Consider the following 56,285-nt stretch of genomic DNA (forward strand, 5'->3'; position numbering starts at 1 on the left):
CAAGCCAGCTCCCACATTAGAGCGGCGTGGCTCGACAGAATTGTCATATAGTTTCGTATCAACCGTGTTCAGGAGCATTTTATGCGTATCGCTTCCCGTGTTATCGGCGGTGTCCTCGCCGTCACCCTGCTGAGCCAACTGACGGCCTGCGGCTCGATTTTCTACCCGGACCGTCGTGGCCAGATCGACGGCAAGATCGACCCGGCCATTGCCGTGCTCGACGCCGTAGGCCTGCTGTTTTATGTAATCCCGGGCCTGATCGCCTTTGGCGTGGACTTCGCCACCGGCGCCATCTACTTCGAGCCGGGCAAGACCGCCCAAGTCGCACCCGAGAAGCTGCATGAAGCCATCGGCGCCGACGGCAAAGTCGACAACGCCAAGCTGCAATCCATCATTGAGAAAGAAACCGGCCGCAAGCTGCCGCTGGACGATCCGCGCATGATCCAGTTCAAGGGCAGCGTGCAACAGCTCGCGTCCCTGGGCCTGCAACCCGCCGCTTAAGGATTCGTATGACCAGCAGCCCCGAACACGCCAGGCTCCTGCGCCTGGCCACCCGCGCCTCGGTGGGCGTGGCCTGTGCGCTGATTATCACCAAGGCCATCGCCTGGTGGTTCAGTGGCTCGGTGAGCATGCTCGCCGGGTTGACCGACTCGCTGCTCGATGGCATTACGTCGCTGCTGAACTTGCTGGCGGTGCATTACGCACTGCGCCCGGCCGATGACGATCACCGTTATGGGCATGGCAAGGCCGAATCGCTGTCGGGCATGGCCCAGGCGTTGTTTATCGCCGGCAGTGCAGTGTTGATTGCATTCCAGGCGTACCAGCGCTTGCTGCACCCGGAGCCGGTCGGTGCGCCGTGGCTGAGCATTGGCGTCATCGTTTTTTCGCTGGTGATGACCGTGGCGCTGCTGATGCTGCAACACCGGGTGATCCGCGAAACCGGCTCCAATGCCGTGCGCGCCGACTCACTGCACTATCGCTCCGACTTGATGCTCAACGGCAGCATTCTGGTGGCACTGGTGTTGGCAGGGTTCGGCTTTCATCAGGTGGATGCGTGGTTCGGCCTCGGCATTGCCGCGTATATCCTGTGGAGCGCGATCCAGATCGCCCGCGAGAGCTTTGCCGTGTTGATGGATGAAGAACTGCCGCCGGATGTCAGCCAGCACATGCTGGAATTGGCGCGCAGTGTGCCGGGCGTGCTGGGCGCGCATGATTTGCGCACGCGCATTTCCGGCAGCCACTGGTTTGTGCAGTTGCACCTGGAGTTGCCGGGGGAATTGACCCTGTCAGTGGCCCACGGCATCAGCGACCAGGCCGCCGATGCCATTCACAAGGCTTACCCGCGTGCCGAAGTGCTGGTGCACGCCGACCCGCGGGAAGTGGTGACGGGTAACAAGGCCTAGTACTGCACCTGATAGCCGCGACTGGTCAGGCAGTTGCCCTGGGCCTGGCGGTAGGTTTGCACCACCGTCGGGTCCGGGGCATAAGTGACGGTGCGTGGGTCGAAACCGCTTTGCTGCACTGCCCAGCGATAACAGTCGTAGCCGTCCTGCTGTACCTGGGCCGGTGACTGGCCGTTGGCCGGGTAGGCCACCACGTCATAACCGTTGCCCTGCGGCGCGGGTTGCGGCGCCGGTACTTCGGTAGGCGGCTGCACCACGACGTATTGCTGGGTAGCGTTTTCATAGGTGTAGTAGGAACCCGCCGCGAGGAAGAACAGCGCGCTGCCCACCCACACTTCACGGGCGTAGTCCGGCAGGTATTGCACACGGATCCCGTAGGGCGGCGTCACCACCACATAGCGCGGGCCTTGCGGGCGATACCAGTAGCCGCCGGAGAAGAAGTAATCCTGGCCACGGTAAGGCACACGGTAATTGCGGTCCGGGAAGCGGTCGACGGTGTAACCGGGACGATATTGCGGGCCTGGCCCCCAGCCGTTGCCATGCCCATTGGGGCGACCCGGCCAGCGGTTGTCGTTCGGGTGACCATTATTGAAGCCGCCGCCCGGACGCGGGCCTGGGCCATTGCCGGTCTGCCAGTGCTGGTTGCCATCGTTACGGCGCGGGATGTCCTGATAGTAGCCCTGGCGGGGTTCCTGGGTTTGGCGCACGGTGTCCGGGCGTCCCTGGATCGGCAGGTTGTTCGCAGGCTGCGGTGCCGGCCGCGGTTGCTCGGCATTTTGCGGGCGGCCTTGCCACTGCCCACCGCCGTGCTGCTGTTGCTCGGCGCGATCAACATGCGGGTTCTGTGGGCGCGGCTGGTTGTTTTCCGGACGCGGTTGAGTGTTCTGCGGGCGCGGTTGAGTGTTCTGTGGGCGCGGTTGATTATTTTGTGGTCGCGCCTGTTCATTGCCGCGCCCGCCTTCCGGGCCTCTTTCATGCTGACCACCGCCTTCATAGCGCGGGTCATCGGCCATTACTTGTGTGCCGACGCTCACCATCAGCAAACCTACACCTGCCATACGCCAGATGCGCTTCATGCTATTCCTCACTGCGGATTAGGGCCTGGAATGTCCGGCCTTACTGCATGAGACTGGAAAAGCCTCACCCGGTTCTGAGACAGGTTATCAGTCACGAGAAGTATTTTTTGAGCTAAAAGCGCAGACAAAGAAAAAGGGGCGACCCGTCGGCCGCCCCTTGAGAATTTCGTCCTGGCTCAACGCTTTTGACGTTGGCTCACCTCACGCCGTCTTGTGGACAGTGTGCAGCCTGGAGGCCGGCTCAACCCTGCTGGGGCGGCGGCCGCAGCAGGCCTGATTGGGCCAACTGCAGTGGACTGTTGTCCAGGCGGTGATTCTGTTGATAAAGATACAGGCCAACGTCCGACAGATGATTGCGAAGATTGCGTCAATAAACAGTGCTTGCGCAATTTTTAACCCTTCATAGATAATTCACCGCAATAGTTACGACAAAGGCCAACCCAATGAGCAAGCTTGACCGATACGACCTGAGTATTTTGGCTGAATTGCAGCGCGACGCGAGGATCTCCAACCAGGAGTTGGCCGAACGCATCGGCCTGTCGCCGTCGCCGTGCTCACGCCGGGTCAAGCAGTTGGAAGACGACGGCTACATCTCACGCCAGGTTGCACTGCTCGACCGCAAGATGCTGGGCCTGAGCCTTACAGCCTATGTGCTGATCGGCATGGACCGTCACACGCCGGAGCGTTTCGAGAATTTCGAAGCAGCGATCCGCACCCTGCCGCAAGTGCTGGAATGCAGTTTAGTCACCGGGATGGATGCGGACTATCAGTTGAAAGTGGTGGTGCCGGACATGGACCACTACCAGAAATTGCTGCTGGGGCATTTGACCCGGATTGAAGGCGTAACCAGCGTAAGGTCGAGCTTTGTGCTCAACCAGGTGCTCAACAGCACCGAGTTGCCGTTGACGCACCTGCGTACCTGATCCCAAGCACACTGGTGATCCCCTGTGGGAGCTGGCTTGCCTGCGATGGCGGTGGATCAGTGGCATATCCTTAGCTGACACACCGCTATCGCAGGCAAGCCAGCTCCCACATCGACCGCGTTACGACGCAGGTCAATGTTGTGCCTGAAGCCCTGCTTTATACTTCCCGCCTGCCCTGTCGGAAAAAATCCCCATGAACAACATCGACCCCGCCCTCTTTGAAGAATGGATGATGACCGGCCTGGTCACTATCCTGATCATCTTCATGGGCTTTATCGTCTGGGACCTGGCGAAAAAATCCAAGGCCGGACGCTTTGGGTCGTTCATCCTGTTTTTTGTGCTGGGCCTGGGCGTGGCCGCGTTCATCATCAAGAGCGTGGTGATCGGCCTGATCGAGTCCGGCGCTTTATAAACGCGCCGGCACTGCCTTCCATTGGCCCTGGTCCAGGCCATCAATCGACCAGTCACCAATACGCACGCGCACCAGGCGCAAGGTGGGCAAGCCCACCGCAGCGGTCATGCGCCGCACCTGGCGGTTACGCCCCTCACGAATGACCAGCTCCAGCCAGTGCGTCGGCACGCTTTTGCGAAAGCGCACCGGCGGGTTGCGCGGCCACAGTTCAGGCTCGTCCAACTGCCGCGCTTCGGCGGGCAAGGTCATGCCGTCATTAAGCTCTACACCGTCACGCAGGCGCTGCAATTGCTCTTCGGTGGGCTCACCCTCAACTTGCACCCAGTAGGTTTTCGCCAGCTTGTGCTTGGGGTCGGCAATGCGCGCCTGTAACTGGCCATCGTTGGTCAGCAGCAACAGCCCCTCACTGTCACGGTCCAGGCGACCGGCCGGGTAGATGCCGGGGATATCGATAAAGTCCTTGAGGGTCGCGCGCCCGCCTTCGTCGCTGAACTGGGTCAGCACATCGAAGGGCTTGTTGAACAGGATCAACTTCGGCTCGGCCGGTGGCGCCTTGGCGACACGCCGCGTTGCGGAGTACGGGGGTTTCACGCCAGGGCGGCGCGAATCGGGGCGGGCAGGACGGGACATGGCAAAGGAACATCTAACGGTCAGGACCGACAATGCTAGTGGCCTGACCGCTAAATGACCATCCCAACCGCTTAGCGGAACGGCGGCTCGTCGAAACTGCGCAGTTTGCGCGAGTGCAGCGAGTTGAGTTCGGTGCGCAACAAATCCACCGCCTCGATGCCGATTTTCAAGTGCTGGCTGACCGCACGCTCATAAAACGCGTTGGCCGAACCCGGCAGCTTGATCTCGCTGTGCAGCGGCTTGTCCGACACGCACAGCAAAGTGCCGTACGGAACCCGCAAACGGTAGCCTTGGGCCGCGATGGTGCCGCTTTCCATGTCCACCGCCACCGCGCGGGACAGGTTGATCAGTGGGCGCTCTTGCGCCCAGCGCAGTTCCCAGTTGCGGTCGTCGTAGGTCAGCACGGTGCCGGTGCGCAGGCGCTTTTTCAGCTCTTCGCCTTTCTCGCCGGTGACATTGGCAGCGGCTTGCTGCAAGGCCATCTGCACTTCGGCCAGCGCCGGGATCGGGATATTCGGCGGGACGACGCGGTCGAGAATCCCGTCGCGGCGCATATAGGCGTGAGCCAATACGTAGTCGCCGATGGTCTGGGATTGGCGCAGGCCACCGCAGTGGCCGATCATCAGCCAGCAATGCGGGCGCAGCACGGCCAGGTGGTCGGTGATGTTTTTGGCGTTGGACGGGCCAACGCCGATGTTCACCAGCGTCACACCGTGGCCGTCGGCGGCCTGCAAGTGATAGGCCGGCATCTGGTAGCGATGCCAGACCACGCCTGCGGCAATGGCCGACGCTTCACCGTGGTCCATGCTCTTGTCGATGATCACGTTACCCGGCAGCACCATGCGAATAAACCGCGGGTCGCTGCGCAGTTGCTCCAGGCCATGCAGGATGAACTGGTCAACATAGCGGTGGTAGTTGGTCAGCAGGATCCATGGCTGCACATGGCGCCAGTCGCTGCCGGTGTAGTGCACCAGCCGGCGCAGGGAAAAGTCCACGCGCGCCGCATCGAACAACGCCAGCGGCAGCGGGTCGGTGTTTTCCCAGTCGTAGAGGCCATCGGCAATGCCGTCGGTGGCGGCAGACAAGTCGGTGCTGGGGAACACACGGGCGAGGGTCGCGGCGGTGACACCGGAGCCAGCCAGTTCATCACCCTGCTCCACCACATACGGGTAGGGAATATTCTGCTGGCTGACGCCGACTTCCACCGTCACGGTGAAGTCGTGCATCAACGGCACCAGTTGCTCCAGCAGGTACTTACGGAACGCCGCCGGATGGGTGACGGTGACGCTGTAGGTTCCCGGCAATTGCACCTTGGCGTATGCGCGGGTGGTCTGTGGGACTTCGCCGTGGCAGTGGTAGGTCAGACGCAGTTCCGGGTAGCGGAACTGCGCACGTTGTTCGGCGTCAGGCTCGACGCGGTCCTTGAGGTATTGCTTGAGGGCTTGGTTAAGCGCGCCAGTGGCACGCTCATGCAGAGCCGCCAGCCGGTCCACGGCTTCTTCAGCGGTTTGAACGACAACAAAAGCTTCGGTCACGGTAAGCATCCTGTGTTCTGACTTGCAGGCCTTTATCTTGCCTGTATCCCGGCCTCACTGAAACACCGGGTTTGGAATGCTTTAAAAGGTGGGAGCTGGCTTGCCTGCGATGGCGGTGTGTCAGCCAGCAAATGCAGGACTGACACACCGCCATCGCAGGCAAGCCAGCTCCCACAGTTTGACCCTGTGTTGTCAGGGGGTTGGGGTCGAGCGCGTAACGATCGCCGCCACGTCCACCCCGCGCGGCAAGGTGCCGTACACACGGCCGGACGACGCCCCCAGGCGGCTGGCGATAAACCCGTCACTGACCAGTGCATTCCCGGCCTCCAGCAACAGCTTGGCCTGCAACGCCACGGCAATGTCCTCGGTCAACTGCCGCGCGCGGTACTGGATGTCCTGAGTGTCCATAAACGCCGACTTCAATTGCTCGATATGCCGCGCCAGCTGCTTGTCACCATGCCCATCGCCCAGTTCGACAAACAATGCCTCCAGCACGCCCGGTTCTTTGGACAATGCCCGCAGCACGTCCAAGCACTGCACATTGCCGGAACCTTCCCACGTCGAATTCACCGGCGCCTCACGGTAAAGACGCGGCAGGATGCTGTCCTCCACGTACCCGGCGCCGCCCATGCATTCGGCGGCCTCATTGATCATGGCCGGTGCGCGCTTGCAGATCCAATACTTGCCCACCGCCGTCACCAGCCGGGCGAATTTGGCTTCCTGTTCGTTATCCAGATGGTCCAGCGCCCGGCCCATGCGCATGCTCAAGGCCAGGGAGGCTTCGCTCTCCAGCGCCAGGTCGGCCAGCACGTTTTGCATCAACGGTTGTTCACTGAGCACGCGGCCGCCGACTGAGCGATGGGCGCAATGATGGCTGGCCTGGGTCAACGCCTGGCGCATCAAGGCGCTGGAGCCGACCATGCAGTCGAAACGGGTCATGGCGACCATTTCGATAATGGTCGGCACGCCCCGGCCTTCTTCGCCAACCATCCAGGCCAGGGCGCCACGAAACTCCACTTCGCTGGAGGCGTTGGAGCAATTGCCGAGTTTGTTTTTCAGGCGCTGGATGTAGAACTGGTTGCGTGTGTCATCCGGGCGATGCCTTGGCAGCAGGAAACACGTCAGGCCTTTGTCAGTCTGCGCCAGGGTGAGGAACGCATCGCACATCGGTGCCGAGCAGAACCACTTGTGCCCTACCAGCTCATAGGCTTGGCCGGGGCCGCCGGCGCCCACGGGATAGGCACGGGTGGTGTTGGCGCGCACGTCGGTGCCGCCTTGCTTTTCGGTCATGGCCATGCCGATGGTGGCGCCGGCTTTGTGGGCGATGCCGACGTTGCGTGGGTCGTATTCGGTGTTGAGGATTTTCGGCAACCAGGTCTTCGCCAGGTCCGGTTGCAGGCGCAGGGCCGGGACGCAGGCGAAGGTCATGGTCAACGGGCAACCGCTGCCGGCTTCGGCCTGGCTGTGCAGGTAGGTCATGGCGGCGCGGGCCACATGGGCACCGGGCTGCGAATGCGCCCACGGCAGCGATGGCAGGCCATGCTCGACGGCGGTGCGCATGAGTTCATGATAGGCCGGATGAAATTCCACCAGGTCGATGCGATGGCCGTAGCGGTCATGGCTGTTGAACACCGGCTTGTTCTGATTCGCCAGGAACCCGGCCGCCATCAGCGGCCCACCGGCCAGCGCGCCGTACGCATCAATACGCGCCTGCGCCCAGCCGGCGCCAAAGCGGCGCGACCATTCTTGCAGGGGCAGGTCGATACGATAAAGGTTGGTGCCGTCCAGCGACGGCGGCTGGTTGGTGACGTCGTGGGTTTCGGCAAATTGATGCAGGTTCATGACGGGCCTCCTGGAAAATAGGCCACGTGCGGTTGAGGCCTGAATTTCAGTTAAGCACCGTCATCGGGCTTAAAAAAGTGGCATACCCGCCTATTGTTCGGCGCTTTCGCCCTCTAACGGGCACAACAGGTGCCGCTCCAGCACCGTTTGCAACGCCTCGAAACGTACGGGTTTGCTGAGGCGTTCGGTGATGCCGACCCCATGACAACGCTCTCGATCCGGGGCGTGCAGCGAGGTGCTCAGGGCAATTACCGGCAGCTCGCCGCAGCCGGGTAGCGCACGAATCTGACAGCACAACGAGAAGCCGCCCTCGGGTATATCCAGCAGCACCGCATCAAAGGTTTGGTCCTGAAAAAGCGCCAAGGCGGCCGGGCCGTTATCCACGGTTTTCACCCGATAACCCAGCTTGAGCAACATGCCGCGTACCGCCAATTGGCCGACACTGTTGTCGTCCACCAACAGCACCGTACATTCCTGGGGCGCTCGTTGCGCGTGGGGTTTGTGCGTTGCCGGCTTTGGCTCGGGCGGTACCGGGTTGACGCTCATGTCCAACTGGAAGCGGCTGCCCTTGCGGGGCTCGGAATGATGGGTCAGGCGCCCGCCGAGCAGTTCGATCAACTGCCGACAAATCGCCAGGCCGATGCCCAGGCCGCCGTATTCGCGCGTCATCGAACCGTCGACCTGGAAGAAGCGCTGATACAGCGTGGCCTCATCGAGGAAAGCGAAGCCGATGCCGCTGTCGGTCACAATGAAGCTCAGGCGCAGTTCGCCGTCACTGTGCGGCACACCCACCACGCGCAAGCGCACCGCACCTTCGTGGGTGAACTTGAAGGCATTGTCGAGCAGGCAATCCAGGCATTGGGTGAGTTTGCCGGCATCGCCAATCACCCGATCCGGCAGTTCATCGGCCACGTCGATAGAAAACTCCAGGCCTTTGCTGTGCGCGCTGGCGGTGAATTGCTGGCGCAAGGTGTCGAGCGTGCCCCGCAGGCTGAAGACCTGGGGATGGGCGGTGAGGCGCCCGGCCTGCAATTCGGTAAGGGTGAGAATGCCGTTGACCATGCGCATCATGTCCCGCGCAGAACCGGCGGCGGTTTGCTGGTACTGGGTAAGGTCGTCATCCAGCGGCACGGTCTGCATCAGCTCCAACGAGCCGATCACGCCATTCATTGGGGTACGAAGTTCGTGGGTCAGCGTGGCGAGGAATTCATCTTTGAGGCGGTTACTGCGCGCCAATTGCTGGTTGAGCACTTCAAGCTTCTGGCTGGCGTCGAACAGGATCTGCGCCTGCTGCTCACGCATGCCGTTGATGCGGTCCGCCAGGGCCAGGGACAACAGCGCCACTTCGATGGCCGAGCCGAGCTGGCTGGCGTACATGGTGAGGAACATATTGGGCAGGTAGCCCAACACCATCAGGGTGTTGACCACCCCGCCCAGCAGGAACGCCGACCAGGCGATGATGAAGTAACGCGCCATGCGCTGGCCGCAATACCAGGCCTTGATGGCGGCCACAAAGATGGTCACGGTAAACACCAGCGCCAAACCTGTGGCCAAACGCAGGGCCACGGCGTAGCTGGTCAGCAGCGCCAGCACCATGACCAACGCGCCAGCCGCTGCCAATGCCAGCAAAACCCGGTCAAGCCAGCGGCTGTGCTGCGCGGTGTGCAGGAAACTGCGCGCGAACAAGCTACCGAACAACGCCGCCGAACCGATCAGGAAAGGCACCGCCGCATTCGCCCACCATGGATTGTTCGGCCAGAAATATTCCACCGCCACGCCGTTGACCGAGAGCTGGTAGAGGCCGAACGAAGCGATATAGAGGATGTAAAAGAGGTAACTGGTGTCGCGCACGCTCAAGTAGATGAACAGGTTGTAGACCAGCATCCCCAGTAACACGCCGTAGATCGCCCCCAATACATACAGGCGCAGTGGCTGTTGCTCCAGGTAGGCGGTGGCAGACCATAGCGTCAGCGGTGCCTGGATCGAGCCTTGGCTTTGCAGGCGCAGGTACACGGTTTGCTGCTGGTCAGGCACGAAATTGAGCTTGAACAGGTAGTTGGCCTGGCGCACTTCACGGCTGGAAAACGCCAGGGTGCTGCCCGTGCGGGTAGTCAGGCGGTAATTGCCGGTGCTGTCGCGCTGGTACAGGTCCAGTTGGTTAAGCGGCGGGTACGCCAACTCCAGAAACCAGGTGCGCGGGGCGCGAGGATCAGTGGCGGTGTAATGCAGGTCGACCTTGAGCCAGAACACCGAGCGTGAATAGCCGGCGTTGAGGGTGGCTTTGTCATGGGGTTTGAACTGGGCGGCGAAGGCGGGAGTGCTGACATCGGCGATGGTGAGGGCGTCGGTTGGGTCTTCGAACACTTGCATGACGCGGCCCAGCGGCAGGCTTCGAGTATCCGGGTTGAACTCGATGGCACTGGCGAGCATCGGCAGCCCGCACAATAAAAAGATCAGCAAATAGCGCATAGAGCCCCAGCGTGGCCTGTCCGGTTATGTCAAAAGTCCCCCATTCCTTTTGAGTAGACGTATACCGGCGATACATTAAGTTGTTTGGATCCACTCTAGCATAGCCGCTAGAGGCCATTGGACACCATTGAAATAATTTTTTGAAAGGCTCTAGAACGGGCATCTCAAGCGCTTTCCGAATAAAAAACCAGCCAAGCCAAACCATAAACATAAGCGGGAAATTCGCCTCTCGCCCAACAGCCACGCCAAAAGCGTTTGGTGGTAAGCTCGCGCACCATGAATATCTACAGCTCTCGCCCCGTTGTCCTCTGTCTCTCCGGCCACGACCCCAGTGGTGGCGCCGGCTTGCAGGCAGATATCGAAGCCCTGCTTGCACAAGGCTGTCATGCGGCCCCGGCCGTCACTGCCTTGACCGTGCAGAACACTGTCAATGTCAGCGATTTTCGCGTGCTCGACCGCGAGTGGGTACTGGCCCAGGCCAATGCCGTGCTGAGCGACTCCGAAGTGACGGCGGTGAAGCTCGGCATGCTCGGTTCCACCGCGATGGTCGACACCGTGGTCGAACTGCTGCAGGCGCACCCGCACCTGCCGGTGGTCTGCGACCCGGTGCTGCGCGCCGGTGGCGGCGGCAGCCTGGGCAAGGACGAAGTCGGTTATGCCATGCGTGAGCGGCTGTTGCCACTGTCGCTGATCGCTACGCCGAACTTGCCGGAAGCGCGCATCCTCGCCGAATTGCCCGAGGGCACGGCGGACGAATGCGCCGAGAAGCTGCTGCCGTTTGTAAAGCATCTGCTGATCACCGGCGGCCACGGCGACGAGCATGAAGTGCACAACCGCCTGTACAGCCGCGACGGCACGCGCCAGACCTTTACCTGCCAGCGCCTGCCCGGCAGCTATCACGGCTCGGGGTGCACGCTTGCCAGCGCCTTGGCCGGCCGGATCGCCCAGGGCGAAGGCTTGGCCAGCGCGGTGCAATCGGCGCTCAACTACACTTGGCGCACCCTGCGTGACGCCGAACAACTCGGCCAGGGCCAGTTTGTGCCGCGCCGTCTGCCGCTGGATTTCTGCTCTTAACCGCACAAGAGGCCTGCTCGATGAAACTACGTGGCCTTTACGCCATTACCGACAGCCAACTGTTGGCCGGCAAATTCCTCGCCTACGTCGAAGCAGCACTGGACGGTGGCGTAACCCTGTTGCAGTACCGCGACAAAAGCAGCGACGAAGCCCGGCGCCTGCGTGAGGCCGAGAAACTGCGCGAGCTGTGCTCACGCTACAAGACCCAGTTGATCATCAACGATGACGCCGAATTGGCCGCGCGCCTGGGCGTCGGCGTACACCTGGGCCAAACCGACGGCCCACTGACCCCGGCCCGTGCACTGCTCGGCTCCAAAGCCATCATCGGCGCCACCTGCCACAGCCAGATCGAACTGGCCGAGCAGGCCGCCAAGGAAGGCGCGAGCTACGTCGCCTTCGGCCGCTTTTTCAATTCCAACACCAAGCCTGGCGCGCCGGCCGCCACGCTCGACATGCTGGCCCAGGCCCGCACGCGTCTGCAGTTGCCGATCTGCGTGATCGGTGGCGTCACCCTGGAGAACGCCGCCCCCCTGGTGGCCCACGGTGCCGACCTGCTCGCCGTGGTACACGGCCTGTTCGGTGCCGACAGCACCCAGGAAGTCACGCGCCGCGCCCGCGCCTTCAACGACCTTCTTAAAGTTTAAGTGTAGAGAGCCCGATCATGTCCCGTTCCGAAACCCTGTTTGCCAATGCCCAGAAACACATCCCCGGCGGTGTGAACTCCCCCGTGCGTGCGTTCAAGAGCGTCGGCGGCACACCGTTGTTCTTCAAGCATGCCGAAGGCGCCTACGTCACCGACGAAGATGACAAGCGCTACGTTGACTACGTAGGTTCCTGGGGGCCGATGATCCTCGGCCACAGCCACCCGGACGTGCTCGACGCGGTGCGTCAGCAGCTGCAACACGGCCTGTCCTATGGCGCGCCGACCGCCATGGAAACCGAGATGGCGGACCTGGTGTGCTCAATCGTGCCATCGATGGAAATGGTGCGCATGGTCAGTTCCGGCACCGAAGCCACCATGAGCGCAATCCGCCTGGCCCGTGGTTTCACCGGCCGCGACAGCATCATCAAGTTCGAAGGCTGCTACCACGGCCACTCCGACAGCCTGCTGGTAAAAGCCGGCTCCGGCCTGCTGACCCAAGGCGTGCCAAGCTCGGCGGGTGTGCCGGCCGCGTTTGCCAAACACACCCTGACCCTGCCGTTCAACGACATCGCTGCCGTTGAGCAGATGCTCAGCGAAGTCGGCCAGGACGTGGCGTGCATCATCGTCGAGCCGGTAGCCGGCAACATGAACTGCGTGCCACCGGCACCGGGTTTTCTGGAAGGTTTGCGTGAGCAGTGCGACAAGCACGGCGTGGTGCTGATTTTCGACGAAGTGATGACCGGCTTCCGCGTAGCCCTCGGCGGCGCCCAGGCTTACTACGGCGTCACGCCGGACCTGAGCACCTTCGGCAAGATCATCGGTGGCGGCATGCCCGTGGGCTGCTTCGGCGGCAAGCGCGAAATCATGCAGCACATCGCGCCGCTTGGCCCGGTGTATCAGGCGGGCACCTTGTCAGGTAACCCATTGGCCATGGCGGCCGGCCTGACCACCCTGCGCCTGATCAGCCGCCCGGGTTTCCACGCCGAGCTGACCGACTACACCACACGCCTGCTCGATGGCCTGCAACAGCGCGCCGATGCGGCGGGTATCCCGTTCGTGACCACACAAGCAGGTGGCATGTTCGGCCTGTACTTCAGCGGCGCCGACGATATCGTTACCTTTGATGACGTGATGGGCAGCGATGCCGACCTGTTCAAGCGCTTCTTCCACTTGATGCTCGAAGGCGGCGTTTACCTGGCACCGAGCGCTTTTGAAGCGGGTTTCACCTCGATCGCCCATGGCGAAGCCGAGTTGAAACTGACCCTGGATGCTGCCGAGCGCGCTTTCGCAGCCCTGAAGTAAGCCCTGATATAAGGGACACACACATCTGACGTTGCCCCTCGCAGCGTCAGATTTGCTACTTTGCCTACAGAGATTTCCTGCATTTTTCGAGAAATCACCTGCAATCCGGCAGATAACTTGCCTACGCAGCAGAAAAACGAGTAAAGACTTTGTAAGCAGGGGCCTGCTTATTTCATAATGCGCGCTTATTGGACTCCCCCGAGAGTCCGCGTGCCCCGTCAGAGGTAAGTCGATTCCCATGAAACGCACCGGCCGCACCCTGGTTCTGGGCTGCCTGTTGCTCCTTCAGCCGCTGCTGGCACATGCCCAGGCAGGCGGCAACTCGTTGTTAATCCCAGCGATGGGTCGTTGCACCCTCAATACCCAGCCAGACAGCCAGGCCGAAGCCCTGAGCGCGTGCCAGAAACAGGCCGACGGTGGGGATGCGCAGGCGCAATACGAGTTGGGCGAGTACTTCCACGACGACAAAAACCCGGCCCGCGACCTCAACAAAGCCCTGAGCTACTTCGAAAAGGCTTCGTTGCAGGGCCACGCCCAGGCGCAATTCCAACTGGGTAACATGTTCTTCAAAGGCGAAGGTGTGCCGGCCAATAACGTCCAGGCCTACATCGTGCTGAAAATGGCAGCGGTCAACGGTGCCGAAGACGCGCTGGACACGGCCGACGAAGTCGCCGAGCACATGCAGCGTGATGAACTGGAAGTGGCCACCCAGGTGCTGGGCCAGATCTTCCGCAATTACCTGCAGGAATTGCAGAGTGCCGACGGGCGTTCACCCTTCTCGCCCCTGCCCTGATTTCAGCTAAGCCCCCCTACCGCTATCGCAGGCAAGCCAGCTCCCACAAGGAAATGCATTCCAAATGTGGGAGCTGGCTTGCCTGCGATAGCTTGACTCGGTCTAACGCCTTACTTCTCAGGCATCGGCATCGGAAACGGCATCACATTGCTGGTGCCACGCGCTTCGCTGATCTTCGGCGTGCCCAGGCGCTCGACTTCATCAATGCGCACAATCGAATGCATCGGCACAAAGCTGCGCACCACGCCTTCAAACTGCGCCTTGAGTTTTTCTTCGCCCGGGTCGACGACCAATTGGGTGCGCTCGCCAAAGACGAACTCTTCCACTTCCAGGAAGCCCCACAGATCACTTTGATAGATCTGCTTGGCGTACATTTCGAACACCTGGCCCTGGTTGAGGAAAATCACCTTGTAGATTGGAGCTTCACGTTTGGTCATGGTGGGCGAACAACACATCGGGGATATAAAAGAGGGCGCGAACTATAGCATGGCACCCGATGCACAGCGCTAGGAACCAATGGGCATGCCCCCTATAATGCGCGGTTCTTTACCACCAGTTGACGATTCCCATGGCCAAGAAGCTTTACATCGAAACCCACGGTTGCCAGATGAACGAGTACGACAGCTCGCGCATGGTCGATCTGCTGGGCGAACACCAGGCCCTGGAAGTCACCGCCCGCGCCGAAGATGCCGACGTAATCCTGCTCAATACCTGCTCGATCCGCGAGCGTGCCCAGGACCGTGTGTACTCCCAGCTGGGCCGCTGGCGTGAATTGAAACTGGCCAACCCGGACATGGTGATCGCCGTCGGCGGCTGCGTGGCCAGCCAGGAAGGCGCCGCGATCCGCGACCGCGCCCCCTATGTCGACGTGGTTTTCGGCCCGCAAACCCTGCACCGCCTGCCGGAAATGATCGACGCCGCACGCATCACCAAGCTGCCGCAGGTGGACGTGTCGTTCCCCGAAATCGAAAAATTCGACCATTTGCCCGAACCGCGCATCGACGGGCCGAGTGCCTATGTGTCAGTCATGGAAGGCTGCAGCAAGTACTGCACCTTCTGCGTGGTGCCCTACACCCGTGGCGAAGAAGTCAGCCGGCCGTTTGACGACGTGCTGTCGGAAATTATCCACTTGGCCGAAAACGGCGTGCGCGAAGTGACCTTGCTGGGCCAGAACGTCAACGGCTATCGCGGCCAGACCCACGACGGGCGCCTGGCCGACCTCGCGGAGTTGATCCGCGTGTTGGCAGCGGTGGACGGCATCGAGCGTATTCGCTACACCACCTCGCACCCGCTGGAGTTCTCCGACAGCCTGATCCAGGCACACGCCGAGGTGCCGGAGCTGGTCAAGCACCTGCATTTGCCGGTGCAGTCGGGTTCGGACCGCATTCTGGCGGCCATGAAGCGCAACCACACCGCCCTGGAGTACAAATCCAAGCTGCGTAAATTGCGCGCCGCCGTGCCGGGCATCTGCATCAGTTCGGACTTCATCGTCGGCTTCCCTGGCGAGACCGAGAAAGATTTCGAGCAGACCATGAAGCTGATCGAAGACGTCGGCTTCGACTTCTCGTATTCGTTCGTCTACAGCCAGCGTCCAGGCACGCCGGCAGCGGACTTGGCGGATGACACGCCGGAATCGCTGAAAAAAGAGCGCTTGAACGCGCTGCAACATCGCCTGAACCAGCAAGGTTTCGAGATCAGCCGACAAATGGTCGGTTCGATCCAGCGCATCCTGGTCACCGACTACTCGAAAAAAGACCCGGGCGAATTGCAAGGGCGTACCGAGAACAACCGGATCGTCAACTTCCGCTGCGACAACCCAACTCTGATCGGCCAGTTTGCCGATGTGCACATCGATGCGGCGCAACCGCACTCGCTGCGTGGGTCGCTGATCAACTGACCTCAAGACATATGAGGATCAAATGTGGGAGCTGGCTTACCAGCTCCCACAGTGGATCTTCATGGTTCTTGAGATTGAGCCAGCCTATATAAGTGCTTTCGCACGCCGAGCGCTGGCGTTATCCTCTCTTTCACCTAAACAGCCAAAGGGCGGCTAAAAGCAACCTTGAACGCACCCATAGCAGAACCCCATCGTTTTCTCCTCGAGCCGTTTGAGGCTCGCCGTTTCGCCAACCTGTGCGGACAGTTCGACGAGCACCTGCGCCTGATCGAACAACGCCTGAGCATCGAGATCCGCAACCGCGGCAATCAGTTCGAGCTTATTGGTGAACCCCAGCACACCACGTCTGCAGAAAACCTGCTGCGCCGCCTCTACCGCGAAACCAAGGGTAGTGAGCTGTCGCCGGAGACCGTGCACCTGTATCTGCAGGAATCCGCCGTGGAAGACTTGGCCAACAACCCGGTGGCCGAAGCCAGCGTGGCCCTGCGCACCAAAAAAGGCATGATTCGCCCACGCGGCTTGAATCAGCAGCGCTACGTCAAGGAAATCCTCGGTAACGATATCAACTTCGGCATCGGCCCCGCCGGTACCGGCAAGACCTACCTGGCCGTGGCCTGTGCGGTCGACGCCCTGGAGCGCGAGCAAGTGCGGCGCATCCTGCTGGTGCGCCCGGCGGTCGAGGCTGGCGAGAAGCTTGGCTTCCTGCCCGGCGACCTGGCCCAGAAGATCGACCCGTACCTGCGCCCGCTCTACGACGCGCTGTACGAGATGCTCGGCTTTGAATACGTGGCCAAGTTGATTGAGCGCCAGGTGATCGAGATCGCCCCGCTGGCCTACATGCGTGGTCGCACCTTGAACAACAGCTTCATCATCCTCGACGAAAGCCAGAACACCACGGTCGAACAGATGAAAATGTTCCTCACCCGTATCGGTTTCGGCTCCACCGCCGTGATCACCGGCGACGTCACCCAGGTCGACCTGCCCAAGGGCACCAAGTCCGGCCTGGCCCAGGTGATCGACGTGCTCAAGGACGTGCCAGGTATCAGCTTCACGCATTTCATGCCCAAAGACGTGGTTCGCCACCCGCTGGTGCAGCGCATTGTCGAGGCCTACGAGCGCTTTGAGCACCGCGATGACGCACCCGCCAAGGACGTGCGCCGCGATGCTTGAGCTAGACCTGCAGCTGGCCACCGACGCGCCCGCCCCCAGCGAAGCGCAGTTCCGTCAATGGTGCGCTTTGGCCCTGCGCCAGCGCACCGCCGACTCGGAACTGACCATCCGCCTGGTGGACGAGCCCGAAGGCCGTGAACTGAATCACACCTGGCGCCAAAAGGATTACGCGACCAACGTGCTGTCCTTTCCCGCCGACGTGCCGGATGAGTTACTGGATATCCCGTTACTGGGCGACCTGGTGATCTGCGTCGAAGTGGTGGAGCGCGAGGCGAAGGAACAAGGCAAGGAACTTGAGGCCCACTGGGCCCATCTAGTCATCCACGGCTGCTTGCATCTCTTGGGTTACGACCATATAGACGATGACGAAGCCTGCGAAATGGAAACACTGGAACAAACGTTGCTTGCTGAACTGGGTCACCCTGATCCGTATGCAGACGACGAAAACTGAAACTACACATAACTGACACAACAAAGGATTTAGAGTAATCGCTATGAGCGAAGACCGATCGAGCAACGGGCAGAAGTCATGGCTGGGTAAACTGACCCAGGCTTTTGCCCACGAGCCGAAAAACCGCCAGGAGCTGCTGGAGCTGCTGCGCGAGGCCCATCAGAACAAGTTGCTGGACAGCGAAGCGCTGGCCATCGTCGAAGGCGCCATCCAGGTGGCTGACCTGCAGGTTCGGGACATCATGGTCCCGCGTTCGCAGATGATCAGCATCAAGGCGACCCAGACCCCACGGGAATTCCTCCCGGCCGTGATCGACTCGGCGCACTCGCGCTACCCGGTGATCGGTGAAAGCCATGACGACGTCATGGGCGTCCTGCTGGCCAAGGACCTGCTGCCGCTGATCCTCAAGGAGAACGGCGACAGCTTCAACATCAAGGACCTGCTGCGCCCGGCCACCTTCGTGCCTGAATCCAAGCGCCTGAATGTGCTTCTGCGCGAGTTCCGCGCCAACCACAATCACATGGCCATTGTGATCGACGAATACGGCGGCGTGGCTGGTCTTGTGACCATCGAAGACGTGCTTGAGCAAATCGTCGGCGACATCGAAGACGAGCACGACGTCGAAGAAGACAGCTACATCAAGCCGCTGCCCAGCGGTGATTTCCTGATCAAGGCGCTCACGCCGATCGAGAACTTCAACGAGTTCTTCGACAGCGAATTCTCGGATGATGAGTTCGACACCGTGGGTGGTTTGGTGATGAGTGCGTTTGGGCACCTGCCAAAACGTAACGAAACCACTGAGATTGGCGCTTATCGCTTTCGCATTCTGAATGCGGATAGCCGTCGTATCCACTTGATCCGCCTGACTCCGATTGCCCGCTAAGGAAGGGGTGGGGCATCAGCTATTTCCTGTGTCGCGTTGCCCCTGAGAGCGGGCCAGGCAAGGCGCAGGCCGCAGGGAATGGCGTTCCCTTTTCAAGGCCTGCAACGCAGCATGGCCCGCTCTCAGGGGCAACCCGAAGGGCCGGGCCTGCTGCGGCACAGGAAATAGCTGATGAACCACCCCTACATGCGCCGTCTGATTGCACCCGGCTGGCCCGGTAACCTGCTGGCCGTGGTGGCCGGCGCCATCACTACTCTGGCGCTGGCGCCCTTCGATCTGTGGCCATTTGCGCTACTGGCCGTCGGGCTGTTCTATGTGGGCCTGCGCGAGCTGACGCCACGTCAGGCCCTGGGCCGTGGCTGGTGTTTCGGTTTTGGCCTGTTTGGCGCCGGCACCAGTTGGATCTACTACAGCATCCACCACTTCGGCGGCGCTTCGGTGTTGCTGGCTGGCTTTTTGATGCTGTTGTTTACCGCCGCGATTGCCTGGTTCTTCGCCCTGCCCGCTTGGCTGTGGGCACGCTGGCTGCGTCGCAATGAGGCGCCGCTGGCCGATGCGCTGACCTTTGCGGCGCTGTGGGTTGGCCAGGAAGCGTTTCGTGGTTGGTTCCTGACCGGTTTCCCTTGGTTGTACTCCGGTTACAGCCAACTCGATGGCCCGCTCACCGGCCTTGCGCCACTGGGCGGCATGTGGCTGATCTCCTTTGCCCTGGCGCTGACGGCGGCCGTGCTGTGCAACCTGCCGCGCCTGCTGGCAAGCAAGCGCAACGGCTTCATCGGCGCAGGCTTGGTGTTGTTGGTTGCACCCTGGGCCATCGGCCTGGCGCTCAAGCATCATGCCTGGACCTCGCCCTCGGGCGCCCCACTGACGGTGGCGGCGATCCAGGGTAATGTCGAACAGAGCATGAAATGGGACCCCGCGCAGATCGACGCGCAGTTGGCGCTGTACCGCGACATGAGTTTCAGCTCCAAGCCGGTAGACCTGCTGGTATGGCCGGAAACCGCGGTGCCGGTGCTCAAAGAGTCAGTCGAAGGCTACCTGGGCATGATGGGCAAGTTTGCCGCCGACCGGCACTCCGCGCTGATCACCGGTGTACCGATTCGCCAGGAAGTGCACCACCAGAAGCGCTACTTCAACGGCATCACGGTGGTGGGTGAAGGTGATGGCACTTACCTCAAGCAAAAACTGGTGCCTTTTGGTGAATACGTGCCGTTGCAAGACATGCTGCGCGGGCTGATCGCCTTCTTCGATTTGCCAATGTCGGACTTCGCCCGCGGCCCGTCCGATCAGGCGATGCTGCAGGCCAAGGGCTATCAGATTGCGCCGTTCATTTGCTATGAAGTGGTGTACCCGGAATTCGCCGCAGGCCTGTCGGCCCAGAGCGATTTGCTGCTGACCATCAGCAACGACACCTGGTTCGGCCGCTCCATCGGCCCGCTGCAACACCTGCAAATGGCGCAGATGCGTGCATTGGAGGCTGGCCGTTGGATGATCCGCGCCACTAACAATGGGGTGACTGGTTTGATCAACCCATTTGGGCAGATTACCGCGCAGATCCCGCAGTTCGAGCGTGGGATTCTCTACGGCGAAGTGGTGCCGATGCATAACCTGACGCCGTACCTGCAATGGCGCTCGTGGCCGTTGATCATTGTGTGCCTGGGCTTGTTCGGCTGGGCGCTGCTGGCGGGCCGGATGTCTAAAACCGTCTAACGAACGGCATAAAACCAATGTGGGAGCTGGCTTGTGTGGGAGCGGGCTTGCTCGCTCCCACATGAACCGCTTTCCACATTTGAAATTGCGGCGTTATCGGTAAAACACCCGATACCCCACCTGCCCCACCGCCTCATTGATCAACTGCCCGCTGCGCCACACTGACACAAACTCGGGCATCCAGCCGCCCAGCGGTCGCGCATTGTCTACGCCCAAAAAGCCCACCGGCCCTGGCACTACCGTAAAACCGGCCTTCTCGAAGCTCCACACGGCACGCGGCATATGCCAGGCCTGGGTCACCACCACCACGCGCTTGATGCCTTGCGGCAACAGGATTTCGGCGCTCATCTGCGCGTTTTCCCAGGTGGTGCGGCTGCGCTCTTCTTTCCAACGCACGGTGACGCCAAAGTCATCCTGCATCGACACCGCCATCAGCTCAGCCTCACTGGGAGGCGTGCCGTAGTGCAAGCCGCCGCTGGTCAGCACCGGCAAGCCGGAGGCCTTGGCCAGACGCGCAGCATAACGCTGGCGCTCAAGCCCAGTACCGGTGGGTTGATCGGAGCCCCACGCGGGGTCACCGCGCTCACGCCCCGACCCCAGCACCACAATCGCGTCAGCGCGCTGGGCCAGCGTCGCCCATTCTTCACGGGCCAACGGCGGCTCGGTCTCCAGGGCATGCGCGCCCCATTGCACCATCACCGGCAGGCTGATCAACCACAGCCCCCCGAACCCCACGGCAAAGCAGCATCCGGCCAGGCGCGGGCGACTTTTACGCAACCACCAGGCAAGCGCCAGCAGCAGCAAAAAGAGGCCGGGCGGCAAGAGCAATTGTTTAATGAAATAACGAAAAGGCATCGGGCATCTCCAAAGATGCCCGAAGCCTAGATGCAACGGGGTTCAGCGACAATCTTTACCAACCTGTTTCGAGAACGACTCAAAGGATAACGCGGTGCTCCACGTTTACCGTGCGACCCGACGCTTATCGGGACCGCGACCAGCAGACACATCTTTCAGCCAGATCACCTTGGCCGAACGCAAAGGCTCTTGGGCGGGCGGGGCAGCCCGTTCCTGAGAGGCACGGTGGTGATTCAATTCCAGGTAGCACTTGATCAATTCAAGTTCAGCCTGGCTCAAGCCTCGCAACTCCAGCTCCAGAGGCCGCTCATCACGCAATCGGCCTGCGGTTCTTGCGGCATCCAATGCCCGACCCAAACGGTCGATCAGTCCTTCATACAATTGCGGTTTCATTAAAGTTCGCTGCGATTCAACCATCCCCTCACCTCATTGAAGATAAGACTCACTCCCCAATAAACAGCGTAGTCCCCATGGCTGCGCCTGCCTCGCGCCGCGACAGACGGCCCTCGCCGCGCAATCAGGGTTTCCCTCGATAGAGTGGGGTCATGTATGCTACGGCGCTTCCTGTAACTCCACTTCCCGCAGGGTTTGGGCACGGACGCGCCGCTTTTTGGTGTCGATCAACCTGAATGTTGTACCGAAGAGGATTAGGCCACCCCTATTCAGTTCAAAAGTAGCCATGCACGAACAATATCAGCCCCGTGAAATAGAAAATGCCGCCCAAACCTTCTGGGACGAGCAAAAGTCCTTTGAAGTCAGTGAACAGCCAGGCAAGGAGACTTACTACTGCCTATCGATGTTCCCTTACCCCAGCGGCAAGCTACACATGGGGCACGTGCGTAACTACACCATCGGCGACGTAATTTCCCGCTACCAGCGCATGCTCGGCAAAAACGTCCTGCAACCTATGGGTTGGGACGCCTTCGGCATGCCGGCGGAAAACGCCGCGATGAAAAACAACGTGGCGCCCGCCAAGTGGACCTACGAAAACATCGCCTACATGAAAACCCAGCTGCGCAGCCTGGGCCTGGCGGTGGACTGGTCCCGCGAAGTGACCACCTGCAAGCCCGATTACTACCGCTGGGAACAGTGGCTGTTCACGCGCCTGTTCGAAAAAGGCGTGATCTACCGTAAAAACGGCACCGTGAACTGGGACCCGATCGACCAGACCGTACTGGCCAACGAGCAGGTCATCGACGGTCGCGGTTGGCGTTCCGGCGCGGTGATCGAAAAGCGTCAGATCCCGATGTACTACTTCAAGATCACGGCCTACGCCGATGAACTCTTGTCGAGCCTCGATGACATGCCGGGCTGGCCTGAGCAGGTCAAGACCATGCAGCGCAACTGGATCGGCAAATCCAAGGGCATGGAAGTGCAGTTCCCGTACAACGTCGACTCGATCGGCGAAACGGGCGCACTCAAAGTCTTCACCACCCGCCCCGATACCCTGATGGGCGCGACTTACGTCGCCGTGGCCGCCGAGCACCCGCTGGCCACCCAGGCTGCACAGAACAACCCAGAGCTTTCGGCGTTCATCGCTGAATGCAAAGGCGGCAGCGTGGCCGAAGCCGACGTTGCCACCCAAGAGAAAAAAGGCCTGCCAACCGGCCTGTTCGTCGAGCACCCACTGACGGGCGAAAAACTGCCGGTGTGGGTCGCCAACTACGTGCTGATGCACTACGGCGATGGCGCAGTAATGGCTGTGCCGGCCCACGACGAGCGCGATTTCGAGTTCGCCACCAAGTACAGCCTGCCGATCAAGTCGGTCGTGCGTACCAGCTCGGGTGATACCAACCCGGCCCCGTGGCAAGACGCCTACGGCGAACACGGTACGCTGATCAACTCCGGTGAGTTCGATGGCCTGGACTTCCAGGGTGCCTTCGACGCCATCGAAGTTGCCTTGATCAAAAAGAACCTCGGTGCCTCGCGCACCCAGTTCCGCCTGCGCGACTGGGGTATCAGCCGCCAGCGCTACTGGGGCTGCCCGATCCCGATCATCCACTGCGAAACCTGCGGTGACGTGCCGGTGCCGGAAGACCAGTTGCCGGTGGTACTGCCCGAAGACGTGGTGCCGGATGGCGCCGGTTCGCCATTGGCGCGCATGCCTGAGTTCTACGAGTGCACGTGCCCTAAATGCGGCGCACCTGCCAAGCGTGAAACCGACACCATGGACACCTTCGTCGAGTCCTCGTGGTACTACGCTCGCTACGCCTCGCCACACTATGAAGGCGGCCTGGTAGAAAAATCCGCAGCCGACCACTGGTTGCCGGTGGATCAATACATCGGCGGCATCGAACACGCGATTCTTCACCTGCTCTACGCGCGCTTCTTCCACAAGCTGATGCGCGACGAAGGCCTGGTGAGCTCCGATGAGCCGTTCAAGAACCTGCTGACCCAAGGCATGGTGATCGCCGAGACTTACTATCGCCGCGAAGCCAATGGCGCCTACACCTGGTTCAACCCGGCGGACGTCGAACTTGAGCGTGACAGCAAAGCCAAGGTCATCAGCGCCACGCTGAAATCCGACGGCCTGCCGGTGGAAATCGGTGGCACCGAGAAGATGGCCAAGTCCAAGAACAACGGCGTCGACCCACAGTCGATGATCGATCAGTTCGGCGCCGATACCTGCCGCCTGTTCATGATGTTCGCCTCGCCGCCCGACATGAGCGCCGAATGGTCCGACTCCGGCGTTGAAGGCTCGCACCGCTTCCTCAAGCGCGTCTGGCGCCTGGCGCACGCCCATGTCAGCCAGGGTTTACCGGGCAAACTGGACGTGGCGTCGTTGAGCGATGAGCAAAAAGCCATTCGCCGCAGCACCCACCTGGCCATCCGCCAGGCCAGCCAGGACGTGGGCCAGAACCACAAGTTCAACACCGCCATCGCTCAGGTGATGACACTGATGAACGTGCTGGAAAAAGCCCCGCAAGCCACCGAACAGGACCGCGCGCTGGTACAGGAAGGCCTGGAAGCTGTGGTGTTGCTGCTGGCGCCAATCACGCCGCACATCAGCCATGAACTGTGGAGCCGCCTGGGCCACAGCGACGCGGTCATCGATGCGCGCTGGCCGGTGCAGGATGACAGCGCGCTGGTACAGGACACATTGCAACTGGTTATCCAGGTTAACGGTAAACTGCGCGGCCAGATCGACATGCCTGCCAGCGCCAGCCGTGAAGACGTGGAAGCCGCAGCGCGCATCAACGAAAATGTGCTGCGCTTTACCGAAGGCCTGACGATCCGCAAAGTGATCGTAGTGCCGGGCAAACTGGTCAACATCGTCGCCAGCTAATCGGATCGGGCGCAGGGCTTGAGCCCTGCGCCGAACTAAACCTTTAAGGCCTCGATAAGGCCCACATGGTTTCAAGGGGAGCAACAAAATGATCAAACGCAATTTGCTGGTGATGGGCCTCGCTGTGCTGCTGAGCGCTTGCGGCTTCCAGCTGCGTGGCACCGCCACCAATGAACTGAGCATCAAGGAACTGGACGTCAGCGCACGCAACGCCTACGGCGAGACCGTGACCCAGCTGCGCCAGGCCCTGGAAAGCAGCGGTGTACGCGTCGGTTCCGGCGCGACTTACAAACTGAATCTGGTGGACGAGAAAGAAACCCAGCGTAACCTCAGCTACGCCAGTGCCGGCCGTGCGTCGGACATTGAGCTGAACACCCTGGTCGTCTATGAACTGCAAGGCCGCGACCACCTGCCATTGATGGGTGACAAGGTTGAAGTGCAGAAAGTCGTGAGCCACGACGGTAACAACCTGGTGGGCTCGGACTCGGAGATCATCCAGGTTCGCAAGGAAATGCGTCGTGAGGTGATCCAGCGTCTGATGATTCGTCTGCAACAGCTGACGCCAGAGAAACTGGCCGCCTTGCAACTGACCGCCGACAACAAGGCCAAGGCTGACGCCGATGCCCTGAAAGCTGCGCAAGAATACGAAGACAACACGCCGAAACAATCGCCTGCCGAAGTCCCTGTCGAGTAAGCCAGACGGGGCGCCCCTGGCGCCCCGTTCGCCCCGCCTATGAAACTTGCCCCCGCCCAACTCGCCAAGCACCTGCAAGGTGGCCTTGCGCCTGTCTATATCGTCAGCGGTGATGACCCGCTGCTGTGCCAGGAAGCGGCCGACGCGATTCGCACCGCCGCACGCCAGCAAGGCTTCGATGAACGCCAGGTGTTCAGCGCCGACGCCAGTTTCGACTGGGGCACGCTGCTGCAAGCCGGTGCGAGCATGTCGTTGTTCGCCGAGAAACGCCTGCTGGAACTGCGCCTGCCTTCAGGCAAGCCGGGTGACAAGGGCGCGGCGGCGTTGATGGAATACTGCTCACGCCCCGCTGAGGACACGGTACTGCTCATCAGCTTGCCCAAGCTTGATGGCAGTGCGCAGAAAACCAAGTGGGGCAAGGCGCTGGTAGAAGGTCCGCAAACCCAGTTCATCCAGATCTGGCCAGTGGACAGCAACCAGTTGCCGCAATGGATACGTCAGCGCCTGTCGCAATCAGGGCTGTCGGCAACGCAAGATGCCGTCGAGCTCATCGCCGCCAGGGTCGAGGGCAACCTGCTTGCCGCCGCCCAGGAAATCGAAAAGCTCAAGCTGATGGCCGAAGACGGGCAGATCACCGTCGAAACCGTCCAGGGCGCGGTGGCTGATAGCGCGCGCTTTGATGTGTTCGGGTTGGTGGACGCGATTCTCAATGGCGAACCCGCCCACGCCCTGCGCATGCTCGAAGGCTTGCGCGGTGAAGGTGTGGAACCGCCGGTGATTCTGTGGGCGCTGGCTCGAGAGTTGCGAGTGCTGGCCAATATTGCCCTGCAATACAGCCAAGGCACGCCGCTGGACAAATGCTTCAGCCAGGCCAGGCCGCCGGTGTGGGACAAACGCAAACCCCTGATGAGCAAAGCCCTGCAACGCCACTCGGCGCAACGCTGGGCGCAGCTGTTGTTGGAAGCGCAACGCATCGACGCGCAGATCAAAGGCCAGGCGGCAGGTTCGCCGTGGATGAGCCTGAGCCGTTTGTCACTGTTGATGTCTGGCCAACGCCTGACACTCCCCGCCGAATAACCCCACTGCCCCTTGTGGGGGCTGGCTTGCCTGCGATAGCGGTGTGTCAGCCACTACATTTTTGCTGATGGACCGCTATCGCAGGCAAGCCAGCTCCCACATTGACCGTGCCCACTTGAATAGGTGAAACCACCTACACATCGCCGGGCTTTACAGCCGCGCCACTTCGGCAGATGATTTGCACCGCTTCACCCCACCTCAAGCCCCCCACCTCGAGAGAGTACCGACCATGAGCAAAAAGCCATCCAAGCATGGCCCCAACAAGGCCAAATCCATCATCGCCCAGCCACTGTTCCGCAGCCGTCAGGAACGCGCCGGCAAGGGCAAAGGCAGCTACCGCCGCGAAGCCTTCCAGTCTAATAGCTGGGAGGCTTCTTACTTTCTGGCTGCCTGAAGGCAAGCGCCCCTCCGGCATGATAAGGTCTGTACTTGATTTGTAATCCCTGGACCTGTGCATGCCCTCTAGCCTTTCCCGTCGTTGGCACCTTCGCCAATTGATTGCTGCCTCCAGCCTCATTCTGCTTGTCGCCTGCGCCGAGAAACCCACCGCCGCGGACGCGCAACCCCTGCCAAAGCTCCAGACCGTGCCTGCCGTCGCGCCTGCCGTGGTCCCCCCTTTGGCCGTGGACAATCTTGATATCCAGCCGACCCAGACCTTTGCCGAATGGCAGGCTGGCTTTCGTGCGCAAGCCCTGAGCGCGGGGATAACACCCGCCGTCTTCGATAACGCCTTTGCTGGCGTGACGCCCGACATGGCGGTGATTCGCGCCGATCGCAGCCAACCGGAATTTTCCCGCCCGGTGTGGGAATACCTCGACGGTGCCCTGTCGCCGGTACGCGTGCGTAATGGCCAAGCGTTGCTGATCAAATACGCCGATATCCTGCAGCGCATCGAAGAGCGTTATGGCGTTGATCGCCAGGCGCTGGTTTCGGTGTGGGGCATGGAAAGCAACTTTGGCCAGTTCCAGGGCAATAACTCGGTGATCCGATCGCTCGCGACCCTGGCCTATGAAGGCCGCCGCCCGGCGTTCGCCCAGGCGCAACTGCTGGCGGCGCTGCAGATCATCCAGCATGGCGATATCTCTGCCGACCAGATGAAAGGTTCGTGGGCCGGGGCCATGGGCCAGACCCAGTTCATCCCGACCACCTACAACACCCATGCCGTGGATTTCGATGGCGACGGTCGCCGCGATATCTGGAACAGCCCGGGCGACGCCCTGGCCTCCACTGCGCACTACCTGCAAAGCTCCGGCTGGCAACGCGGCCAGCCGTGGGGCTTTGAGGTGAAACAACTGCCGACGAACTTCGATTACGCCCTGGCCGACGGCGGCATACGCAAGACCGTTGGCGAGTGGATGAGACTCGGTATCCAGCTGCCACCTGGCGCGAGCATGCCACCGAACGTCGAGCACCTGTCAGCTGCCCTGCTGCTGCCGGCCGGCTACCGTGGCCCAGCGTTCCTGGTGCTGGATAACTTCCGCGCGATCCTCAAGTACAACAACTCGTCGTCCTACGCGCTGGCCGTAGGCCTGTTGTCGGAGCGGTTTGCTGGCGGCGGAGTGATTCGTGGCGATTGGCCCAAGGATGAGCTGCCGCTGAGTCGCTCCCAGCGTATCGACTTGCAGACGGTGCTGAGTGCCAAGGGCTATGACGCGGGCAACCCGGACGGGATTATCGGCGCCAACACGCGCAAGGCGATCCGGGCGGCGCAGCAGTCGTTGGGTTGGCCGGCGGATGGGTTTCCGACAGTGAAGCTGCTGGAGTCGTTGCAGAGCCGCTGAGACCACGATCGTTCCCACGCTCCGCGTGGGAATGCCGCCTTGGACGCTCTGCGTCTGCTCTTGAGGGGGTGACGCGGAGCGTCACGGGATGCATTCCCACGCAGAGCGTGGGAACGATCGACGCTCAGGGCTTGAACACCACATCCTGCTCCAACACCAACTGCTGCTCCCCCGCATCCAACCGCACCAAGGCGCCCATCGGCAGCGTCAGGTTTGGATCGCAGTGCCCGCTGCGCCAGCCGGACAATACAGGAATGCACAGCGGCTCGAAGGTCTGCTTGAGCAGCCGCTCCAACGCCGCCTTATCCACCCCCGATACATCCCCGACCAACACGCCGGCCACCTGAGCCAGTTTGCCCGCCAGGCGCAAGTGCGTCAGCAGCCGGTCAATTCGGTAGAGTGGCTCGTTGACGTCTTCGATAAACAGAATGATGCCTTCGGAGTCGATCTCAAACGCCGTGCCCATTACCGCGGCAATCATCGACAGGTTGCCGCCGAGCAAACGCCCGCAGGCGACACCCGGCTCAATCGTGGTCAGTGGGTAAGCAACCGGGTGTGCCAGCACGCTGCACTCGCTCAGTTGCCCACGCAACATGCTGAACAACGACGACTCGGTGGGCTGCTGCTTGCCACCGAGCAGATCGGCATTGAGCATCGGCCCGTGAAAGGTCACAAAACCCGCGTAGCGGTTGATGGCCAGGTGCAACGCGGTGATGTCGCTGTACCCCACAAATGGCTTGGGGTTGGCTCTAATCAGGTCAAAATCGAGCCGATCCAATAATCGCGGGGTGCCATAGCCGCCACGCAGGCAGAAGATGGCATCGATTTCGGGATCGGCAAACGCCGCATGCAAATCGCGCAGACGCACCTCGTCGCTGCCGGCCAGGTAGCCGTCGCGCTCATACACACCGGGGAATATGCGCAGCTCATGGCCACGGGCGCGCATCCACTGGCCGGCTTTTTCAACATCCAGTGCGGCAGGGCCGGCGGGGGCAATCAGGCCAATTACGCCTTCGGTGCGCAGGGCGGGCACGGCAGCCGCGAGTTGAGTCGTCATCCATGGTTCTCCGTGGTTGGATACCCAGGCACTCTAGCCAGTGATGGTTGCAAACAGAAGGGAGAAAAGGAGGGAAACTCTGTAGGAGCAGTTCGGCTGCTCCTACAGAGGGGAAACGCTTACGAAACCAGGCTCGCCTTGACCAGCTTGGCTTGCTCATCGGCGTGGTACGAGGAACGTACCAGCGGGCCCGAAGCCACGTTCTTGAAGCCCATCTTGTAACCTTCCTCGGCGAACCAGGCGAAGGTGTCCGGGTGCACAAAACGCTGCACCGGCAAGTGGCTGCGCGACGGCTGCAGGTACTGGCCCAGGGTCAGCATGTCGATGTCGTGTTCGCGCATGCGCTTCATGACTTCGATGACTTCTTCGTCGGTTTCGCCCAGGCCCAGCATCAGCCCGGATTTGGTCGGGATGTGCGGCATCATCTGCTTGAATTTTTGCAGCAGGGTCAGCGACCACTGGTAGTCCGAACCTGGGCGCGCAGCTTTGTACAGACGTGGCACGGTTTCCAGGTTGTGGTTGAACACATCCGGTGGCTCGGCCGCGGTGATTTCCAGCGCGACGTCCATGCGGCCACGGTAGTCCGGCACCAGGGTTTCGAGCATCACGTTCGGCGACAGCTTGCGGATCTCGCGGATGCAGTCGGCAAAGTGCTGGGCACCGCCGTCACGCAGGTCGTCGCGGTCTACGGAAGTGATGACCACGTATTTGAGTTTCAGGTCGGCAATGGCGATGGCCAGGCTTTCCGGCTCGTTGACGTCCAATGGCTTCGGCCGGCCGTGGCCAACGTCGCAGAACGGGCAACGACGGGTGCAGATGTCACCCATGATCATGAAGGTGGCGGTGCCGCCGGAGAAGCATTCGCCCAGGTTCGGGCAGGAAGCTTCTTCGCACACGCTGTGCAGTTTGTGCTTGCGCAGCAGGGCCTTGATACGGTCGACTTCCGGCGAAACCGGGATGCGCACGCGGATCCAGTCAGGCTTCTTCGGCAGTTCGGTGGTCGGGATGATTTTCACCGGGATGCGTGCAACCTTCTCGGCGCCGCGCAGCTTGACGCCGGCTTCGACCTTGGCACGCGGGGCCGGGGCCGGACGCTCGGTGATGTCCAGCGTCGGGATCATGGTTTGCACTGCATCAGTAGTCATAATCAGTCGATTCCGCCCGTAAGGGTCGTCTGCTCAGCATAGTCGAGGTGTTTGACGAGCTGCGCACGCAGCCGGGCACTTACCTCGGCAAATTTAATCGGTGTGGCGTGGTCGCTCAGTTGAGTCATCGCCAGCCCGGCGTAACCGCACGGGTTGATGCGCCGAAACGGCGCCAGGTCCATGTCCACATTCAGGGCCAGGCCATGAAAGGAACAACCATGGCGAATGCGCAAACCGAGGGAGGCGATTTTCGCGCCGTCCACGTATACACCGGGTGCATCGGGCTTGGCCGCGGCAGTCACGCCGTAACTGGCCAACAGCTCGATCAGGCAAGCCTCCATGCGGCTTACCAGGTCACGCACGCCAAAACCCAGCTTGCGTACGTCCAGCAGCAAATAGGCCACCAGCTGACCAGGGCCATGGTAAGTCACTTGGCCACCTCGGTCGACCTGCACCACCGGAATATCACCCGGCAGCAGCAGATGCTCAGCCTTGCCGGCCTGGCCCTGGGTAAAGACCGGCGGGTGTTCTACCAGCCAGATTTCATCCGGGGCCGAGGTGCCGCGCTCGTTGGTGAAGCGCTGCATGGCATGCCAGACCGGCTCATAGGCCATCTGGCCGAGCTCGCGAAAGCCCAAAACCTGTGACATCACAACACCATGTGCACGAAGCCGGTGGCCCGCAGTTCACTGTTGATGTCGTAGAGCTGGTCTTGACCGGTTGCCACGATGTGCAACTGGATCGTGGTGTACTTACCGTTGGAACTCAAACGCTCGTCCACCCGGTTGTCGTTGATCGTCGCGTGTTTACGCACGATCTCGAGAATCTTGTCTTTGTTGCCCACACCGGTATCGCTGATCACCTTGACGGGATAGTCCACGTTGGGGAATTCGATCTTTGGCGCCTTTACTTCTACTTCTTTATCGGTCATGGCAGAACAGCCTCGTAAGCGCTAAGCCGTGGCGACGGGCAAAGCCCCGCGCTGGATCAACGCGGGGCTTTGCAGGTGCGCACAATCAGTTGAACAAGCCGTAGAAGAATAGACGGATGCTATCCCACACGCGGCGGAAGATACCACCTTCGTCAACGGCGTCCAGTGCGATCAGGTCGGCGCTATGCACCACCTTGTCATCGAGCTTCACTTCGACTTTACCGATCACGTCGCCCTTGGCGATTGGAGCGACCAATTGCGGGTTCATGGTCATGCTGGCCGCGAGCTTTTTCAGCTGGCCTTTAGGCATGGTCAGGGTCAGGTCATCGGCCAGGCCGGCCTTGACTTGGTGGGTCGCGCCTTTCCATACCGGGGCTTGGGCCAGCTCGGCACCCTTCTGGTAGAAGGTCTGGGTTTCGAAGAAGCGGAAGCCGTAAGTCAGCAGTTTTTGCGTCTCGGCCGCACGGGCCTGCTCGCTGTTGGTGCCGAATACCACGGCGATCAGGCGCTGGCCATCACGTACGGCGGACGACACCATGCAGTAGCCGGCTTCGTCGGTGTGGCCGGTTTTCAGACCGTCGACGGTCTTGTCACGCCACAGCAGCAGGTTACGGTTAGGCTGCTTGATGTTGTTCCAGAAGAATTCCTTCTGGGAGTAGATCGCGTAGTGCACCGGGTCGACACGGATGATCGCGCGAGCCAGCACGGCCATGTCGTGAGCCGACGAGTAGTGCTCCGGGTTCGGCAGGCCGGTCGGGTTCATGAAGTGGCTGTTGGTCATGCCCAGGTCGCCGGCGGTCTTGTTCATCAAATCGGCGAACGCGTCTTCGCTGCCGGCGATGTGCTCGGACAGGGCCACGCTGGCGTCGTTACCGGACTGGATGATGATGCCGTGCAGCAGGTCGCTGACGGTAACCTGCGAACCGACCTTGATGAACATCCGCGAACCGCCGGTGCGCCATGCGTTTTCGCTGACGGTAACCGGGTCATTCTCGCCGATCTGGCCGCGACGGATTTCCAGGGTCGCGATGTAGGCTGTCATCAGCTTGGTCAGGCTGGCCGGGGGCAGGCGCTGGTCACCGTTGTTCTCGACCAGCACGTTGCCGCTGGCGGCATCCATGAGGACCCAGGCCTTGGCGGCCAATTGCGGGGAAGCTGGCACCATTTCAACCGCCCAGGCGGCCGGGGTAATGATCAGCGAAAGTAGCAGGCACGTGCGTTTGGCTAAGGTGGTGATGTTCATCCGTCTCTCGAAATTGCTTATGGAAACTTGCCCTCGCGGGCAAAACTATTCAGACAGCCCGCTGCCAGACTGTCGCGTGTTCGGTTGCCCGCTCACCCCTTGCCCCTGGGTTTTTATTGTTCAACGAGCCAACAACCTCGGTTCAGGCGAACCTGAACCATCAATCCTTTTACTTATTCAGCCGTGACGACGCTGGGTTGCCCCAGGTTGGCCAGGCGCACACTGTTCTGCACGTGCGCCACTTCACTTGGCGAACCAATCGGGCCCATGCGCACACGGTGCAGGGTTTGCTGGTTACGCACGATGGAGCTGATAAACACTGGCGCGCTGACCATGCCGCTGAGCTTGGACCTTAACAGTTCTGCCGCATCCGGGTTGGCGAAAGCGCCGACCTGCAGGTACTGGCCGCCGACTGTAGATGCGCCTGGCGCTGCATGGGGCACCACGACCGTATCGGGTGCGTGCTGCGCCGGTGGCGGTGTCCACTGCTCGATCTTGCCCGCCGAGGCGGTCACTTGCGGTTGCGGGGTTTGCGGCTCGTTGAGCATCAATGGCGCCGGTTTGCCACGCTGAGCCCAATACTGCGCCGGGTCGATACCTTCGACTTTCACACGCGCGGTGCCAGTTTCGGCATAACCGAGTTTCTTCGCGGCGGCGTAGGACAAGTCGATGATCCGGTCCGAATAGAACGGCCCACGGTCGTTGACCCGCAGGATCACCGTGCGGTGGTTGTCCAGGTTGGTCACGCGTACATAGCTGGGCAGCGGCAAAGTCTTGTGGGCCGCGCTCATGCCGTACAGGTCATACACTTCGCCGTTGGCGGTGTTCTGGCCATGGAATTTGGTGCCGTACCAGGACGCCGTGCCCGTTTGCGAGTAGGTCCTGGATTCCTGCAGCGGGAAGTAATTCTTGCCCAGCACGGTATACGGGTTGGCTTTATAAGGCCCGGTGTGCAGGGTCGGCGTGGCATCCGGGATCTTCGATACGTCGACATCCCACCACGGCGCGCCGTCTTTGTGCGCGCGATTGATGTCCAGGCCCGGCTGGGCGCGAACGACAGCGCCGCCCTTCGGCGCCGGAGCACGGCTGGTGGTGGAGGAGCAACTGACAACCAGCAAGGACAACGCGGCGAACGCCACCAGCTTGAGCGGTTTTTGGAACGGCGATACCCGCATTACTTGTTGCCCCGTGCTTGGACCAGCATGTCTGACAGCTGATGCACGGCCATGGCGTACATCACACTGCGGTTATAACGCGTGATTGCGTAAAAATTCTTCAGGCCCATCCAGTATTCCGGGCCGTTTGCGCCTTCGAGACGGAACGCCGTCACCGGCATATCATCGCGTGGCGCATTCTGACTCGACCAGCCCAGCGCTCGCAACTCCCCGACGGTCTTGACCGGCTCAATACCTTGGGTCAAACCTTCGTCGGCGCGCTCGCCGGTGACATCGGCGCGGATCACCACCGGTTCGCCAGCCACCCAGCCATGGCGCTTGAAGTAGCTGGCCACGCTGCCGATGGCATCGTCCGGGTTGCTCCAGATATTGATGTGGCCGTCGCCGTCGAAATCCACCGCATACGCCCGGAAACTGCTCGGCATGAACTGCGGCAGGCCCATCGCACCAGCGTAGGAGCCCTTGAGGGTCAACGGGTCGACCTGCTCTTCACGGGCCAGCAGCAGGAACTCACGCAGCTCCTTGCGGAAAAACTCGGCACGTGGCGGGTAATCGAAGCCCAGGGTCGACAAGGCGTCGATCACCCGGTAACTGCCGGTGTTGCGCCCGTAGAAGGTTTCGATGCCGATGATGGCGACGATCACCTGGGCCGGCACGCCGTATTCCTGCTCGGCGCGGGCCAGCACCGCTTCGTGCTGGCGCCAGAAGTCCACGCCCCGCGCCACACGGGCGTCGGTGAGGAACATCGGGCGGTAGTCTTTCCACTGTTTGACGCGCTCGGCGGGACGCGAGATCGCGTCGAGGATCGCCTGCTTGCGCTGGGCTTCACGGAACACGCCCATCAGTTGTTCACCGGCAAAACCGTAGTCGCGGGTCATTTCACCGACAAATTCGGCGACCTGGGGTGAACCATCGTAGTCACCGGCCTGCACCTCTTGCGTCGCGCCCAGCAGCCCAATCAGGCCCATCCAGGACGCGTGCCGAGTCGCCCAGCCGCGCATTACTTGCATTGACATCTTCACCTTATTCAAACCTGCGCGATCCACTTGCGATGCGTGTGAATCGACATCAAAACCCCAAACGCTGACATCAATGTCACCAGCGAAGTTCCGCCGTAGCTAATGAACGGCAACGGCACCCCAACCACCGGCAACAGGCCACTGACCATACCGATGTTGACGAAAACGTAAACAAAAAAAGTCATGGTCAGGCTGCCGGCGAGCAATTTGCCAAACAGCGTCTGCGCCTGGGCGGTAATCACCAGGCCGCGACCAATCAGCAGCAAATAGATCAGCAACAGCGCGCAAATGCCCACCAGGCCGAACTCTTCGCCCATTACCGCAATAATGAAGTCGGTGTGGCTTTCGGGCAAAAAGTCCAGATGTGACTGGGTGCCCAGCAACCAACCTTTGCCAAATACGCCGCCGGAACCAATTGCCGCCTTGGACTGGATAATGTTCCAGCCAGTGCCCAGCGGGTCACTTTCCGGATCCAGGAAGGTCAGGATCCGCTGCTTCTGGTAGTCATGCATAAAGAAGAACCACATGGCCACCGCCACCGGGATCGCCGCCGCCAGCACGCTGAGGATCCAGCGCCAGCGCAGGCCGCCCATGAACAACACGAACGCCCCGCCCGCCAGGATCAGCAGCGAGGTGCCGAGGTCGGGCTGGCGCACAATCAAAATGAACGGCACGCCGATCAATATCAGGCTGATGCCCACGTGCTTGAGCTGCGGCGGCAAGGTGCGCTTGGACAAATACCAGGCGATGGTCGCCGGCATCAGGATCTTCATGAATTCCGACGGTTGGAAGCGAATCACCCCCGGAATGTTGATCCAGCGGGTCGCGCCCATGGCGTTGTGGCCCATTACGTCCACCACCACCAGCAGCAAAACACCGGCGACATACCCCAGCGGCACCCAGCGCGCCATGAAACGTGGCTCCAGCTGGGCGATAACCACCATCGACAACAGACCCAGGCCGAACGACGACGCCTGTTTGATCAGTAAGTCCCAGTTCTTGCCGCTGGCCGAATACAGCACGAACAGGCTGCCGGCCGCCAAGGTCAACAGCAGGATCAGCAACGGGCCATCAATGTGCAGGCGCTGCAGCAACGTCGCACGCCGACGCATCACATCCTCACTGGAGAGGATGCGGTCAAAATTACTCTTCACGGGCCGTAACCTCGGTGCTTGAAGGGGGGCCACCATATTCGGATTTGAGTCTGCCGTCGTCGGCCAACAGCCAAGCGTCCATGATCTGACGCACCACAGGCGCCGCGACGCCAGAGCCGGACTCGCCGTTCTCGACCATCACCGCCACCACGATTTTCGGGTCGTCGGCCGGCGCAAAGCCGACAAACAAGGCGTGGTCGCGGTGACGCTCCTGAACCTTGGAGCGGTCGTATTTCTCACCCTGCTTGATCGCAACCACCTGGGCCGTACCGCTTTTGCCGGCAATGCGGTATTGCGCGCCCGCCGCGGCCTTGCGCGCCGTGCCACGGGCACCGTGCATCACTTGCTGCATGCCGTGGTTGACCTTGGCCCAGTCGGACGGGTCGCGCAGCACGATGTCCGGAATCGGGTTTTCATCCACAGGCTTCTGGCCTTCGATGGTCTTGGCCAAGTGCGGGCGGTTCCACACGCCTTTGTTGGCCACCAGCGCGGTGGCCTGGGCCAGTTGCAGCGGTGTGGCCTGCATGTAGCCCTGACCGATGCCGAGGATCAGGGTTTCGCCCGGGAACCATGCCTGACGACGGGTCGCGCGTTTCCACTCCCGCGACGGCATCAAGCCAGGGGATTCTTCGAACATATCCAGGGAGACTTTCTGACCGAGGCCGAACTTGCCCATATAGGCAGACAGCCGATCAATCCCCAGCTTGTGGGCCAGGTCATAAAAATAGGTGTCGTTGGAGCGCATGATTGCGGTGTCCAGGTCGACATAGCCGTCACCGGTGCGGTTCCAGTTACGGTATTTGTGATCGTAGTTGGGCAGCATGTAGTAGCCAGGGTCGTACACGCGGCTCGATGCCGTGACCACACCCGAATCCAGACCGGCAATCGCCACCGCCGGCTTGATGGTCGAACCCGGCGGGTACAGCCCGCGCAGCACACGGTTGAACAACGGCCGGTCGATGGAATCACGCAACTCGGCATAGGCCTTGAAGCTGATACCGGTCACAAACAGGTTCGGGTCGAAACTCGGCTGGCTGACCATCGCCAGCACTTCGCCGGTGGCCGGGTTGAGCGCGACGACGGCGCCACGACGACCGCCCAGGGCCATCTCCGCCGCTTCCTGCAATTTGATGTCCAGGCTCAGCACAATGTCTTTGCCAGGGATCGGGTCGGTGCGCTTGAGCACACGCAGCACGCGGCCACGGGCGTTGGTCTCAACTTCTTCGTAACCCACCTGGCCGTGCAGCTCCGGCTCGTAGAAGCGCTCGATGCCGGTTTTGCCAATATGGTGGGTGCCGCTGTAATTCACCGGATCGAGGCTTTTCAGCTCTTTCTCGTTGATGCGCCCCATGTAGCCGACGGAGTGCGCAAAGTGTGCCCCTTGCGGGTAATGCCGCACCAACTGCGCCACCACTTCCACACCTGGCAAACGGAACTGGTTCACCGCAATGCGCGCGATCTGCTCTTCGTTGAGCTCGAACAGGATCGGCACCGGCTCGAACGGCCGACGCCCCTGCTTCATGCGTTTTTCGAAGATCACGCGGTCTTCCGGCGTCAGTTGCAGTACCTCGACGATTACGTCGAGGACCTGCTGCCAGTCGCCGGAACGCTCGCGGGTCATGCTCAGGCTGAAGCTGGGCCGGTTGTCCGCCACCACCACGCCATTGCGGTCGAAAATCAGCCCGCGGGTCGGCGGGATCGGCTGCACATGCACCCGGTTGTTTTCCGACAACGTGGAGTGATAGTCGTACTGGATCACCTGCAGGTAATACAGGCGCGCAATCAGCACCGCAATCAAGCCCACCACCAAAAAAGCGCCAAACACCACGCGCGAACGTACCAGACGTGCGTCTTTCTCGTGGTCCTTGATGCGGATCGGCTGGGTCATCGGCAATGGCGCAGATTATTTGTGGTAAGGGTGCCCGGACAGAACTGTCCAGGCGCGATACAGCTGTTCACCGATCAGAATCCTTACCAACGGGTGCGGCAACGTGAGTGCCGACAGCGACCAGCGCTGGTCCGCCCGCGCGCAGACTTCCGGCGCCAGCCCTTCCGGGCCGCCGACCATGAAGTTGACGGTACGCGAGTCCAGGCGCCAGCGATCCAGCTCCACCGCCAACTGCTCGGTGCTCCAGGGCTTGCCGTGCACCTCGAGGGTGACGATGCGCTCGTTGGGGCCGACCTTGGCCAGCATGGCTTCGCCTTCCTGACGGATAAAGCGCGCCACATCGGCATTCTTGCCCCGGGTGTTGAGCGGTATTTCCACCAGCTCCAGCGACAGCTCAGCGGGCAGACGCTTGGCATACTCGTGCCAGCCTTCTTCCACCCACTTGGGCATGCGTGAACCGACAGCGATCAGACGCAGGCGCACAGCCGTTCCTTATTCCTGGTCTTTGTTGAGCTTGTCGAAGTGCGCATGGCCCACTTCCGGGCTGTGGTGCTTGCCATCAGCCGCACGGCTCTGCTCGGCGCCTTTCCACAGACGCTCCAGGTCGTAGAACTGGCGGGCGTTGCTGGTCATCATGTGAACGATCACGTCGTCCATGTCCAGCAGTACCCAGTCGCTGTCGCCCTTGCCTTCTTCACCCAGTGGCTTGACGCCTTGGGCTTTGACGGCTTCGCGAACCTTGTCGAGCATCGCGCCGATCTGGCGGTTGGAAGTACCGGTAGCAATGATCATGAAGTCGGTGATGCTTTGCTTGTCGCGCACGTCCAGCACCTGAATGTCCTGGGCTTTAACGTCTTCCAGGGCAGCCACGGCGACTTTTACCAGCTCTTCGCCAGCCAGCTCAGGGCCGGTGTGCGCTTCTACTGGCAGCGGGGCGCTTTTGAAAGTGCCTTTGCGCTTAACTTTGCTTACGTCTTTGTTCGTCATATAAAACTCGTTTTGCTCGTATGTTCGGGCGCCCGCTGCACGAATGTTCGTGCGATCAAGCGCGCCTTTTCAGTTCGACGCACGGTAAAGCCCGTGCGCATCGATGTAGGCCAGGACCGCGTCAGGCACCAGGAAACGTACCGACTTCCCGCTGGCCAGCAGTTGACGGATCTGGGTGGCGGACACCGCAAGCGGGGTCTGCCAGACGAATGCAATATTCCCGTTCGGCCCGGTCAGGGCCAAGGGGTCACTTACCGACCGCGCGGCCAGCAGGTTGCGCAAGGCATCCGGCGGTTCGCTGTCGGCATCCGGGCGTTGCAAAACCAGGATGTGGCAATGCTGGAGGAGTTCCTCCCAGCGATGCCAAGAGGGCAGGCCGCAAAATGCGTCCCAGCCCAAAAGCAGAAACAACTGGTCATCTGCGGCCAACTCGGCGCGCATCAGTTCCAGGGTGTCGACAGTGTAGGACGGTTTATCGCGTTTGAGTTCGCGGTCGTCCACCACCAGCGGCGGTATACCTTCTACAGCCAGGCGCACCATCTCCAGGCGTTGCTGCGCAGACACCTGCGGCATATCGCGATGGGGTGGCCGCGCGTTAGGCATCACGCGTAACTCATCCAGCGCGAGGGCATCCGCGACTTCCAGGGCACTGCGCAAATGGCCGATGTGCACGGGGTCGAAGGTGCCGCCGAGCAGCCCGATGCGTTTACCCATCAAGTGCGCACATGACCGTCGCCGAACACCACGTACTTCTCGCTGGTCAGACCTTCCAGGCCAACCGGGCCGCGTGCGTGGAGCTTGTCGGTGGAAATGCCGATCTCCGCCCCCAGGCCATACTCGAAGCCGTCGGCAAAACGCGTCGAGGCGTTGATCATCACCGAGGCGGAATCCACTTCGGTGAGGAAACGCCGGGCATCGCTGAAATGCTCGGAAACAATAGCGTCGGTGTGCTTGGAGCCGTATTTATTGATGTGTTCGATGGCCTGGTCCAGGTCATCAAGGATGCGGATCGACAGGATCGGCGCCGTGTACTCGGTGTACCAGTCGTCTTCAGTCGCTTCGATCACGTCCGCGCCCAGCAGTGCACGGGTGCGTTCGCAGCCACGCAGTTCCACGCCCTTGTCACGGTAGATGGCAGCCAGCGGCGGCAGCACGCGCTCGGCAATGCCAGTGTGTACCAGCAGGGTTTCCATGGTATTGCATGGCGCGTAGCGGTGGGTCTTGGCGTTGTCGGCGATGCGGATCGCCTTGTCGAGGTCGGCCGCGATGTCGATGTACACATGGCACACGCCGTCCAGGTGCTTGATTACCGGCACCTTGGCATCACGGCTGACGCGTTCGATCAGGCTCTTGCCACCACGCGGCACGATCACGTCGACGAATTCCGGCATGGTGATCAACGCGCCTACGGCGGCGCGGTCGGTGGTTTCCACCACCTGCACCACTTCGGCCGGCAGCTCGGCCACGGCCAGGCCTTGCTGGATGCACACAGCAATGGCGCGGTTGGAATGAATGGCCTCGGAACCGCCACGCAGGATGGTGGCGTTGCCCGACTTGAGGCACAGGCTCGCGGCGTCGATGGTCACGTTCGGGCGCGACTCATAGATGATGCCGATCACGCCCAGCGGCACGCGCATCTTGCCGACCTGAATGCCGGAGGGCAGGTAGCGCATATCGCGGATTTCACCGATGGGGTCAGGCAGCTTGGCCACCTGACGCAGGCCTTCGATCATGTCGTCGATACGTGCCGGGGTCAGCGCCAGACGGTCCAGCAGGGCCGGCTCCAGGCCATTGGCGCGGCCGTTGGCCAGGTCCAGTTCGTTGGCGGCGGCCAGCTCGGAGCGCGAAGCATCCAGAGCATCGGCGGCAGCCAGCAAGGCACGGTTCTTCTGCGCAGTGCTCGCACGGGCGATCAACCGCGAGGCCTGCCGGGCAGCGCGACCCAGGCGGGTCATGTAGTCAAGAACGGACTCAGTCATGGTCAGGGAGTCTTGGCAAAGAGGAAAGCGGCAGATTATAGCTGTGACGCCGCCCGACTGACAGCGGTGAGGGGCGGATGGTCGAAATGAACTGTAAAAACTTGGGGTTCAGCGGTAATTAAGGTGGGAGTTGTTATTATTCGGTCACATTTAGCCGTATTAACCTTTGCCGCCATGTCCAGTTTTGCCCCCCAGCTCCCCGCCAGCGCCCTGCCCGACAGCTTCTTCGACCGTGACGCGCAAATACTTGCGCGCGAATTGCTCGGCAAAGTCATCCGCCACCGCGTCGGTGAAACCTGGCTTTCGGCGCGAATTATCGAAACCGAAGCCTATTACGTGGCCGAAAAAGGCAGCCATGCCTCACTCGGTTACACAGAAAAGCGTAAGGCTTTGTTTCTGGATGGTGGGCACATCTACATGTACTACGCCCGTGGCGGCGATTCACTGAACTTCAGCGCTCACGGCCCCGGCAATGCGGTGCTGATCAAATCGGCTTATCCGTGGGTCGATGAGCTGTCCGGCCCGGCGAGCCTGGCACAGATGCTGCTCAACAACCCGGACGCCAATGGCCACCCACGCCCCTCGCAAAAACTCTGCGCCGGCCAAACGCTGCTGTGCAAAGCCCTGGGCCTGAAAGTGCCGATGTGGGACGCCAAGCGCTTCGATCAGGAACTGCTGTTTGTTGAAGACGTGGGCCAGACCCCGACGCAAATCATCCAGACCACCCGCCTGGGCATCCCCAGCGGGCGCGATGAACACCTGATGTACCGCTTCGTGGATGCGGGTTATGCACCGTATTGCACCCGGAACCCGCTGCGCCGGGGCCAGGTCGAAGGCCGTGATTATTTTTTGATTTGAACAGACAGAAGCAGCCCAGCAGATCGAATGTGGGAGCTGGCTTGCCTGCTCCCACAGTTGATCGCCACTGCCGACATAAATGGAGTGAAGTTTTATGGGCCAATGGCTCGATAGCATTACTGGCTGGCTCACACTGAACCCCGAATGGCTGGCGGTGGCGGTATTTATCGTCGCGTGCGTTGAATGCCTGGCCATCGCCGGTCTGATCGTGCCAGGCACCGTCTTGCTGTTTGCCATTGCGGCCCTGGCCGGCAGCGGTGCGCTGTCGTTGAGTGAAACCTTGCTGCTGGGCTTTCTCGGCGGCTTGCTGGGCGACGGCGTTTCCTACTACCTGGGCCGACACTTCCATCAGAACATCCGCCGCCTGCCCGGTTTACGCCACCATCCGGAATGGATGAACGGCGCCGAAACCTACTTCCACAAGTACGGCATCGCCAGCCTGCTGGTCGGGCGTTTCATCGGCCCGCTGCGCCCCATGCTGCCGATGGTGGCGGGCATGTGCGACATGCCGTTCCCGCGTTTTGCCGCCGTAAGCATTGTGGCCGCCGCCGGCTGGTCGGTGGCCTACCTGCTGCCAGGCTGGGCCACTGGCGCCGCCTTCCGCCTGCCGCTGCCGGAAGGTTTCTGGCTGGAAGCCGGGATTGTCGCCGGGTGTATCGCGGTGTTGCTGGGGCTGAGCTTGAACAGCAGCCTGCGCGGCCATCGTCGTGCCACCTTGTGGGTCGGTTGCGCCAGCCTGACTTTGTTGATCGCCCTGTTTATCGGCTATCCCCACCTCAATCACTTCGATCAGGGCCTCAGTGCTTTGGTCCAGGAGCATCGCAGCCCGTGGCTGGACGAGGTGATGGTGCGGATTACCCAACTGGGTGAATTCAGGAAGATGTTTATCGCCAGCGCGATTTTCACTGGCCTGCTACTGGTGGCGCGGCAATGGCGGCATGCCGTGTTCGTCGGTGCTACGTTGGCGGGGGCGGCGGTGATCAACACGGGCACCAAGCTGTTTTTCGCCCGTGGCCGCCCGGAAATCCTCACAGAACCACTGACCAGTTTCAGCATGCCCAGCGGCCACGCCTCCGGCGCCTTTGCGTTCTTTCTCGCACTGGCGGTGCTGGCCGGGCGCGGGCAACCCACGCGCCTGCGCCTGACCTGGATGTTGCTGGGCTGTATTCCCGCCGCTTTTATTGCGCTGTCACGGGTTTACCTGGGCGCGCATTGGCCCACGGACATACTGGCCGGCACGCTGCTGGCGATGACGGTGTGCGCCTTCAGCCTGGCCGTCATCCAGTATCGAAGCCCGCTGCCGGCCATGCCGCAGAAAACCTGGTGGCTGCTGCTCCCGGTGCTGGTGGCGGTGCTGAGCTTTATCGCCCTCACCGGCACACCCCACGCCCTGTTGCGCTACGCCTACTGAGTGAACAGTTCGCCCTGCAACTCGTCGAGCAGCATCTGGATCGCATCCAGGCGCTGCTGCGGGTCATCGAGTTGCAGCAGGTCGATCTTGTCGGCCTCGGTGAACGGCAGCAGATACGCCAGCTGATTGCCCAAGGCTTGCTGGCCCTCGGCATGCGCGTCCATATCCAGCGAAGCCACCATCGGGTGCTCGGCCAGGGCCTGGAGCAACGCCAGCAGGTCGGCGTCCTCTTCTTCCAAAGGCTGGTCGGGCAGTTCCTCGAGCCATTGCACCTCGGCCACCAGCAACTGATCCTTCTGCACGCCAGCGTCGCGCACGCGGAAGCGGCGGCCACCTTCGACGCGAATCCCCAGCAGGCCGTTGTCCTGCTGCTTGAAATCGCGGATCAGCGCTTCACAACCGATCAGCGCGTAGCCGTCCGGGGCCATGCCGACTTCCTTGCCGTCGAGGATGCACACCACACCAAAGCTTTCGCCCTTTTTCATGCAGCGGCTGATCATGTCCAGGTAGCGCGCCTCGAACAGTTGCAAGTCGAGGGTGCAGCCAGGGAACAGCACGGTATTGAGCGGGAACAGCGCCAGACTCATAAAGGTTTCCTTAAACCTGGTTTAAACGATCACCGACACGGCCAACGGCAGGAAAACCGCCGTGCCCACGCCCATCAGACTCATGGCCAACGCCGCGAAGGCGCCGCACTCTTCACTTTCCTGCAAGGCCACCGAGGTGCCGACGGCGTGGGCGGTCATGCCCAGCGCCATGCCACGCGCCTCGGGGCTGTGCACACCGAGGCGCGACAGGTACGCCGGGCCGATCATCGCACCGATCACCCCGGTGATCAGCACAAACACCGCCGCCAGCGCAGCCACGCCACCGATCTGCTCAGCCACCAGCATGGCAATCGGCGAGGTCACCGACTTGGGCGCCATGGTCATCAGCATCATGTGTTCGGCGCCGAACCACCAGCCCAGCAGCACACACAAGCCGGTGGCCACCACCCCGCCTATCACCAGCGTAGTAAAAATCGGCCAGAACAATTGACGAATCCGTCGCAGGTTCAAGAACAGCGGCACCGCCAAAGCCACCGTCGCCGGACCGAGCAGGATGCCCATGATCTCGGTGCTCTTGCGGTACTCGACGTAGGTCAGGCCGCAACTGAGCAGCACGCCGATCACCAGCAGCATCGACACCAGCACCGGCTGCAGGAAGACCCAGCGGGTTTTCTCGAATGCCGCCAGCACCAGTTGATAGGCGCCGAGGGTGATGCCGATGCCGAACAACGGATGATGAATAACCGCAGCCCACGCGCCCTGCCAGTCGCCGATCATTGATCGCGCTCCTTGCGCTTGACCATGCGCTGCATCAGCACGCCGACAAAACCCATGGCGATCACCAGCGACAAAACGAGCGCGCCGATGATGGCCCAGAAATCGGCGGCAATGTCCTTGGCGTAGACCATCACGCCCACCGCCGGCGGCACCAGCAGCAACGGCAAGTAACGTAACAGGCTGCTGGCGGCCAGGCTCAGGGGCTCGCCGACTTCACCGCGCCAGATCAAAAAAACCAGCATCAGCAGCAAGCCAATAATCGGCCCCGGCAGCACCGGCAACAGCAAATGGTTGATCGCGGTGCCGATCAATTGAAACAGCACCAGCCAGGTCAGGCCCCGTAACAGCATCGCTCTCTCCCCCCTCTAAAGCTGGGACGCATTATAAGCACGCCCGCCATATGCTTCGGCATTCGCCAAAAGCATGGTGGGTTGACCGGGTGGGTTGCCCATGATGATCTACATTGGTTCTCTGTAACTCATAAAAAACAGAATCGATGAACCAAGGAGAGTCGCAATGCCCTATGTACCTGTAGCGCAGCTCAAAGATTATGTCGGCAAGGAACTGGGACGTTCCGAATGGCTCACCATCGACCAGGCGCGTATCAACCTGTTCGCAGAAGCCACCGGCGATCATCAGTTCATCCACGTCGACCCGATCAAGGCCGCCAAGACCCCGTTCGGCAGCACCATCGCCCACGGTTTCCTGTCGCTGTCGTTGATGCCCAAGCTCATGGAAGACATCCTGATCATGCCCGAAGGCCTGAAGATGGCGGTCAACTATGGGCTGGACAGCGTGCGTTTTATCCAGCCGGTAAAGGTTAATTCCAAAGTCCGCCTGAACGTCACCCTCACCGACGTGACCGAGAAAAAACCTGGCCAATGGCTATTTAAGGCCACCGCCACCCTGGAAATCGAAGGCCAGGAAAAACCTGCTTACATCGCCGAGTCGCTGTCACTCTGCTTCGTGTAAGGCCGGGCCTGTGGCGAGGCAATAAACCTTGCCACAGTGTATGTAAATTTATGTATGAATCTCGCAGCTGCGGCATACTCGGCGCTCAATTATCCGGATCCCGCTATGCGCCCACTCGCTCCCCTTGCCCTTGCCCTGTTGCTCACCGCTTGCGGAGACGGCGAATCGCTGTTGCCGCCCGATGCGCGCCTGCCCGACGGCGGCCGTTACCGGGGTGATGTGGTCAACGGTTTGCTGCAAGGCCAGGGCCGCGTGGACTACCCCAATGGCAGTTGGTACGCCGGCCAGTTCGACAAAGGCCAGTGGCACGGCCAGGGCGAATGGCATGGCAGCAACGGCGAGGTCTATAAAGGCCAGTTCCAGCAAGGCCTGTTCGATGGCCAAGGCAGCCTGACCACGGCGGGCAGCAGCTACGTCGGCGGTTTCAAGAATGGGCGACGCAACGGAGAAGGCACCCTCAAAGAGGGGCAGATGACCTATCGCGGCGAATTCAAAAACGATCAATATTCCGGCCTTGGCCGCCTGGAATTGGCCGACGGCAGCCAGTACCAGGGCCAGTTCGTGCACGGCAAACCCAATGGCGAAGGCCAGCGCAACGACGACAGTGGCAACCAGTTCAGTGGTCGTTTTGTCGATGGCCAGCTTGAAGGCAATGGCACCTTCAACAGTGCCGACGGCGATATCTATGTCGGCCAGTTCAAACAGAACCAGCTCAACGGCAAGGGCCGTTATGAAAACGCCGACGGCGACGTGTGGATCGGCCAGTTCAAGGAAGGCGCGCTCAGCGGCAAAGGCGAGTTGATCGGTGTGGACGGCAGCCACTACGTGGGCCAATTCAGCGAATGGCGCTTCAGCGGCGAAGGCCGTCTGAACCTCACCGACGGCAGTTTCTATGTCGGCGGTTTCGACAGCGACAGCTACCAGGGCAAAGGCACCCTGGTACTCACCGACGGCACCGTGCAGGCCGGCACTTGGGTCAACGGCATGCGCGTGCGCGATGCCGACGGCAAGTTGCTGCCCGACCCACTGGAGGTCGGCATACTGGCCCAGGGCCGCTTGCTCGATGCCGCCCTTGCCGCCGTGCCACCCTCCACGCCTGCCGTCGAGCTGTACACCCTGGTATTGGCCGGCGATGGCAAACAAAGCGTGTTCCTGCGCGAAGCCGATTACGTCAGCAACATGCTCGCCACGCGCTTCGGTGCGCGCGGGCAGATTCGTCTGGTCAACCACCGCGACCACATCGCCGACCGCCCGCTGGCCACCCGCGAAAGCCTGCGCCGCGCTGTGCAAACCCTGGCCGAACGCACCGGGCCGCAAGACCTGGTGTTTATCTACATGACCAGCCACGGCACCCACGAACATGAACTGGTACTCGACCAGCCGCGCATGGAGCTGGCCGACCTGCCCGCCGACGAGCTGGCCGCCGTGCTTGCGCCGCTCAAGGACCGCGACAAGATCATCGTGATTTCCGCCTGCTACTCCGGTGGGTTTATCCCGGCCCTGAAGGACGAGCACACGCTGATCATGACCGCCTCGCGCGCGGATCGCGTGTCCTTCGGTTGCTCCGAGGAAGCGGACTTCACCTACTTCGGCGACGCCTTGTTCGCCCAGGCCTTCAACCAGACCGACGATTTGCAACAAGCCTTCAAACTGGCGCAGCTGCACGTGGCCGAGCGTGAACAGGCGGACAACTTCGAAGCCTCTGAACCGCAGATCTGGGCGCCCAAAGGCGTGATCGCCCACTGGCAATTGTTACGTAAACAGCAGGCACGAAAGGCGCTCGAAAGCGTCTCAATGAATAGCAAGGAAGCCAAAGGCAACTAAGCTGTAACGTGTAACAAGGGGGAAACACCATGTACCTGACACCTCAGCATATCCTGCTCGCCGGCGCCTCCGGCCTGACCGGCGAACACCTGCTCGACCGCCTGCTCAACGAACCCACGGTGACCCGCGTACTGGCACCTAGCCGCAAGCCGTTGGCCGAACACCCACACCTGGAAAACCCGGTGGGTGACCCGGCGGTGTTCCTGCCGCAACTGAGCGGCCAGGTTGATATCGCCTTCTGCTGCCTGGGCACCACGATTAAAAAAGCCGGTTCAGAAGAAGCCTTCCGTGCGGTCGACCTGGACATGGTGGTGGCCTTCGCCAAGCGCGCACGGGAGATGGGCGCGCGGCACCTGATAGTGATCAGCGCGATCGGCGCCGACCCGAAGTCCTCGATTTTCTACAACCGCGTCAAAGGCGAAATGGAGCAAGCGCTCAAGGCTCAGGACTGGCCGCAACTGACCATCGTGCGGCCTTCGTTGCTGCTGGGGGAACGCTTGGAATCGCGCCTGGCCGAGAAAATCGCCGGGCCGTTATCGCGGTTGATTCCGGGCAAATACCACGGTATCGAAGTCTGCGAACTGGCCCGCGCCATGTGGCGCCTGGCGCTGGAAGAGCAGGATGGCGTGCGGGTGGTGGAGTCGGATGAGTTGCGCAAGCTCGGCAAATGATCTAGCAGCGCCTGTGCGGGCCCCATCGCAGGCAAGCCAGCTCCCACCTTTGGAAGGCATTCCCCTGTGGGAGCCGGGCTTGCCCGCGATGGGGCCCGCACACTCAACGCAACACTAAAGCCCGCCTGTTGCGTTAAACCCCACACCCAACACCGTCAATAACGACAGCGGCAACAGCAAGGTGTCGAGCAACGCGCTGGCCGGCAGATCCACATGCGGATAGCTCGGCGCCTCAGCGCCAAATCGATCCTTGGCGCAACAGCCGCCATTGATCGCATACACATCCAGCCGCGTGCCGGCATACACCACCGGCGCCCCGGGTTGCGCGGCATCCAGCGTGCGCGCCGTGGCGCAGCCCGTCAGTTGCAGCGCCAACACCATCAACAGTGCCTTATTCATCGCTGCTCAAATGGTGCTCGCCCCAACGTGGCAGCATGTCCTGGGGAATGTTCAGCAGGTTGAGAATGCGCGCCACCACAAAGTCCACCAGGTCATCGATGGTTTGCGGCTGGTGATAAAACCCTGGCGAAGCCGGCAAGATGGTCACGCCCATGTTCGACAGCTTGAGCATGTGCTCCAGGTGAATGCTCGAATACGGCGCCTCGCGCGGCACCAGGATCAACTGGCGGCGCTCCTTCAAGGTCACGTCAGCCGCCCGCTCGATCAGGTTGTTGCAGGCGCCCGTGGCAATCGCCGACAAGGTGCCGGTGGAGCACGGCACTACCACCATCGCCGCCGGCGCACCGGAGCCGGACGCTACCGGCGACATCCAGTCTTCTTTACCGTACACCTTGATCTGCCCGGCAGCCGCGCCGGTGTACTCGGTGAGGAAGGCTTGCATCATCTGCACCTTGGCCGGCAGTTGCACATCCGTCTCGGTGGCCAGCACCAGTTGCGCGGCCTTGGAAATCAGGAAGTGCACCTCGCGGTCTTCGCGCACCAGGCAGTCCAGCAAGCGCAGGCCGTAAGGCGCACCGGACGCGCCGGTCATCGCCAGGGTAATGCGTTCCGGGCCACTCATTTGAGCGCCTCGGCCAGCTTGCCGTGCAGGCCACCGAAACCGCCGTTGCTCATGACCACCACATGGGTGCCGGGCTTGGCTTGATGTTTGACGTGTTCGATGATCGCTTCAATGGAGTCGCACACGATGGAAGGCACCGTGCACAGCGCCGCAATCGCCGGCAGGTCCCAGCCGAGGTTAGTCGGGGCGTACCAAACCACCTGGTCGGCGTCGTTGACGCTTTCCGGCAAACCATCGCGGTGCGCGCCGAGTTTCATGGAATTGGAGCGCGGCTCAATAATGGCAATGATATTGGCATCACCGACGCGCTTGCGCAGGCCATCCAGCGTGGTCGCAATGGCTGTTGGGTGGTGGGCAAAGTCGTCGTAGATGGTAATCCCGTTCACATCTGCGACTTTTTCCATACGGCGTTTCACGCTCTTGAACGCGCTCAAGGCGGCGATGCCCATGGAAGGCACCACGCCCACATGCCGTGCGGCCGCCAGGGTGACCAAGGCATTGGCGACGTTATGTTGACCGGTCATGTCCCATTCGACGACGCCTTGGGCCTCACCCTCGAACAGCACTTCAAAGCGCGAGCCGTCTTCGCTGAGCAACTTGACCTGCCACTGCCCGCCCGCGCCGGTGGTTTGCACCGGCGTCCAGCAGCCCATGTCGATCACGCGCTGCAGGGCCGGCTCGGTGGTCGGGTGGATCACCAGGCCTTCGCTGGGGATGGTGCGCACCAAATGGTGGAACTGGCGCTCAATGGCGGCCAGATCAGGGAAAATGTCCGCGTGGTCGAACTCAAGATTGTTGAGGATCGCGGTGCGCGGGCGGTAATGGACGAACTTGGAGCGCTTGTCGAAGAAGGCGCTGTCGTATTCATCGGCCTCAATCACAAAAAACGGCGTATCGCCCAAACGCGCCGACACCGAGAAGTTCTGCGGCACACCGCCGATCAGGAAACCCGGGCTCATGCCCGCATGCTCAAGCACCCAGGCCAGCATGCTGCTGGTGGTGGTCTTGCCATGGGTGCCCGCCACAGCAAGAACCCAGCGGCCTTGCAGCACATGGTCGGCCAGCCATTGCGGGCCGGAGACATAGGGCAAGCCCTTGTTGAGTACATATTCGACCGCCGGGTTACCACGTGACATGGCGTTACCGATCACCACCAGATCCGGGACCGGGTCGAACTGTGAGGGGTCGTAACCTTGGGTCAGCTCAATACCCTGGGCCTGAAGCTGCGTGCTCATGGGCGGATAAACGTTGGCGTCGGAGCCAGTAACGTGATGGCCCAACTCTTTGGCCAGGACCGCCATCGAACCCATGAATGTGCCGCAGATACCCAGAATATGAATGTGCATAGTTGACCTCGTAAACATCGAGGCAGGTTAGCGCAGGGAGTAGGAAATCGCACCTTTTAAACGGTCAGCGGGCGAGCGAAATGCGTCTGGCATTTCGCTCGATAGTGCCATCCTCAAGCGATGGCGGGTGCTTGAGTGTTGCGCTGACTGGCTTTCAAAGCAGCGAGCAAACGCAGGTTTTCATAGGCCTCGTCCATGCGCTTGAACTTCTTGTCGATCAGGTCAAGACGCCCTTCTACATCGGCAGGTATGGGTTCGCCGGGTTTATATGGTTTAAAAATAATTCCGTTCTGCCGAGTGATCTTCTTCAATTGTTGCTCAGAGAACCTGAGTATCTTTTCCAGGTTGCTTAAGCGTGCGTCGTTATCGGTTGGCCAACGTTCACTCTTGGTAAATACACGGTTGTTCTCGCCCAACAGAATCATGACGGTGGAGCCCATGCCCAACAGCTTTATCTCGAAATCATCCAGGCGCTGGTCAATCGTGCCTGCCGAATCGGCTGTCGAATCGGGCGTCGAATCAACGTGCTCGGCAGCGTCACCTTTTTTGGGCGGGCTGCTGGCGCCGGGCAAAAACGGTGGCGGCAATACACCAGGGGCGTAAGAAGACTTGATCCGCTCTCCGGCGGCCACGGAGCCTGCATAGGCTGCTACGTTGATCGGCGCGCTGACCATCCCGGTGATACCGGCACTGATAGCCGCATCACGAGCAACGCGCAGGGCGCTTGGCCCGGTATCAATCACACCGGCCTTGACCAGTCTGTCGGCATCAAAAACTCGCTTGGCAGCCTCCGCCACACTGATAGGCGCCTGCTTGCGCAAATTGGCCATCATCAACTCGTCATTGGCCTTGATTTTATTGATCTGCATGACAGTGCTCCCCGCGTCCTTGAACCCACCGCCCTGGGGCTTGGGTGCAGGCCCGGGCTTGCTCGGCGGCGCGGGTTTAGGATCTGGTTTCGGCTTGGGCGGCACGGGCGGACGTGGGCGCGGTGGTAGCGGCGGCGGCCCAGGAGCAGGAGCAGGTGGTGGAGATGGAGGCCTCGGCCCCCTTCCACCTCCCCACTTGAGGTTTTTGCTCTCGATGGCCCCCTTGGTTTGCGACAAAGGCCAATCAGCAGGATCAGCTTTATACGACTCGAGCTGCGCAGCAGGCTGGTCGACGGATACAGGGTGTGAAGCAATGAAAGTGGCCATTGAAGGAATAATGTTCATAGTGTTCACCAGCGTGATTGTTATTGTATGAAAACACTCTAAGCAGTTGCCCTGAATGAGTGGGCACCCCACCCAGTACAGTTCCAGCCAGAGCCTGCCAACACGCCCTGTAAGACAACGCCGTCTCACGGATGAAGCACAGCGTTAAACTCGACACTTTAAGCGTTCCCACCTACCTTGCTGTTCGAGCTATCTTTTTAGACTTGCACAGCCGCTCAGGCCGGCGCTGCAGCGCACTTTCGTACGCGATGAACGTGTTCATCCCGGCCCAGCACTTCTCTATGCCAATCAATCAGCGCCGATAGCGCTATGCGCAAGATCAGCAGAAACCGGAAGCACTCACATAAGCACGTCATAAAAAATTACTTCACCCGCAAGAAAAGCCCGCACTCTTCAATCAGAGTGCAGGTCAATCAGAGTGCAGGCGTTCAGCGCAGCGTCGACCTCGTTCCCGCCAATCGCCTGACCCGTGACACGCGCCCGCCTACTAGTTGGCACTGCCCGATACTTTCCCCTTTAAGACACCGAACAGTGCCGTCAGGGCCGCCAGCCTGGAATCGATGACAGCTGTGCGGGTCTTTATATCGTCGCTATCACCGCCCGAGGTAGCAGGTTGAAACTTAACGCCGTACTTTTGTGCATCCTTAACCAGTTCTGGCTCGCAATAGTCAAGTATTGCATCGAGAGAATCCAAACGTTCTTCATCGGTTTGCGCTGCCCATTTGTCCGATGGCCCAACATGCCCTTCGCCCCGCAGATTGGCTAAGGTATTGGCCACTTGAAATACACTTGTCTGCTTACGATCGACGAGCTTTCCTTCATCAACGGGGGCGCCCTCAGCAACGGTGACACCCTCAGCAACGGTGACACCCTCAGCAGCGGTGGCACCCTCAGCAGCGGGGGTTGCACTGAGGTGAGGCTTAATAGTTTCATTGATAGTTCCGATGGTCACAAAAGCAACTATCGTAACTGGCAAAGTAATCGATGAAGTCACCAGTGCATTTTTATACGCCTTACCCAGCTCAAACTTGGACTCCGCCCCTGAGGCTTTGCTTAAATCCGCTGCATTTTCCTCAAGCGCTCGAGAAGAGAACGGTGGAACCTCTTGCCCATCGACTCGACCCGGTGTGGGCTGACCGAACAACTTGTCACGGGCTTCAGCATCTTTTTGCGTTTGCCACTTTTTCCTGTTCGCTTCTCTATAGTCAGCCACTTGCGAAGCAGTGGCATTTGTATCAGTGGCCTGCCCCGGCTGTCGTTGGCCACTGGCGTGCCCCGGGCCTTCGAGGGATGTCACTTGTTTATCAATGAACCCCTGATCAAAACCGTTATTGCTACCGTCTGCGGGTTTGGCCGCTACCGCGCCCTCTATCTTGGGAGCATCAGGTGTTCTTACAGGGCTAGGCGGCTCGCTTCTGGTCCATCCGCCACTGAAAAAATTCGAAATTCTTGAGCATACCAATGGCCGTTCAACTGCATTTGCAAATATCATAACGTTCTGCCTAATAATTAGTTTAATTAGAAAGCCATCCATTTCCTTCAGCCATTAGGTGACACAAATACCTCATACAGTTCCAGGCTATAAAAAAATACACACTCGCCACTGACCTACAACAACGTCGGCAAAAACGATCCAGGCACACAGGCACAGTGCGTCAGCCGCACGGATACTAAAAATCGCAGCCCGACGACTCAACCAAACGCGAACTTATTAACAACTCAGACGGGCACGGCGACTTTTTCGCTAAGCCGCGCCCGTTAAAACCATTATGGTTTATCCGAAGGCGTCAGTGCATTCAGCACTCCAAACTGTGCTAACTGAGGGCCAAAGGGTGTATTGGTAACAGTACTGTATGCATACCAAGCGCCCTTTTTAAATAGCGCAACTACTGGCCTGCTTACACCGTCCGACTCCACCTGATAGAAGCCCTTGACAATATCACCCTCCTTGTAACTTCCTGTCACCTCATAAAATCTGTAATTCCCTTTCAGTCGAGCAAGCACCTCATCTGAATGTTTGCGCACCGTCTTTAAATCCTTACCTAAGGCGACTATCCCCCGTTTAAAGTTTTTCGGCAGATCAACGATATCGGTAACACCCACAGAAGCACCGACCCCTGCAAAAAAAGACCGCTTGAGCACCTTGCCTGCTGACTTACCAAGCTTCAAGGCTCTATTCGCGGCACTTGCCCCAGGGAGAAAAAACCCTAAAAAATCGAACCCGATATTAAAAGCTGCGCCGGCAACATTGCCGTCGATCGCATCTTTAATACCATCATAGAAGGGAATAAGCGAAAGGAGAAAATTGTTGACAGCTTGATTAGCCCTGGTGTTCTTTTCAATCCTCGTTTCACCGAAAAGCTTTGTTTTTAAATAATCATAATCCTTGGTAAAAAAATCACCCACCGCGGCACCCAGCGAACCGTTCCGTTGAGAAAAATACGGCGTTCTTGCTTCACCGATTACATCAGGCGAATCACGCTCATTATTGGTGGCAAATTCTGTAAACACATTGTACGTGCCAGGGACTCGTGCCTCGTAACCCGGAGAAAAATACCTGCGATCGTCAAAATTTGGCTGCTCTGCCGGCACTCCCTTTTCCTTAACGATTTTTCCCAGGGCTGGAAAATAACTAAAGTACTCAACCGCCCCCTGCCCGCCCTCAACTTTCATAAGCAAGCCTTGCCCCCCTTCCAACTCTTTGAGTTCGTGTGGAGTGGGCTTTCGGGGTTGGCGCCCGGGGTAAAGCTGTAGGTTGTTCGTTTCCTCTGTGCCCAAAAAAGGACGAGACACTCGCATGAACGTTACAGTTGATTGACTTATACGCTCCTGTTCAGCCATAGACAGCAAAGACGCCTGATATTTGAACTGAATAGCCCACCCCGCAGCCTGAGTCTTTTTATAGCCCTCAAACTTCTCAGCAAACGTTTGACCGATATTGTTATCAAGCTCAGAAAAGCGAGACTTCATCTGCGTCCAAGGCAACTCTTTTTCATCACGTGACTTCCACCTGTCTGGCTCAAAAGGCTTCGTCATATAGACATCAAGTGGCGATACGATATAACGGCTATCCATGACACTGCATAAGGTTGTCTTCGTCGGATCAACATCCGGGTACACCCGTTTGAACTCAGACAGCGCCTCCGACTCCCGCGTCGGGGGCGGCTTCAACAACTCAGTGCGTGCCCATTCCAGCTCCCTTTTCTGCTTTTTTAACACGCGCTGTGATTGCTCAACTTCCTCGGGCGTATATTGACCGTCGGGGCTGTATTTTATCACCTTGTTAGCGACCCCCCACGCCCTAAGCGGATTGATCGACATGCTTGCTAACGCGTCCTCATCCTCAAGAATATTAAGTTGCACATCGGCATAGTCCACTATTTGACGAAACGTCATGTTTCCCGATGCGCCGCCGCGATCTCCCTGCTCTACCAGTGCAACCGCTATAGAAAATTCAGTCCACGTATAAGACCCAAAAACCAGTTCGGGAGGAATATTTTTTACTTTGAGTTCAGGGGCGACGGCGGACAGTAATAGCTGCGCAGCAAGAGGGGCCACATCCGCGCCCAGTTTAGTCTCAAGATAAGTCGTAAAACGTTTAACGATCTCAGAAGCGCTAGCCCCCATATTGTCGCGTTGATAGAGGTTATAACCCGCCACGTTGAAGCATGACTTATCTGGGTTAGGATCAAGGTCCTGCAAGAGTGCCGCAGTCAATGCCTCAATCGCACCGGTCGGCGACTCTGCTGAGCTGATTCTTTTTTGTATGTCCAGGCCCAACGTCTGTGCATCGGGCGTCCGAATGAGCTGGTCCAATGCCAATGAGGGATTGTCCAGAATCATCTTCTGGGCAGGCGCCCCAGGCCTGTTTATCAGGCTACGTATAAAACTGCCGGCTCCTGCGTGAGAATCAGGAGCCGGGCTTGCATGTTTCAACTTCCACGGATCCACTACCGCCTTCATCTTGCGCAACGCGGTTTTATTCAGCAGTCCCGCAATATGCCTGACGCCCCCACCGTCGGCCCCAGGCATCCGATGGGCAAGGTCAAAGGAGAGTGCGTTCGCCAAGCCAAGCGCCTGCGCACGGTTGCCAGGTAGCCTATGCCCCTTATTTTCGAGCATCTGAGCAACACTTATCTCCCGGCGCTGCTCCTTGATAAATAAACTTGAACGTCGGTCAATCGGGACCATAACGTTATTCAGATCTATTTTCCCTTCAGCATCGTCGACCTGGGCGTTCAGCGCCGCGATAAGTGCATGACGATTAGCGTCATCACCCAGCGCCTCGCCCTGCTCCACTAACGCCTCGACAGATCGCTGGGACGCATGACCCACAGGTGCGAACTCAAACGCTGACCCGGCCCTCAGTTTCTCTCGATGCGCAGCGGCTTGCGAAGGGGAGAGATCAATAGGTTCTGCGTAAAATCGACCCACCGTGTACAGCGGCACCTTACCGTCCGGCCAAGGATAACTGAACGCCTGCCCAGGCTTTGGAGCGATCACCCTGGCAATCGACAACAGCACCCTGGAGATGTCCGACCAACCCGAATTGTCTTCTAAGGAAAAAGTGTGGATCTTGCCATTTACAATTCCCGTCAATTCCCCGGCGAACGGATCCACTTTGAGGCTTTTGCTATCAAGGCCCTGTTCTTTCGCCCACGATAAAAACCCCCGGCCTTTAAAGGCGTCGTCCAATTGGGTCCGCCAACGACCGAGTGTGGACTGCGCAGGCACTTGAACATCCATTGGCCCCATTGAGGTGTGAAAGGAGCGCGTCGCTAATGCTAACGCGTAGGGCCTCGCCAACTGAGCGTCAGCCACCGCCCGGGTTTCGGGGGTGTCAGGCACCTGAGCATCCGTGTTGCGTTCATCATGTGCTTTATCGGTGCTAACCCTGGCGCCAGCCGCAGGAGGCTCATCGGCCCCTGTACTGGATAAGATGGGTGATACTTTTACTGCTTCAATATTTGTCATTTCCACACCCGAACCCGAATAAAAACAAGTAACTATTCAGAGACTGAGTGGCTCACAACTATACAAATCACACAAAAAACATCAGGCAAGGTTTATCCAAACGTTTCAACCCACTTCTCTCATGGGCGACTAAAAGCGGGCACTATGAGGGCTGCAGTAACAACGCGCAGATCACGCGTGTGAAC

54 protein-coding genes (1 of these 54 running past the window's edge) are annotated in these 56,285 nt (G+C 60.4%); 23 read left to right on the forward strand and 31 right to left on the reverse strand.

What is annotated here, in order from left to right; genetic code table 11:
* Positions 1–81 precede the first annotated feature (81 nt).
* Together HX790_RS16580 and HX790_RS16585 are read left to right on the forward strand one after the other, a co-directional pair.
* Positions 82–501, forward strand: coding sequence for a hypothetical protein (locus HX790_RS16580; protein WP_017139354.1), 420 nt, complete (start codon positions 82–84; stop codon positions 499–501).
* Between the two features lie 8 nt (positions 502–509).
* A complete protein-coding gene (locus HX790_RS16585) occupies positions 510–1,403 on the forward strand; it encodes a cation diffusion facilitator family transporter (protein ID WP_017139355.1) in 894 nt (297 codons plus the stop codon).
* Here HX790_RS16585 and HX790_RS16590 read toward each other — a convergent pair.
* Complete coding sequence (locus HX790_RS16590; RefSeq protein WP_176991807.1) at positions 1,400–2,479, reverse strand: DUF6515 family protein; 1,080 nt, start codon at positions 2,477–2,479, stop codon at positions 1,400–1,402. The genes HX790_RS16585 and HX790_RS16590 overlap by 4 nt on opposite strands.
* A gap of 443 nt (positions 2,480–2,922) precedes the next feature.
* Here HX790_RS16590 and HX790_RS16595 point away from each other — a divergent pair, with 443 nt between their 5' ends.
* Positions 2,923–3,402 (forward strand): Lrp/AsnC family transcriptional regulator, encoded by a 480-nt coding sequence (locus HX790_RS16595; protein WP_003176264.1) that lies wholly within the window; start codon positions 2,923–2,925, stop codon positions 3,400–3,402.
* A gap of 202 nt (positions 3,403–3,604) precedes the next feature.
* Positions 3,605–3,814, forward strand: a complete 210-nt coding sequence (locus HX790_RS16600; RefSeq protein ID WP_025999909.1) for a DUF2788 domain-containing protein — start codon at positions 3,605–3,607, stop codon at positions 3,812–3,814.
* Here the strand turns inward: HX790_RS16600 and HX790_RS16605 are convergent.
* The 4 genes from HX790_RS16605 to HX790_RS16620 all read right to left on the reverse strand — a co-directional run bounded on the left by HX790_RS16605 (position 3,809) and on the right by HX790_RS16620 (position 10,290).
* Complete coding sequence (locus HX790_RS16605) at positions 3,809–4,444, reverse strand: pseudouridine synthase (RefSeq protein ID WP_017139357.1); 636 nt, start codon at positions 4,442–4,444, stop codon at positions 3,809–3,811. The genes HX790_RS16600 and HX790_RS16605 overlap by 6 nt on opposite strands.
* Before the next feature lie 71 nt (positions 4,445–4,515).
* The gene (gene amn / locus HX790_RS16610; RefSeq protein ID WP_169987367.1) at positions 4,516–5,988 is read right to left on the reverse strand and encodes an AMP nucleosidase; all 1,473 of its coding nucleotides are present in this window, start codon (positions 5,986–5,988) and stop codon (positions 4,516–4,518) included.
* A gap of 183 nt (positions 5,989–6,171) precedes the next feature.
* A complete protein-coding gene (locus HX790_RS16615; protein ID WP_017136073.1) occupies positions 6,172–7,821 on the reverse strand; it encodes an acyl-CoA dehydrogenase family protein in 1,650 nt (549 codons plus the stop codon).
* A gap of 90 nt (positions 7,822–7,911) precedes the next feature.
* Entirely contained in the window at positions 7,912–10,290 is a 2,379-nt protein-coding gene (locus HX790_RS16620; RefSeq protein ID WP_138450947.1) for a hybrid sensor histidine kinase/response regulator, read from the reverse strand.
* A gap of 276 nt (positions 10,291–10,566) precedes the next feature.
* Here HX790_RS16620 and HX790_RS16625 point away from each other — a divergent pair, with 276 nt between their 5' ends.
* From HX790_RS16625 to HX790_RS16640, 4 genes are all read left to right on the forward strand, one after another.
* A complete protein-coding gene (locus HX790_RS16625) occupies positions 10,567–11,364 on the forward strand; it encodes a hydroxymethylpyrimidine/phosphomethylpyrimidine kinase (protein WP_017136071.1) in 798 nt (265 codons plus the stop codon).
* A gap of 20 nt (positions 11,365–11,384) precedes the next feature.
* Entirely contained in the window at positions 11,385–12,008 is a 624-nt protein-coding gene (thiE, locus tag HX790_RS16630; protein ID WP_017136070.1) for a thiamine phosphate synthase, read from the forward strand.
* A 17-nt stretch (positions 12,009–12,025) separates the two neighbouring features.
* Positions 12,026–13,309: a glutamate-1-semialdehyde 2,1-aminomutase gene (gene hemL, locus HX790_RS16635; RefSeq protein WP_017136069.1), complete on the forward strand. Its 1,284-nt coding sequence runs from the start codon at positions 12,026–12,028 to the stop codon at positions 13,307–13,309.
* Between the two features lie 238 nt (positions 13,310–13,547).
* Complete coding sequence (locus HX790_RS16640; protein WP_017136068.1) at positions 13,548–14,102, forward strand: tetratricopeptide repeat protein; 555 nt, start codon at positions 13,548–13,550, stop codon at positions 14,100–14,102.
* Between the two features lie 110 nt (positions 14,103–14,212).
* On the opposite strand, the gene HX790_RS16645 is transcribed toward HX790_RS16640, so the two are convergent.
* Entirely contained in the window at positions 14,213–14,539 is a 327-nt protein-coding gene (locus HX790_RS16645; protein ID WP_003194436.1) for a DUF1820 family protein, read from the reverse strand.
* A 131-nt stretch (positions 14,540–14,670) separates the two neighbouring features.
* On the opposite strand from HX790_RS16645, the gene miaB reads away from it, so the two are divergent.
* The 5 genes from miaB (at position 14,671) to lnt (ending at position 20,213) form a co-directional block, all read left to right on the forward strand.
* Positions 14,671–15,999 (forward strand): tRNA (N6-isopentenyl adenosine(37)-C2)-methylthiotransferase MiaB, encoded by a 1,329-nt coding sequence (gene miaB / locus HX790_RS16650; RefSeq protein WP_176991808.1) that lies wholly within the window; start codon positions 14,671–14,673, stop codon positions 15,997–15,999.
* Positions 16,000–16,164: 165 nt separating this feature from the next.
* Positions 16,165–17,169, forward strand: coding sequence for a PhoH family protein (locus HX790_RS16655; RefSeq protein ID WP_017136065.1), 1,005 nt, complete (start codon positions 16,165–16,167; stop codon positions 17,167–17,169).
* Positions 17,162–17,620 carry an rRNA maturation RNase YbeY gene (ybeY, locus tag HX790_RS16660; protein ID WP_017136064.1) on the forward strand — a complete coding sequence of 153 codons (459 nt, stop codon included), beginning with the start codon at positions 17,162–17,164 and terminating at the stop codon, positions 17,618–17,620. The genes HX790_RS16655 and ybeY overlap by 8 nt, the downstream gene beginning before the upstream one ends.
* Before the next feature lie 43 nt (positions 17,621–17,663).
* Positions 17,664–18,503 carry an HlyC/CorC family transporter gene (locus HX790_RS16665; RefSeq protein WP_010206772.1) on the forward strand — a complete coding sequence of 280 codons (840 nt, stop codon included), beginning with the start codon at positions 17,664–17,666 and terminating at the stop codon, positions 18,501–18,503.
* Between the two features lie 186 nt (positions 18,504–18,689).
* Entirely contained in the window at positions 18,690–20,213 is a 1,524-nt protein-coding gene (lnt, locus tag HX790_RS16670) for an apolipoprotein N-acyltransferase (protein WP_026013602.1), read from the forward strand.
* Between the two features lie 93 nt (positions 20,214–20,306).
* Here lnt and HX790_RS16675 read toward each other — a convergent pair whose 3' ends face one another.
* Positions 20,307–21,068 carry a YdcF family protein gene (locus HX790_RS16675; RefSeq protein ID WP_099547592.1) on the reverse strand — a complete coding sequence of 254 codons (762 nt, stop codon included), beginning with the start codon at positions 21,066–21,068 and terminating at the stop codon, positions 20,307–20,309.
* A 105-nt stretch (positions 21,069–21,173) separates the two neighbouring features.
* Positions 21,174–21,485: a hypothetical protein gene (locus HX790_RS16680; protein ID WP_017136061.1), complete on the reverse strand. Its 312-nt coding sequence runs from the start codon at positions 21,483–21,485 to the stop codon at positions 21,174–21,176.
* A 262-nt stretch (positions 21,486–21,747) separates the two neighbouring features.
* Here HX790_RS16680 and leuS point away from each other — a divergent pair, with 262 nt between their 5' ends.
* The 5 genes from leuS to HX790_RS16705 all read left to right on the forward strand — a co-directional run bounded on the left by leuS (position 21,748) and on the right by HX790_RS16705 (position 27,906).
* Positions 21,748–24,354, forward strand: a complete 2,607-nt coding sequence (gene leuS, locus HX790_RS16685; RefSeq protein WP_017136060.1) for a leucine--tRNA ligase — start codon at positions 21,748–21,750, stop codon at positions 24,352–24,354.
* An 88-nt stretch (positions 24,355–24,442) separates the two neighbouring features.
* Positions 24,443–25,048 carry an LPS assembly lipoprotein LptE gene (lptE, locus tag HX790_RS16690; protein ID WP_017136059.1) on the forward strand — a complete coding sequence of 202 codons (606 nt, stop codon included), beginning with the start codon at positions 24,443–24,445 and terminating at the stop codon, positions 25,046–25,048.
* Between the two features lie 39 nt (positions 25,049–25,087).
* Positions 25,088–26,125: a DNA polymerase III subunit delta gene (holA, locus tag HX790_RS16695; RefSeq protein WP_017136058.1), complete on the forward strand. Its 1,038-nt coding sequence runs from the start codon at positions 25,088–25,090 to the stop codon at positions 26,123–26,125.
* Between the two features lie 229 nt (positions 26,126–26,354).
* Complete coding sequence (arfA, locus tag HX790_RS16700) at positions 26,355–26,519, forward strand: alternative ribosome rescue factor ArfA (protein WP_003176285.1); 165 nt, start codon at positions 26,355–26,357, stop codon at positions 26,517–26,519.
* A gap of 61 nt (positions 26,520–26,580) precedes the next feature.
* Positions 26,581–27,906 carry a lytic murein transglycosylase gene (locus HX790_RS16705; protein ID WP_017136057.1) on the forward strand — a complete coding sequence of 442 codons (1,326 nt, stop codon included), beginning with the start codon at positions 26,581–26,583 and terminating at the stop codon, positions 27,904–27,906.
* Between the two features lie 124 nt (positions 27,907–28,030).
* Here HX790_RS16705 and HX790_RS16710 read toward each other — a convergent pair whose 3' ends face one another.
* The 13 genes from HX790_RS16710 to HX790_RS16770 all read right to left on the reverse strand — a co-directional run bounded on the left by HX790_RS16710 (position 28,031) and on the right by HX790_RS16770 (position 40,484).
* Positions 28,031–28,963, reverse strand: a complete 933-nt coding sequence (locus tag HX790_RS16710) for an LD-carboxypeptidase (protein ID WP_017136056.1) — start codon at positions 28,961–28,963, stop codon at positions 28,031–28,033.
* Positions 28,964–29,082: 119 nt separating this feature from the next.
* Positions 29,083–30,084, reverse strand: a complete 1,002-nt coding sequence (lipA, locus tag HX790_RS16715; RefSeq protein WP_057444888.1) for a lipoyl synthase — start codon at positions 30,082–30,084, stop codon at positions 29,083–29,085.
* A gap of 26 nt (positions 30,085–30,110) precedes the next feature.
* Entirely contained in the window at positions 30,111–30,758 is a 648-nt protein-coding gene (lipB, locus tag HX790_RS16720) for a lipoyl(octanoyl) transferase LipB (protein ID WP_017136055.1), read from the reverse strand.
* Positions 30,758–31,039, reverse strand: coding sequence for a DUF493 domain-containing protein (locus HX790_RS16725; protein ID WP_017136054.1), 282 nt, complete (start codon positions 31,037–31,039; stop codon positions 30,758–30,760). Before HX790_RS16725 ends, lipB begins: the two co-directional genes overlap by 1 nt.
* An 85-nt stretch (positions 31,040–31,124) precedes the next feature.
* A complete protein-coding gene (locus HX790_RS16730) occupies positions 31,125–32,282 on the reverse strand; it encodes a D-alanyl-D-alanine carboxypeptidase family protein (protein ID WP_017136053.1) in 1,158 nt (385 codons plus the stop codon).
* Positions 32,283–32,455: 173 nt separating this feature from the next.
* Positions 32,456–33,457, reverse strand: coding sequence for a septal ring lytic transglycosylase RlpA family protein (locus tag HX790_RS16735; protein ID WP_099547588.1), 1,002 nt, complete (start codon positions 33,455–33,457; stop codon positions 32,456–32,458).
* Positions 33,457–34,467 (reverse strand): lytic murein transglycosylase B, encoded by a 1,011-nt coding sequence (mltB, locus tag HX790_RS16740; RefSeq protein WP_017136051.1) that lies wholly within the window; start codon positions 34,465–34,467, stop codon positions 33,457–33,459. The genes HX790_RS16735 and mltB overlap by 1 nt, the downstream gene beginning before the upstream one ends.
* Before the next feature lie 17 nt (positions 34,468–34,484).
* Complete coding sequence (gene rodA / locus HX790_RS16745; RefSeq protein ID WP_050547734.1) at positions 34,485–35,588, reverse strand: rod shape-determining protein RodA; 1,104 nt, start codon at positions 35,586–35,588, stop codon at positions 34,485–34,487.
* Between the two features lie 31 nt (positions 35,589–35,619).
* On the reverse strand, positions 35,620–37,518 hold the full coding sequence (gene mrdA / locus HX790_RS16750) for a penicillin-binding protein 2 (RefSeq protein ID WP_017136049.1): 1,899 nt from the start codon (positions 37,516–37,518) through the stop codon (positions 35,620–35,622).
* Positions 37,519–37,533: 15 nt separating this feature from the next.
* Positions 37,534–38,001 carry a 23S rRNA (pseudouridine(1915)-N(3))-methyltransferase RlmH gene (gene rlmH / locus HX790_RS16755; RefSeq protein ID WP_003176297.1) on the reverse strand — a complete coding sequence of 156 codons (468 nt, stop codon included), beginning with the start codon at positions 37,999–38,001 and terminating at the stop codon, positions 37,534–37,536.
* A gap of 9 nt (positions 38,002–38,010) precedes the next feature.
* Positions 38,011–38,505, reverse strand: coding sequence for a ribosome silencing factor (rsfS, locus tag HX790_RS16760; RefSeq protein WP_003215432.1), 495 nt, complete (start codon positions 38,503–38,505; stop codon positions 38,011–38,013).
* Between the two features lie 69 nt (positions 38,506–38,574).
* Positions 38,575–39,219 carry a nicotinate-nucleotide adenylyltransferase gene (gene nadD / locus HX790_RS16765; protein WP_017136048.1) on the reverse strand — a complete coding sequence of 215 codons (645 nt, stop codon included), beginning with the start codon at positions 39,217–39,219 and terminating at the stop codon, positions 38,575–38,577.
* The gene (locus HX790_RS16770; RefSeq protein ID WP_017136047.1) at positions 39,219–40,484 is read right to left on the reverse strand and encodes a glutamate-5-semialdehyde dehydrogenase; all 1,266 of its coding nucleotides are present in this window, start codon (positions 40,482–40,484) and stop codon (positions 39,219–39,221) included. The genes nadD and HX790_RS16770 overlap by 1 nt, the downstream gene beginning before the upstream one ends.
* Before the next feature lie 174 nt (positions 40,485–40,658).
* Between HX790_RS16770 and HX790_RS16775 the strand changes: the two genes are divergently transcribed.
* On the forward strand, positions 40,659–41,342 hold the full coding sequence (locus tag HX790_RS16775; RefSeq protein ID WP_099547586.1) for a DNA-3-methyladenine glycosylase: 684 nt from the start codon (positions 40,659–40,661) through the stop codon (positions 41,340–41,342).
* A gap of 94 nt (positions 41,343–41,436) precedes the next feature.
* A complete protein-coding gene (locus tag HX790_RS16780; protein WP_017136045.1) occupies positions 41,437–42,753 on the forward strand; it encodes a bifunctional DedA family/phosphatase PAP2 family protein in 1,317 nt (438 codons plus the stop codon).
* On the opposite strand, the gene HX790_RS16785 is transcribed toward HX790_RS16780, so the two are convergent.
* The 3 genes from HX790_RS16785 to HX790_RS16795 are packed head-to-tail and all read right to left on the reverse strand — an operon-like array spanning position 42,747 to position 44,428.
* Positions 42,747–43,340: an LON peptidase substrate-binding domain-containing protein gene (locus HX790_RS16785; protein WP_017136044.1), complete on the reverse strand. Its 594-nt coding sequence runs from the start codon at positions 43,338–43,340 to the stop codon at positions 42,747–42,749. The genes HX790_RS16780 and HX790_RS16785 overlap by 7 nt on opposite strands.
* Before the next feature lie 21 nt (positions 43,341–43,361).
* Entirely contained in the window at positions 43,362–44,078 is a 717-nt protein-coding gene (locus HX790_RS16790) for an LrgB family protein (RefSeq protein WP_017136043.1), read from the reverse strand.
* Positions 44,075–44,428, reverse strand: coding sequence for a CidA/LrgA family protein (locus tag HX790_RS16795; RefSeq protein WP_138453376.1), 354 nt, complete (start codon positions 44,426–44,428; stop codon positions 44,075–44,077). The genes HX790_RS16790 and HX790_RS16795 overlap by 4 nt, the downstream gene beginning before the upstream one ends.
* Before the next feature lie 166 nt (positions 44,429–44,594).
* Between HX790_RS16795 and HX790_RS16800 the strand changes: the two genes are divergently transcribed.
* The 3 genes from HX790_RS16800 to HX790_RS16810 all read left to right on the forward strand — a co-directional run bounded on the left by HX790_RS16800 (position 44,595) and on the right by HX790_RS16810 (position 47,545).
* Positions 44,595–45,050, forward strand: a complete 456-nt coding sequence (locus HX790_RS16800; protein WP_099547585.1) for a MaoC family dehydratase — start codon at positions 44,595–44,597, stop codon at positions 45,048–45,050.
* A 105-nt stretch (positions 45,051–45,155) separates the two neighbouring features.
* Positions 45,156–46,874 (forward strand): C13 family peptidase, encoded by a 1,719-nt coding sequence (locus HX790_RS16805; RefSeq protein WP_017136041.1) that lies wholly within the window; start codon positions 45,156–45,158, stop codon positions 46,872–46,874.
* A 29-nt stretch (positions 46,875–46,903) separates the two neighbouring features.
* Positions 46,904–47,545, forward strand: a complete 642-nt coding sequence (locus HX790_RS16810; protein WP_017136040.1) for an oxidoreductase — start codon at positions 46,904–46,906, stop codon at positions 47,543–47,545.
* A 114-nt stretch (positions 47,546–47,659) separates the two neighbouring features.
* Here HX790_RS16810 and HX790_RS16815 read toward each other — a convergent pair whose 3' ends face one another.
* The 7 genes from HX790_RS16815 to HX790_RS16845 form a co-directional block, all read right to left on the reverse strand.
* Positions 47,660–47,944 carry a YceK/YidQ family lipoprotein gene (locus tag HX790_RS16815; RefSeq protein ID WP_017136039.1) on the reverse strand — a complete coding sequence of 95 codons (285 nt, stop codon included), beginning with the start codon at positions 47,942–47,944 and terminating at the stop codon, positions 47,660–47,662.
* Complete coding sequence (gene ubiX / locus HX790_RS16820; RefSeq protein ID WP_017136038.1) at positions 47,937–48,566, reverse strand: flavin prenyltransferase UbiX; 630 nt, start codon at positions 48,564–48,566, stop codon at positions 47,937–47,939. The genes HX790_RS16815 and ubiX overlap by 8 nt, the downstream gene beginning before the upstream one ends.
* Positions 48,563–49,912 carry a UDP-N-acetylmuramate:L-alanyl-gamma-D-glutamyl-meso-diaminopimelate ligase gene (gene mpl / locus HX790_RS16825; protein ID WP_017136037.1) on the reverse strand — a complete coding sequence of 450 codons (1,350 nt, stop codon included), beginning with the start codon at positions 49,910–49,912 and terminating at the stop codon, positions 48,563–48,565. Before mpl ends, ubiX begins: the two co-directional genes overlap by 4 nt.
* 113 nt (positions 49,913–50,025) lie before the next feature.
* Entirely contained in the window at positions 50,026–51,126 is a 1,101-nt protein-coding gene (locus tag HX790_RS16830; RefSeq protein WP_232626319.1) for a hypothetical protein, read from the reverse strand.
* Between the two features lie 487 nt (positions 51,127–51,613).
* The gene (locus tag HX790_RS16835) at positions 51,614–52,660 is read right to left on the reverse strand and encodes a hypothetical protein (RefSeq protein ID WP_017136035.1); all 1,047 of its coding nucleotides are present in this window, start codon (positions 52,658–52,660) and stop codon (positions 51,614–51,616) included.
* Between the two features lie 233 nt (positions 52,661–52,893).
* A complete protein-coding gene (locus HX790_RS16840) occupies positions 52,894–56,100 on the reverse strand; it encodes a hypothetical protein (protein WP_157786480.1) in 3,207 nt (1,068 codons plus the stop codon).
* A 171-nt stretch (positions 56,101–56,271) separates the two neighbouring features.
* On the reverse strand, positions 56,272–56,285 hold the 3' portion of the coding sequence (locus HX790_RS16845) for a sigma-54-dependent Fis family transcriptional regulator (protein ID WP_017136033.1). The gene runs 1,897 nt beyond the window's last position; the window shows 14 of its 1,911 coding nt (coding positions 1,898–1,911); the start codon falls outside the window, past its right edge — the gene reads right to left on this strand; its stop codon occupies positions 56,272–56,274.

This window comes from Pseudomonas sp. IPO3747 (genome assembly GCF_013385245.1).
Taxonomy (GTDB): Bacteria; Pseudomonadota; Gammaproteobacteria; order Pseudomonadales; family Pseudomonadaceae; genus Aquipseudomonas; species Aquipseudomonas edaphica.

What these genes read in the sequence shown, in the direction of transcription:
- HX790_RS16645 (WP_003194436.1), bottom strand. Translation starts at nt 14,539, where the DNA reads ATGACCAAACGTGAAGCTCCAATCTACAAGGTGATTTTCCTCAACCAG.
- hemL (WP_017136069.1), top strand. Translation starts at nt 12,026, where the DNA reads ATGTCCCGTTCCGAAACCCTGTTTGCCAATGCCCAGAAACACATCCCC.
- HX790_RS16800 (WP_099547585.1), top strand. Translation starts at nt 44,595, where the DNA reads ATGCCCTATGTACCTGTAGCGCAGCTCAAAGATTATGTCGGCAAGGAA.
- lipA (WP_057444888.1), bottom strand. Translation starts at nt 30,084, where the DNA reads ATGATCCCGACGCTGGACATCACCGAGCGTCCGGCCCCGGCCCCGCGT.
- HX790_RS16730 (WP_017136053.1), bottom strand. Translation starts at nt 32,282, where the DNA reads ATGAACATCACCACCTTAGCCAAACGCACGTGCCTGCTACTTTCGCTG.
- rsfS (WP_003215432.1), bottom strand. Translation starts at nt 38,505, where the DNA reads ATGACGAACAAAGACGTAAGCAAAGTTAAGCGCAAAGGCACTTTCAAA.
- HX790_RS16590 (WP_176991807.1), bottom strand. Translation starts at nt 2,479, where the DNA reads ATGAAGCGCATCTGGCGTATGGCAGGTGTAGGTTTGCTGATGGTGAGC.
- HX790_RS16640 (WP_017136068.1), top strand. Translation starts at nt 13,548, where the DNA reads ATGAAACGCACCGGCCGCACCCTGGTTCTGGGCTGCCTGTTGCTCCTT.
- HX790_RS16785 (WP_017136044.1), bottom strand. Translation starts at nt 43,340, where the DNA reads ATGAGTCTGGCGCTGTTCCCGCTCAATACCGTGCTGTTCCCTGGCTGC.
- HX790_RS16725 (WP_017136054.1), bottom strand. Translation starts at nt 31,039, where the DNA reads ATGACCGATAAAGAAGTAGAAGTAAAGGCGCCAAAGATCGAATTCCCC.
- HX790_RS16710 (WP_017136056.1), bottom strand. Translation starts at nt 28,963, where the DNA reads ATGACGACTCAACTCGCGGCTGCCGTGCCCGCCCTGCGCACCGAAGGC.
- miaB (WP_176991808.1), top strand. Translation starts at nt 14,671, where the DNA reads ATGGCCAAGAAGCTTTACATCGAAACCCACGGTTGCCAGATGAACGAG.
- nadD (WP_017136048.1), bottom strand. Translation starts at nt 39,219, where the DNA reads ATGGGTAAACGCATCGGGCTGCTCGGCGGCACCTTCGACCCCGTGCAC.
- mltB (WP_017136051.1), bottom strand. Translation starts at nt 34,467, where the DNA reads ATGCAAGTAATGCGCGGCTGGGCGACTCGGCACGCGTCCTGGATGGGC.
- HX790_RS16805 (WP_017136041.1), top strand. Translation starts at nt 45,156, where the DNA reads ATGCGCCCACTCGCTCCCCTTGCCCTTGCCCTGTTGCTCACCGCTTGC.
- ybeY (WP_017136064.1), top strand. Translation starts at nt 17,162, where the DNA reads ATGCTTGAGCTAGACCTGCAGCTGGCCACCGACGCGCCCGCCCCCAGC.
- HX790_RS16790 (WP_017136043.1), bottom strand. Translation starts at nt 44,078, where the DNA reads ATGATCGGCGACTGGCAGGGCGCGTGGGCTGCGGTTATTCATCATCCG.
- ubiX (WP_017136038.1), bottom strand. Translation starts at nt 48,566, where the DNA reads ATGAGTGGCCCGGAACGCATTACCCTGGCGATGACCGGCGCGTCCGGT.
- rodA (WP_050547734.1), bottom strand. Translation starts at nt 35,588, where the DNA reads ATGCGTCGGCGTGCGACGTTGCTGCAGCGCCTGCACATTGATGGCCCG.
- HX790_RS16735 (WP_099547588.1), bottom strand. Translation starts at nt 33,457, where the DNA reads ATGCGGGTATCGCCGTTCCAAAAACCGCTCAAGCTGGTGGCGTTCGCC.
- HX790_RS16840 (WP_157786480.1), bottom strand. Translation starts at nt 56,100, where the DNA reads ATGACAAATATTGAAGCAGTAAAAGTATCACCCATCTTATCCAGTACA.
- mpl (WP_017136037.1), bottom strand. Translation starts at nt 49,912, where the DNA reads ATGCACATTCATATTCTGGGTATCTGCGGCACATTCATGGGTTCGATG.
- HX790_RS16770 (WP_017136047.1), bottom strand. Translation starts at nt 40,484, where the DNA reads ATGACTGAGTCCGTTCTTGACTACATGACCCGCCTGGGTCGCGCTGCC.
- lptE (WP_017136059.1), top strand. Translation starts at nt 24,443, where the DNA reads ATGATCAAACGCAATTTGCTGGTGATGGGCCTCGCTGTGCTGCTGAGC.
- HX790_RS16705 (WP_017136057.1), top strand. Translation starts at nt 26,581, where the DNA reads ATGCCCTCTAGCCTTTCCCGTCGTTGGCACCTTCGCCAATTGATTGCT.
- HX790_RS16835 (WP_017136035.1), bottom strand. Translation starts at nt 52,660, where the DNA reads ATGGATGGCTTTCTAATTAAACTAATTATTAGGCAGAACGTTATGATA.
- mrdA (WP_017136049.1), bottom strand. Translation starts at nt 37,518, where the DNA reads ATGACCCAGCCGATCCGCATCAAGGACCACGAGAAAGACGCACGTCTG.
- HX790_RS16585 (WP_017139355.1), top strand. Translation starts at nt 510, where the DNA reads ATGACCAGCAGCCCCGAACACGCCAGGCTCCTGCGCCTGGCCACCCGC.
- HX790_RS16620 (WP_138450947.1), bottom strand. Translation starts at nt 10,290, where the DNA reads ATGCGCTATTTGCTGATCTTTTTATTGTGCGGGCTGCCGATGCTCGCC.
- HX790_RS16815 (WP_017136039.1), bottom strand. Translation starts at nt 47,944, where the DNA reads ATGAATAAGGCACTGTTGATGGTGTTGGCGCTGCAACTGACGGGCTGC.
- HX790_RS16675 (WP_099547592.1), bottom strand. Translation starts at nt 21,068, where the DNA reads ATGCCTTTTCGTTATTTCATTAAACAATTGCTCTTGCCGCCCGGCCTC.
- lipB (WP_017136055.1), bottom strand. Translation starts at nt 30,758, where the DNA reads ATGTCACAGGTTTTGGGCTTTCGCGAGCTCGGCCAGATGGCCTATGAG.
- HX790_RS16830 (WP_232626319.1), bottom strand. Translation starts at nt 51,126, where the DNA reads ATGAACATTATTCCTTCAATGGCCACTTTCATTGCTTCACACCCTGTA.
- leuS (WP_017136060.1), top strand. Translation starts at nt 21,748, where the DNA reads ATGCACGAACAATATCAGCCCCGTGAAATAGAAAATGCCGCCCAAACC.
- HX790_RS16615 (WP_017136073.1), bottom strand. Translation starts at nt 7,821, where the DNA reads ATGAACCTGCATCAATTTGCCGAAACCCACGACGTCACCAACCAGCCG.
- HX790_RS16595 (WP_003176264.1), top strand. Translation starts at nt 2,923, where the DNA reads ATGAGCAAGCTTGACCGATACGACCTGAGTATTTTGGCTGAATTGCAG.
- HX790_RS16580 (WP_017139354.1), top strand. Translation starts at nt 82, where the DNA reads ATGCGTATCGCTTCCCGTGTTATCGGCGGTGTCCTCGCCGTCACCCTG.
- HX790_RS16625 (WP_017136071.1), top strand. Translation starts at nt 10,567, where the DNA reads ATGAATATCTACAGCTCTCGCCCCGTTGTCCTCTGTCTCTCCGGCCAC.
- HX790_RS16775 (WP_099547586.1), top strand. Translation starts at nt 40,659, where the DNA reads ATGTCCAGTTTTGCCCCCCAGCTCCCCGCCAGCGCCCTGCCCGACAGC.
- holA (WP_017136058.1), top strand. Translation starts at nt 25,088, where the DNA reads ATGAAACTTGCCCCCGCCCAACTCGCCAAGCACCTGCAAGGTGGCCTT.
- amn (WP_169987367.1), bottom strand. Translation starts at nt 5,988, where the DNA reads ATGCTTACCGTGACCGAAGCTTTTGTTGTCGTTCAAACCGCTGAAGAA.
- HX790_RS16680 (WP_017136061.1), bottom strand. Translation starts at nt 21,485, where the DNA reads ATGGTTGAATCGCAGCGAACTTTAATGAAACCGCAATTGTATGAAGGA.
- HX790_RS16795 (WP_138453376.1), bottom strand. Translation starts at nt 44,428, where the DNA reads ATGCTGTTACGGGGCCTGACCTGGCTGGTGCTGTTTCAATTGATCGGC.
- HX790_RS16605 (WP_017139357.1), bottom strand. Translation starts at nt 4,444, where the DNA reads ATGTCCCGTCCTGCCCGCCCCGATTCGCGCCGCCCTGGCGTGAAACCC.
- arfA (WP_003176285.1), top strand. Translation starts at nt 26,355, where the DNA reads ATGAGCAAAAAGCCATCCAAGCATGGCCCCAACAAGGCCAAATCCATC.
- thiE (WP_017136070.1), top strand. Translation starts at nt 11,385, where the DNA reads ATGAAACTACGTGGCCTTTACGCCATTACCGACAGCCAACTGTTGGCC.
- HX790_RS16780 (WP_017136045.1), top strand. Translation starts at nt 41,437, where the DNA reads ATGGGCCAATGGCTCGATAGCATTACTGGCTGGCTCACACTGAACCCC.
- HX790_RS16665 (WP_010206772.1), top strand. Translation starts at nt 17,664, where the DNA reads ATGAGCGAAGACCGATCGAGCAACGGGCAGAAGTCATGGCTGGGTAAA.
- HX790_RS16810 (WP_017136040.1), top strand. Translation starts at nt 46,904, where the DNA reads ATGTACCTGACACCTCAGCATATCCTGCTCGCCGGCGCCTCCGGCCTG.
- lnt (WP_026013602.1), top strand. Translation starts at nt 18,690, where the DNA reads ATGCGCCGTCTGATTGCACCCGGCTGGCCCGGTAACCTGCTGGCCGTG.